Genomic DNA, 56,262 nt, shown 5'->3' on the forward strand with positions numbered 1-56,262 from the left:
GGTATCAACCGGCGGTAGCATTTCAACAATCACCAGACCGTTTTTCAGGCGATTGAGATTAATTTTATTCGATGTATTGGAAACGCATACCGGAATAATCGGCACACCAGCGGCGATTGCCGCGTGAAAAGCACCGGTTTTAAACGGCAGCAGGCCACGGCCACGGCTGCGCGTTCCTTCCGGGAACATCCAAAAAGATATTTTGCGTTTTTTAAACGTATTCACCACCTGAGCGATCGTCCCGTGCGCCTTCGCCCGGTTATTACGATCGATCAGCAGGTTCCCCGTCAGCCAGTACAGCAGGCCAAAAAACGGAACCCACATCAGGCTCTTTTTACCCACGGTGACGGTTGGCGGCTGCACGATGTTTGCTGCCGTCACCATATCATAGTTGTTCTGGTGATTAGCGATGTATATCGCGTTGCCATAGCTTTCCGCATCGGCGGGCTTGCGCGTTTCCACCTTCAGACCGAATACCGGAGAGAGCCGACCAAAAAGATGGCCAAAGGTCGCCACGTGTTTCGGGTTACGCGGGCTGAATAAGCAGTAAATACAGCCAAATATGCAGACAAAAATACAGTAAATAACAACGATAATTAGTCGAAAAATAAATAGCATAGCTACCTCTAAAACCCAAACCGCAGAGAATAATACCCGTTATACCGCAGGCTGCTCGCGCGCAGGCTGCATTGTCCGACCCTTACGGGCCGCCGCTGGTATTAATCAGGATACAGATTCGCTGTTCGCCCGTTGAAGACGCCGGGAGCGACTGACGCCCCCGGGCTATCTTGAATGATTTTGCGTCTATTGTTAATCGCAACGGCCGAATAAACAACGGTTTGGCGGCAAATGTTAACATCCTCTTCCCTGCGGAGGAGGATGCCCATATTACTCTTCGCTATCGCCCGCCGAGGCGCGATGAGGCGAATCAATGTCCACACGATCGATTTTCTGCAGTCCACGCATCAGCGAACCGCGGCGACCGCGCTCGCCGGTGACTTTTTGCAGCTCTTCCGGACGCAGCTTGATCTTCCGTTTGCCGACGTGGATCGTCAGCGTACTCTGCGGCGGCAGCACAAACAGATGCGCCAGGCCATCCTGCCCGGAAGCGGCATCCGCAGACGGAATATTGATAATTTTATTGCCTTTGCCTTTCGACAGCTGCGGCAGATCGCTGACCGGGAACATCAGCATGCGTCCGGCAGAGGTGATAGCCAGCAGCATGTCGGACTCGTCTTCAATCACCAGCGGCGGCATCACCCGTGCATTTTCCGGCAGCGAGATTAGCGCCTTACCGGCACGGTTGCGCGCGACGAGGTCGTTGAAGGTGCAGACAAAGCCGTAGCCGGCGTCGGAGGCCATCAGCAGCTTCTGGTCGTCGCCTTCCATCAGCATATGTTCGACGCTGGCGCCCGGCGGCAGCGTAAGCTTGCCGGTAATCGGCTCGCCCTGGCCGCGGGCCGACGGCAGCGTAATCGGATCGATTGCGTAGCTGCGCCCGGTGGTATCAATAAACACCACCGGCTGATTGCTCTTGCCCTTCGACGATGCTTTCCAGCTGTCGCCGGCTTTATAGCTTAGCCCCTGAGCGTCAATGTCATGACCTTTGGCGCTGCGTACCCAGCCCATTTGCGACAGCACAATCGTCACCGGTTCAGACGGCAGCATATCGTGTTCGCTCATCGCCTTCGCTTCTTCACGCTCGCGCAGCGGCGAACGGCGGTCATCGCCAAACGTGTCGGCATCGGTCTGCAGCTCTTTCTTCAGCAGGTTATTCATCTTGCGCTCGGACGCCAGAATAGCCTGCAGATGATCGCGCTCTTTTTCCAGCTCGCCCTGCTCGCCGCGGATTTTCATCTCTTCCAGCTTGGCGAGATGACGCAGCTTCAGTTCGAGGATCGCTTCCGCCTGCGTTTCGCTGATGCCAAAGCGCGACATCAGGGCCGGCTTGGGCTCATCTTCGTGGCGGATGATTTCGATCACTTCATCGATGTTCAGGAACGCAACCAGCAAACCCTCAAGGATATGCAGGCGCTTGAGCACCTTCTCCAGACGATAGTTCAGGCGGCGACGGACGGTATCGCGACGGAAGGTGAGCCACTCCGTCAGGATCTCCAGCAGGTTTTTGACCGCCGGACGATTGTCCAGGCCAATCATATTCAGGTTGATGCGGTAGCTTTTTTCAAGATCGGTGGTCGCGAACAGATGGTTCATGACCTGATCCATATCCACGCGATTGGAGCGCGGAACGATCACCAGCCGGGTCGGGTTTTCGTGATCCGACTCGTCGCGCAGATCGTCAACCATCGGCAGCTTTTTATTGCGCATCTGCGCGGCGATTTGCTCCAGCACGCGGGCGCCGGAAACCTGGTGCGGCAGCGCGCTAATCACCACCGCGCCGTCCTCTTTTTTCCACACCGCGCGCATGCGTACCGAGCCGCGGCCGTTCTGATAGATTTTGCGGATCTCAGCGCGCGGGGTAATGATTTCAGCTTCGGTGGGGTAATCCGGTCCGTGAACGATATCCAGCAGCTCGTCGAGCGAAGTCTGCGGCTTTTCAATCAGGGTGATGGCCGCTTTGGCAACTTCGCGCAGGTTGTGCGGCGGAATATCGGTTGCCATCCCCACAGCGATACCGGTGGTGCCGTTGAGCAGAATATTCGGTAAACGCGCAGGCAGCATTTTCGGCTCCTGCATCGTACCGTCAAAGTTAGGCACCCAGTCAACGGTTCCCTGGCCCAGCTCGCCCAGCAGCAGCTCCGCATACTTTGACAGGCGGGATTCGGTATAACGCATCGCGGCGAAGGATTTGGGATCGTCCGGGGCGCCCCAGTTGCCTTGACCGTCCACCAGCGGGTAGCGGTAAGAGAACGGCTGCGCCATCAGCACCATCGCCTCATAGCAGGCGCTGTCGCCGTGCGGGTGATATTTACCCAGCACGTCACCGACGGTGCGGGCGGATTTTTTGAATTTAGCGGTGGCGTTCAGACCCAGCTCGGACATCGCATAAACGATGCGCCGCTGGACCGGTTTCAGGCCATCGCCAATGAACGGCAACGCCCTGTCCATGATGACGTACATGGAATAATTCAGGTAGGCGTTTTCCGTAAATTCATGCAGCGCAAGGCGCTCTGCCATATCGCTCATTAATCGTGAATCCTCAATCTGCGTACCGACCGTTCGGACGGCAAAACTACCCGCGATAATACCCTATCTAACGCCCTGAGTCACAGGGCGTTAGACCGGTTGAGGATTCTGCAATGGAGAGCGACGGCGGCGGCCCGCTCAGAGGCTTTACGGGCCGACTTTGCTTATCTGTTTCACGTCGATTTCCACCGAGTTCCAGTCTTTATCGACCTCACCCTGAATTTCCACCGTATCCTTCGGCGTCACGGTTACGCCATTCCAGCGTTTGTGGTCAATATCGACATTCACCGTGCCGGAGGCATCCTGGAATTTATAAAGATCGTCGGAGATGCGCTCAACAATTTTACCGCGCAGGGTCACCCAGGTGTCGTCACGCAGGGATTTGGCATTCTCTACCGTCGTCACGCTGCCGTTCGGGCCCACAAAGCCGCCTTTTTGCGCGGTTGTCTGGCTGGTTTGCGCGGCGCCAGGGCCGGAAAAACCACCCTGCTCGGCGGCCAGCACCGGCATAGAAACTAAAGCAACGATTGCGGTAATTGCGGCGATTTTCTTCATGATGTGTTCTCCCTTGATGTTGATATCGCCACCATTAAAGCTGGCAAAACTTAACAACTTCTTAAGCGGGAAAAAGAAATTTTATTGCTGTACAGAGGGCGCCGCAACGCGTTTTACTGCGCGTATATCCGCGAGCCACAGGAGCAGGCCAATGCGTATTTTACTGGTGGAAGACGACAAACTCATCGGCGACGGCATCAAGGCCGGGCTGAGTAAAATGGGCTTCAGCATCGACTGGTTCACGCGCGGCGAAGAGGGAAAAGCCGCGCTCTACGCCGCTCCCTATGACGCGGTCATCCTCGATCTGACGCTGCCCGGCATCGACGGTCTCGATATCCTGCGCGAATGGCGCGATAAAGGTCACCACGAGCCGGTGCTGATCCTCACCGCGCGCGATGCGCTCAGCCAGCGGGTTGAGGGGCTTCGGCTCGGCGCCGATGACTATCTGTGTAAGCCTTTCGCGCTTATTGAGGTTGCCGCCCGCCTGGAGGCGCTGATGCGTCGCGCCCACGGCCAGAGCAGCAGCGAGCTGCGCCACGGAAACGTCACCCTCGACCCCGGCCACCTGACGGTCACTCTGGCTGGGGAGCCTCTGGCGCTGAAGCCCAAAGAGTTCGCCCTGCTCGAACTGCTGATGCGTAACGCCGGGCGCGTGCTGCCGCGCAAGCTCATTGAAGAAAAGCTCTATAGCTGGGACGGCGATGTCTCCAGCAACGCCGTGGAGGTCCACGTACACCATCTGCGCCGCAAGCTCGGCAGCGAGTTTATCCGCACCGTCCACGGCATTGGCTACACCCTGGGGGACGCATGAAGCGGCTGGGTCGGCTAAGCCTGCGCGTTCGCCTGACGCTGCTTTTTTTCCTGCTCACCAGCCTGGCCTGGGGAAGCGCCTCGTTTATTGCCTGGCAGCAGACCACCCACAAGCTGGATAAGCTGTTTGATACTCAGCAGCTGCTGTTTGCCCGCCGTCTGAGCGCGATGAATTTCGACGAGCTGCATACCTCTCCCCCGCAGGTGCGGGCGAAAAAGAAGGTCAGGCATGGCCACCTTGACGACGACGCGCTGGCATTCGCCATTTTCACCACCGACGGCAACATGGTGCTGCACGATAGCGAAAACGGGCAGGATATTCCGTGGGATAACCGACGAGAAGGCTTCAGCGACGGCTACCTGCATAACGATGATGATGAGTGGCGCTTTCTTCAGCTCACCACCGCCGACGGCCGCTACCGCATTGTCGTCGGCCAGGAGTGGGACTATCGCCGGGAGATGGCGCTGGATATCGTCACCTCGCAGCTCACCCCCTGGCTGGTTGCGCTGCCGCTGATGTTTCTGCTGCTGATTGTCCTGCTCAGCCGGGAGCTGGCGCCGCTCAAACGGCTCGCCCGCACCCTGCGCCTGCGCGCGCCGGATTCAGCGGAATCACTTAACGTCGATAGCATCCCCAGCGAAGTCCGTCCGCTGGTCGATGCGCTGAATCAGCTGTTTGCCCGTACCCACGACGCCATGATCCGCGAGCGCCGCTTTACCTCCGACGCCGCCCACGAGCTGCGTAGCCCGCTGGCGGCGCTGAAGGTGCAAACCGAGGTGGCCCAGCTGTCGATGGACGACCCGCAGGGACGTGAAAAGGCGCTGGCGCAGCTGCACGTCGGGATCGATCGCGCAACCCGGTTGGTCGATCAGCTGCTGACGCTGTCGCGCCTCGACTCCCTGGCCGCGCTCGAAGACGTGGATAGCATCGCCATCGACGAGCTGCTGCAGTCAGCGGTGATGGAGATGTACCATGCGGCGCAGCAGGCGGGCATCGAGCTCCGTCTGCATCCGCATGCCGCTAAGTTGACGCGCGTTGGTCAGCCGCTGCTGCTTGGCCTGCTGGTACGCAATCTGCTGGATAACGCCGTACGCTACAGCCCGCACGGAAGCCGGGTGGATATCATTCTCGACGCCCGCGGGTTTCGCGTTTGCGATAATGGTCCGGGTATCAGCCCCGAAGCGCTGGCGCGTATCGGCGAGCGCTTTTATCGCCCTCCCGGCCAGGATGAGCCGGGCAGCGGGCTGGGGCTGTCTATCGTCCGGCGCATTGCCGCCCTGCACGGCATGACCGTCACCTTCCGTAACGCCCCCGACGGCGGCTTTGAAGCGCGGGTCGGCTGGTAGCGGGATTATTGCGAAAAAAGCAAAAGACTTTGCACATTTTGCTCATTTTACCGCCCCGCCATGCGGGGTAAAATAGTCGACAAAATTGAAACGCCAGGGATAAAAAATGAGCAACATTCTGATTATCAACGGGGCGAAAAAATTCGCCCACTCTAACGGCCAGCTGAACGACACCCTGACCGAGGTCGCGGAAGGTTATCTGCGCGACGCCGGGCATGATGTTAAAATCGTCCGCGCCGAAAGCGAATACGACGTTAAAGCAGAAGTACAAAATTTCCTCTGGGCCGACGTTATTATCTGGCAAATGCCGGGCTGGTGGATGGGCGCGCCCTGGACCGTGAAAAAATATATCGATGATGTCTTCACCGAAGGCCACGGCTCGCTGTACGCCAGCGACGGCCGCACCCGCTCCGATGCCAGCAAAAAATATGGCTCAGGCGGTTTAATTCAGGGCAAGCGCTACATGCTCTCCCTGACCTGGAACGCCCCGATGGACGCCTTTACCGATGAGGAACAGTTCTTCCACGGCGTCGGCGTTGACGGCGTTTACCTGCCGTTCCACAAGGCCAATCAGTTCCTCGGCATGACCGCCCTGCCGACATTTATCGCTAACGACGTGATTAAAATGCCTGATGTTCCGCATTACATCGCAGAATATCGCAAGCATCTGGCGCAGATTTTTGGTTAACTAAAGGTCTACATACAGAAGGAGTTGAGTACATCATGTTGACAGTGATTGCAGAAATTCGCACCCGCCCTGGCCAGCGCCATCGCCAGGCCGTGCTCGATCAGTTCGCGAAAATTATTCCGACGGTTTTACAAGAAGAGGGCTGCCACGGCTATGCCCCGCTGGTCGACCACGCCGCTGGCGTAAGTTTTCAGACTACCTCGCCTGACTCTATCGTCATGGTTGAGCAGTGGGAAAGCGTGGCGCATCTCGAAGCGCACCTGCAAACCCCGCATATGAAAGCGTATGGCGAAGCGGTGAAGGGCGACGTGCTGGAAACCAGCATTCGCATCCTGAAGCCGGGCGTTTAAGCAAATACGTAAACGAGCGGGCCTGCGGTATCAGGCCAGCAAAAAGGGAGCCAATGGCTCCCTTTTTTGTCCCGGTCGGTCGGCTCAGGCTTCAATATCCGCCATGTCGCCTTTTTCCTGCAGCCAGTTGCGGCGATCTTCCGAGCGCTTCTTGGCTAACAGCATATCCATCATCGCGTTGGTCTGCTGCTCGTCCTCATCGCTGATAATCAGCTGAACCAGACGGCGGGTATTGGGGTCAAGCGTGGTTTCACGCAGCTGCATCGGGTTCATTTCACCCAGCCCTTTAAAGCGCTGAACGTTCGGCTTACCCTTCTTGCGCTTGAGCTGCTCAAGCACTCCGGCTTTCTCTTCTTCAGTCAGCGCGTAGTAAACCTCTTTGCCGAGGTCAATACGGTACAGAGGCGGCAACGCCACGTGGACGTGCCCATGTTTAACCAGCGCGCGGAAGTGCTTAACGAACAGCGCGCAGAGCAGCGTGGCGATGTGCAGGCCATCGGAGTCCGCATCCGCGAGGATACAGATCTTGCCATAGCGCAGCTGGCTCAAATCATCGCTATCCGGATCGATACCGATCGCCACCGAAATATCGTGCACCTCCTGCGAGGCCAGCACTTCATCCGAAGAGACCTCCCAGGTATTGAGGATCTTGCCCTTCAGCGGCATGATCGCCTGATACTCACGGTCGCGCGCCTGCTTGGCAGAACCGCCCGCCGAGTCCCCTTCCACGAGGAACAGCTCGGTACGGTTGAGGTCCTGAGCGGTACAGTCCGCCAGCTTACCCGGCAGCGCAGGGCCGCTGGTCAGCTTCTTACGCACCACCTTCTTGGCCGCGCGCATCCGGCGCTGGGCGCTGGAAATCGCCATTTCGGCCAGCAGCTCTGCGGCCTGGACGTTCTGGTTCAGCCACAGGCTGAAGGCGTCTTTTACCACGCCGGAAACGAAGGCCGCGCACTGGCGCGAGGAGAGGCGCTCTTTGGTCTGGCCGGCGAACTGCGGATCCTGCATTTTTACCGACAGCACGTAGGCGCAGCGATCCCAGATATCCTCCGCCGAGAGCTTGACGCCGCGCGGCAGAATATTGCGATATTCGCAGAACTCGCGCATGGCCTCCAGCAGACCCTGGCGCAGGCCGTTAACGTGCGTCCCGCCCTGCATGGTCGGGATCAGGTTAACGTAGCTTTCGGTTAACAGTTCGCCGCCTTCCGGCAGCCACAGCAGCGCCCAGTCGACCGCTTCGGTTTCACCGGAGAAGTTGCCGACAAACGGCTGTTCCGGCAGCAGCGGCAGGCCGTTCACCGCTTCGCGCAGATAGTCCGTCAGGCCATCTTCATAGCACCAGCGCTGCTCGCTGCTGTTCACCAGGTCACGGAAGACGATCTCCACGCCGGGGCACAGTACGGCTTTGGCTTTGAGCAAATGGGTCAGGCGCGATACGGAGAAGCGCGGGCTATCGAAGAAGCTTTCATCCGGCCAGAAGTGCACGCTGGTACCGGTGTTACGCTTACCGCAGGTGCCGGTGACGTGCAGCTCTTCAACCTTATCGCCGTTCTCAAACGCAATGCTGTAGACCTGGCCGTCGCGACGTACGTTAACCTCAACGCGCTTCGACAGGGCGTTAACCACCGAAATCCCCACCCCATGCAGGCCACCGGAGAACTGGTAGTTCTTGCCTGAAAATTTGCCGCCCGCGTGCAGCCGACACATGATCAGCTCAACCGCCGGAACCCCTTCTTCAGGATGGATATCGACCGGCATTCCTCGCCCGTCGTCGATAACTTCCAGCGATTGATCGGCATGAAGAATGACTTCCACGCGTTTAGCGTGGCCGCCCAGTGCTTCATCCACACTGTTATCAATAACTTCCTGACCAAGATGGTTAGGACGTGTCGTGTCGGTGTACATCCCCGGGCGGCGGCGAACCGGCTCTAGCCCGGTGAGTACCTCAATGGCATCAGCGTTGTATGAAGATTGCGTCATGGTGTGTATTCGTAGGTAGTCCAGGAATGCTTAGCGCAGGCCCAGAAAATCGATAATCTGAGTGAAATGATCTTCAAAGCCGACAAATGCATGATTGCCGCCCTCCTCTACCGTCTGCCGACATGAGGCGTAGTAGCCAACGGCCTGGCGATAATCCAGCACTTCATCGCCCGTTTGCTGTAACAGCCAGAGTAAATCAGGCGATTCCAGCGGGTCGATTTGCATGACTTTGAGATCGTAAATATGGCGAGACTCTAGCACATATTGCTGCCCCGTGTACGGATTCTCATTGAGGCCGAGGAAATTGTTCAGCAGCTCAAACGGGCGCACAGCCGGGTTTACAACTACCGTCGGCAGCATAAAACACTGCGAGAGCCAGGTTGCGTAGTAGCCTCCCAGCGAGGAGCCCACGACGCCCAGCGGTTCTCCGCCATGTTCGAGAACAATCGCTTCCAGCAGCTCCGCCGCTTCAGCAGGGTAAACCGGCAGCTCCGGCACCACCATGTTAATTTCAGGATAATTTTGCGCCAGCCACGCCTTCAGCGCCGTCGCTTTAGCCGATCGCGGAGAGCTGTTAAATCCGTGCAGATAGAGGAGCGTAGCCATCAGTATCCTTCAGAAGCGATATCCGGGTGAAATTTCACGCCGCTAAGGCGGCAGACCTCGGTCGTCAGGGTGCCGTCGGGATACAGATCCAGCCAGCGCCAGCCGGGAGAAACGGTATCCAGCGTAAAGTTGTCGCAGTGCGGCTTAAACTGCACGCAGGTCGATGGCGTGGCCATCATGCGTCGCCCGCTCCAGTTGAGATCCAGCTCCTGGTGAATATGACCGCACAGCAGATGCCTGACCCGAGGAAAAGCGGCTAACGCGCGATCGAGCGCCCCGGCATTGCGCAGGCTATGCTGATCCAGCCAGCTACAGCCCGAGGCGAGAGGATGATGGTGTAACAGCAGCAGCGTATAGCGTTCAGGTTCTGCCGCGAGCTTCTGCTCAAGCCACTCCAGCTGAAAATCGCTCAACTCACCGTGGGGAACGCCGAATACCTGGCTGTCCAGCAGCAGTACTTGCCAGTGGTCGCCGAGCAGAACGCGTTTAGCGGGGGAAATGCCTGATTCCTGCAGCGTGCTGTACATTGCCGGCTGAAAATCATGATTCCCCGGCAGCCAGACGCAGGGCGCAGAAAAACTCGCGATACCCTCAGCGAAGTGCTGATAGGCCGCGGCCGAGTGGTCCTGTGCCAGATCGCCTGTCGCGACAATCAGATCGCACTGGCGCTGTGAGGCGTGGATGGCATCCAGCACAGCCTGATAGCTTTCCCAGGTATTGATGCCTAACAGCGTTTCATGTTTTTCAGCAAACAGGTGAGTATCAGTAATTTGTAATATCCTGACTCTGGCCTCACCAGCCAAAGGAAGGTTTAACAGGCTTTCCAAATGGTGTCCTTAGGTTTCACGACGCTAACAAACCGGAATCGCCATCGCTCCATGTGCTAAACAGTATCTCAGCCAGTCGGCTAAGAACTGGTTAATTTGATGCTTTTCGTCGCGTTGATGCAACTTTTTATTAGGATAATCATACCGCGCTTTGAAGCGAAAAATCTGCTGACTCGAACACACTTCGGCCACCATCGCGTCATGATACAGGCGTACCGTCATGGATGGTAAACTCCAGTAGCTTACCGCCGGAGCCGTTTGCTCAATCGACACCAGTGTAGTGTAGCGGGTCGATTCAACGATAGTTAGCCGGTATTGCGCACTGCCCACCTGGTAGCCCGCCATATCGCCCACTGCATCGGTTCGAGGCAGCAGGCGGCGCAACTGGGCAAAATTGGTTTCACACAGGCGCATCATTTCCGGGAAGTCAGGTGTATAACGCTTCATTTTAGCCACTCATTACGTAAATTTTGATAGTGCAGCTGCAGCCATTGCAGCGCGATGACAGAAGCTGCGTTGTCGATCTTCCCTTCTTCTACCCACTGATAAGCCTGCTCCCTGCTTACCACATGAACCCGAATATCCTCATTTTCATCCGCCAGGCCGTGGATGCCTTTTGCCGTCGTCGCATCGACCTCCCCCACCAGAATCGACAGCCTCTCGCTGGTGCCGCCGGGGCTCGCCAGATAGCTCAGCACCGGCTTTGTTCGTCCGACTTCAAGGCCCGCCTCTTCTACCGCTTCACGCCGGGCGACGTCCTCAGGCGTTTCGCCTTCTTCAATCATGCCGGCAACCATTTCGAGCAGCCACGGGCTCTCGCTGGTATCATAGGCGGCAATGCGAATCTGCTCGATCAGCACAACTTCATCACGTATCGGGTCAAAGGGTAGCAAGACGGCGGCATGCCCGCGCTCAAAAATTTCGCGCGTCACTTCGCCGCTCATCCCGCCGTTAAACAGACGGTGGCGAAAGCGGTATAAATCCAGCGAAAAAAAACCACGATAAAGCGTTTCGCGTGCAATAATTTCTACATCGTTTTTAGCGAAGGTAATTCCCTGCTTGTTGGGCTTGCTCATTGTCGGTGTCCTGCGAATTCGAAAGTAGGGATTTATAAGCCGTTTGGCTACCGTTTTACAGTCCGTATGTTAGATTGGTGCAAATTACCGCCGGATGGCACGTAACGCCAACTTTTTACGGCGACAGACTCTATACAATCAGCAGATATATTTAGATTTTGGGCAGCGCTTTATGCTTCACAACAAGGAATGCAAATGAAGAAATTTTTCCCCATCCTTATCGGCCTGGGCCTGACTGGCTTCAGCGCCATAAGCCAGGCAGAAAACCTGATGCAGGTTTATCAGCAGGCGCGCATCAGCAACCCTGACCTGCGTAAATCAGCAGCCGATCGTGATGCTGCATTCGAAAAGATCAACGAAGCACGTAGCCCGTTACTGCCTCAGCTCGGTCTGGGTGCAGATTATACTTATACCAACGGCTATCGCGACAGCAACGGCATTAACTCTAACGTCACCAGCGGGTCGCTGCAGTTAACGCAAACGCTGTTCGATATGTCGAAATGGCGCGCCCTGACGCTGCAGGAAAAAACGGCTGGTATTCAGGACGTCACCTATCAGACTGACCAGCAGACGCTGATCCTGAACACCGCTACGGCCTACTTTAACGTGCTGAGCGCCATCGATACGCTCTCCTATACCGAAGCGCAGAAACAGGCGATCTATCGTCAGTTGGATCAGACCACTCAGCGTTTTAACGTGGGCCTGGTTGCCATTACCGACGTGCAGAACGCCCGTTCCCAGTACGACTCCGTGCTGGCGAACGAAGTCACCGCACGTAACAACCTCGATAATGCGGTTGAAGCGCTGCGTCAGGTGACCGGCAACTACTATCCGCAGCTGTCGTCGCTGAACGTTGACGGCTTCAAAACCAACAAGCCGGAAACGGTTAACGCGCTGCTGAAGGAAGCGGAAAACCGCAACCTGTCGCTGCTGCAGGCTCGTCTGAACCAGGATCTGGCGCGTGAGCAAATTCGCCAGGCGCAGGACGGCCACATGCCGACTCTGGATTTAACCGCCTCCACAGGTGTCTCCAACACCTCTTATAGCGGTTCAAAAACCCATAACAGCAACCAGTATAACGACAACGACGCGGGCCAGAACAAAATCGGCCTGAGCTTCTCGCTGCCGCTGTATCAGGGCGGGATGGTTAACTCGCAGGTGAAACAGGCGCAGTACAACTTCGTCGGCGCCAGCGAGCAGCTGGAAAGCTCGCACCGCACCGTGGTGCAGACCGTTCGTTCTTCCTTTAATAACATCAACGCCTCAATCAGCAGCATCAATGCCTACAAACAGGCCGTGGTCTCTGCCCAGAGCTCCCTTGATGCGATGGAAGCCGGCTATTCCGTTGGTACGCGTACCATCGTTGATGTGCTGGATGCGACAACTACGCTGTATAACGCCAAGCAGCAGCTCTCCAGCGCGCGTTATAACTACCTGATTAACCAGCTGAACATCAAGTCCGCGCTCGGTACCCTGAATGAGCAGGATCTGGTTGCGTTGAACAATACGCTGGGCAAACCTGTCGCGACCTCACCGGATAGCGTTGCGCCGGAAACCCCGCAGCAGGACGCCAGCGCCGACGGCTACGGCAACAGCGCAGCGCCAGCGGCTAAACCGGCGGCAGCTCACACCACGAAAACCAGCGGCGCGAATCCTTTCCGCCAATAATCTTCGTTGCGTCATAGCGCTTCGCTTAACGGATTGCGTTAAGCGGAGCGCTAAACGTAAGGCAACGTAAAGATCCCCTCCTTTCAGTCCCTATTCGCTTCATTTTCCACCACTCATCCTCTATCCTGAGCGTTAACAAACCGCCATACCACTGGGTCCAGGAAGACAAAAATGAAACGGACAAAAAATATTAATCATGCCTCGTTCCGCAAAAGCTGGAGCGCACGCCATCTGACGCCGGTCGCTCTTGCCGTGACGGCCGTCTTTATGCTCGCCGGCTGCGAAAAAACCGACGAGACGGTTTCTCTGTATCAAAATGCCGATGACTGCTCTGCAGCCAACCCTGGCAAAGGCGCAGAGTGCACAACCGCCTTTAATAACGCGACCAAAGAAGCCGAACGTACCGCGCCAAAATACGCCACGCGTGAAGATTGCGTGGCGGAGTTCGGTGAAGGCCAGTGCCAGCAAACGCCGGCTCAGGCAGGCGTAGCGCCGGAAAACCAGGCTCAGGCGCAAAGCAGCGGCAGCTTCTGGATGCCGCTGATGGCCGGCTACATGATGGGCCGCATGATGGGCGGCGGCATGGGCGCACAGCAGCCGCTGTTCAGCTCGAAAAACCCGGCCAGCCCGGCCTATGGTCAGTACACCGATGCCGGCGGCAAGAGCTACGGCGCCGCGCAGCCTGGCCGTACGATGAACGTACCGAAGACGGCCATGGCGCCAAAACCAGCGACCACCAGCACCGTGACCCGCGGCGGCTTCGGCGAGTCGGTGGCGAAACAGTCCGCCATGCAGCGTAGCGCCGCTGGTACCACCTCATCCAAACGCTCAATGGGCGGCTAACACTCATGGAAAGAATCAGCATCACGGAGCGCCCGGACTGGCGCGAAAAGGCGAATGAATATGGCTTTAGCTTTCATACCATGTACGGCGAGCCGTACTGGAGCGAAGAGGCCTATTACAAGCTGACCTTGGCGCAGGTTGAGAAGCTGGAGGACGTTACCGCCGAGCTGCATCAGATGTGCCTGCAGGCGGTAGAAACCGTGATCGGCAGCGATGAGCTGATGGCCAAATTCCGTATCCCCAAACACACCTGGGGCTTCGTGCGCCAGTCGTGGAAAACCAACCAGCCGTCGCTCTATTCGCGCCTCGACCTGGCGTGGGACGGCGTTGGGGAACCAAAGCTGCTGGAGAACAACGCCGATACGCCAACCTCGCTGTATGAGGCGGCCTTCTTTCAGTGGATTTGGCTGGAAGATCAGCTCAACGCCGGCCAGCTGCCGGCAGGCAGCGACCAGTTCAACAGCCTGCAGGAAAAGCTGATTGAGCGCTTTACCGAGCTTCGCGAACAGTTTGGCTTCCAGCTGCTGCACATGGCGTGCTGCCGCGATACCGAAGAGGATCGCGGTACCGTACAGTATCTGCAGGACTGCGCTGCCGAAGCCGGTGTCGCTACCGAATTCCTCTATATCGAAGATATCGGTCTGGGCGAAAAAGGCCAGTTTACCGATGTTCAGGATCAGGTTATCGGCAATCTGTTCAAGCTTTATCCGTGGGAGTATATGCTGCGCGAGGTGTTCTCCACCAAGCTGGAAGACGCCGGCGTACGCTGGCTTGAGCCGGCATGGAAGAGCATTATCTCCAACAAGGCGCTGCTGCCGCTGCTGTGGAAGATGTTCCCGAACCACCCTAACCTGCTGGCATCCTGGTTCAGCGAAGACGCGCATCCCGAAATGGAGAAGTACGTCATCAAGCCGATTTTCTCCCGCGAAGGCGCAAACGTGTCGATTGTTGAAAACGGCAAGGTGGTGGAAGCGGTAGAAGGCCCGTACGGCGAAGAAGGTACCATCGTGCAGGAGTTCTATCCGCTACCGAAGTTTGGCGATAGCTATACGCTGATCGGCAGCTGGCTGATCAACGATAAGCCAGCCGGGATCGGCGTTCGTGAAGATCGGGCGCTGATCACCCAGGATCTTTCACGTTTCTATCCGCACATTTTCGTCGAGTAGTATCCCGCCCCGGCAGCACTGCGCCTGCCGGGGCATCTCCATTTCCCCGCTACGCGCCGACAAGCACTGACAGCATGCTTAACGACCCCATTTCCATTCCTTCTACCGGCACGGAAATCGGCTCTTCGCCGTCCCAGGCGCCCAGCACGTACAGCAGCGGCAGGAAGTGTTCCGCCGTCGGGTTTGAGAGCGACCCGCCCTCATGCGCCAGATAGTTCACCAGCGGATGTTCCTCAGCCGGCCCTTTCCAGGTCAGATTCGTTTTCACATACTCATTAAACGACTCCGCCCAGGGATACGGCGTGCTTTCGCCATGCCAGCGCGCCGTGCGCAGGTTATGCACCACGTTACCGCTCGCTATCAGCATAATGCCTTCATCGCGAAGCGCCGCCAGCCTGCGCCCCATCTCCAGATGCCAGACCGCCGGCTTGCTGCTGTCGATGCTCAGCTGCACCATCGGAATATCGGCATCAGGGTACATTTTGATTAGCACACCCCACGAACCGTGGTCGAAGCCCCAGGCTTCTTTATCCAGCGTCACCGGTACGGGCGCCAGCAGCTCAACCAGGCGCTGCGCCAGCTCAGGGGAACCGGGGGCCGGATAGTGCGTATCGTACAGCGCCTGCGGGAAGCCGCCAAAATCGTGGATCGTTTTCGGAGCTTCCATTGCCGTGACGCCGGTACCGCGCGTAAACCAGTGTGCGGAGACCACCACAATCGCCCGCGGACGCGGCAGCGTTTCGCCCAGATGCCGCCAGGCGCGAGTATAGATGTTATCTTCCAGCACGTTCATCGGGCTGCCGTGGCCTAAAAACAACGCTGGCATTCGGGTAAGGGACATGATGATATCCTTGAGTAGAGGAGATTTGATGCCTTCACATTACGCGTTTTTGCATCAGGATAAACTCAGATAAGCGTGATGATCATCATCAGAAAATTTGAATGTAAGTCGCGGTAAAGGACTCATTTCCCTCTCGCTGCCGTCAGACAATATGGATATTATGAATGATAATCATTATCAAAGGAGCTGAGTGATGTCATCCCCCCTAATATTGACGCTGCTGGCCGGCAGCGCGACCTTTATCGGCGCGATTTTCGGCGTATTGGGCCAGAAACCTTCCAACCGCCTGCTGGGTTTTTCTCTGGGTTTCGCCGCCGGGATCATGCTGCTTATCTCGCTGATGGAGATGCTGCCCGCCGCGCTGAACGCCGAGGGAATGTCGGCGCTGCTCGGTTACGGCATGTTTGTTATCGGCCTGCTGGGCTATTTTGCGCTGGACCATATGCTGCCGCACGCCCATCCGCAGGATCTGATGTCACCCGGCGTCCCCCGCCCGCGCAATCTGCGCCGCGCCGCAATTCTGCTGACGCTCGGTATCAGCCTGCACAACTTCCCGGAAGGCATCGCCACCTTCGTGACGGCCAGCAACAACCTGGAGCTGGGCATAGGCGTCGCGCTGGCCGTCGCGCTGCATAACATTCCCGAAGGGCTGGCGGTGGCGGGCCCGGTGTATGCCGCGACGGGCTCACGCCGCAAGGCGGTATTCTGGGCCGGGCTATCCGGAATGGCCGAGATCCTCGGCGGCCTGCTGGCCTGGCTGATCCTCGGCAGTCTGGTATCGCCGGTGGTGATGGGCGCCATTATGGCGGCCGTCGCCGGGATTATGGTGGCGCTGTCGGTTGATGAGCTCATGCCGCTGGCAAAAGAGATCGATCCGCAAAGCAACCCAAGCTATGGCGTGCTGTGCGGTATGTCGGTGATGGGATTTAGCCTCGTGGCTTTGCAGGCGATGGGGATTGGCTAACGCCAAAAACAACAAAGCCCACGATTACGTGGGCTTTGGGATGCAGCGAAGCCGGATCAGCTGGCTTTACGCTCGTGCTCGCGGCGATAGGCCACCAGATCTTCAATGGTGACCACGGCCATATTGTGCTGCTGAGCAAATTCGATGCACTGCGGCGCGCGGGCCATAGAGCCATCGTCGTTAGTCAGCTCACACAGAACCCCAGCCGGCTTGAAGCCTGCGAGCGTCACCAGATCGATAGTGGCTTCGGTGTGGCCGCCGCGGGTCAACACGCCGCCCGCCTGAGCGCGCAGCGGGAATACGTGGCCAGGACGATTCAGGTCGGATGGTTTTGCGCCATCGGCAATCGCAGCACGTACGGTGGTGACGCGGTCGGCCGCAGAGACGCCCGTAGTGACGCCAGCGGCGGCTTCGATGGTCACGGTGAAGCCGGTGCCGTAGGCGCTGGTGTTATTTTCCACCATCATCGGCAGGTCAAGCTGCTTGCGGCGTTCATCGGTCAGGCACAGGCAAACAATACCGCTGCCGTGGCGAATGGTCAGCGCCATCTGCTCAACGGTCATGGTTTCGGCGGCGAAAATCATATCGCCTTCATTTTCACGGTCTTCATCATCCAGCACCATCACACCGCGGCCTTCGCGCAGTGCATTTAAAGCGTGTTCCACACGTTCAAAAGCGGTACCAAAAGAGGAAAGGAGCGTCTGATTCATGGTAAAAAAACCTCATTAAAATTATGGTTACCAGAATCAGGGCAGTCTTAGGAGTGCCGGTTAAGCGGCAAAAGTCAACGCAAGCGGATGCAATCCGACTGAGCCGTTACTCTCTCCCATCCGGACTCTAACCGTCGGCCCCGGAATTACACCGGATCTGCTGACCTTTCTGCTTTCGCAAAAAGCGCTCGCGGGCTTTCAACGCTATGGTTGATTTACCGCCGGTGGGGAATTTCGCCCCGCCCTGAGAATAAGCGAGATAACTATAACGCTATTGATTATCCTCGGCAATGCATAAGCTTCAAACATTTCTGGTTTATAGGCGGCGCCGATCGCACTACAATGGACGGTAAATCGACCAGAGCAGGAAACCACCATGATTGACCCGAAAAAAATTGAACAGATCGCCCGCCAGGTCCATGAATCGATGCCGAAAGGCCTTCGTGATCTTGGGGAAGACGTGGAGAAAAAGATCCGTCAGGTGCTCCAGTCGCAGCTGACCCGCCTGGATCTGGTAGGCCGTGAAGAGTTTGACGTGCAGACTCAGGTGCTGCTGCGCACCCGCGAAAAGCTGGCTTTACTCGAACAGCGCATTAGCGATCTGGAAAGCCGTTCGGCAACGCCGAGCGTCGAAGAGAAGCAGTAAAAAATAACGGGCCATCAGGCCCGTTGTTGTATCAGTGCTCCAGCTCTCGCGCCGGCGCCTCTGCCTGGCTGACCTGACGACAGTAGAGCTCATACCGCTGGCAAAACCATTCACGATGATCCTCATCCATATTGCCGACAATTGCCTCAAGATCAACGACGTGGCCTTGCGCGCGCATTCTGGCAAAGCTCAGTGCCAGAAAATCGAAATTATTCATTGAATACAGGTCGTTATGGTTCATCCGCATACTCCTTCAGCCGTTGGTGTTCTGATTGGTCATATGCTTTACTGACTTCAGTATTTATCCTTACGTTAACTTTTTTTGCGCGAAAAATGCGCAAAATAAGAACAATTATTGCGCTGAATCATTTCCGTCATCAATTAAATAAAAAAAGCCCGCGATCGGACGATCGCAGGCCTCTCCAGCATGACTTTCTCGCTACCTTCCCGACCGCGTCGTGCTTACCAGGACGATGATCGAGCCGCCGCTTAGCAGGAAAACATTACTTCCCGCTATCTTTCTGGATCTTTTTGATGATGTTAGTGGTCGAACAGCCATCTTCAAAATTCAGCACCAGTACCTCACCGCCGTTTGCCCAGACCTCTTCGCTTCCGGCAATCTGTTCTGGCTTATAGTCACCGCCTTTCACCAGCAGATCCGGCAGGATCCCGGCGATCAGGCGCTGCGGCGTGTCCTCTTCGAAAGAGACCACCCAGTCAACGGCCTCCAGCGCGCCCAGGACGATCATCCGCTGCTCAAGCGGGTTCACCGGACGGGACTCTCCTTTCAGACGTTTTGTCGACGCATCGCTGTTAACCGCAACAATCAGGCGATCGCCCAGCTTGCGCGCGTTTGCCAGATACGAAACGTGGCCAGCGTGCAAAATGTCAAACACGCCGTTGGTCATCACCACTTTCTCACCGCGCTTACGCGCCGCGGCAACCGCCTGCTTGAGCTCTTCTTCATTCATCACGCCAAAACCGGTCTCTGCGCGCCCGCGGACCGCGTTTTCCAGCTCGATCGGTGAAACGGTTGAGGTGCCCAGCTTGCCGACGACCACGCCGGCCGCCGCGTTGGCGAAATAGCACGCCTCTTCCAGCGTATTGCCTGAGGCAAGCGTCGCCGCCAGTACGCCAATAACCGTATCACCGGCGCCGGTGACGTCATACACTTCCTGCGCCTGGGTTGGCATATGCAGCGGCGGTCTGCCCGGCTGCAGCAGCGTCATGCCCTGCTCGGAGCGGGTCACCAGCAGCGCGGACAGTTCAAAATCAGCAATAATCTTCAGGCCGCGCTCAACGATTTCCGCTTCGTCCTTACATTTCCCCGCCACCGCTTCAAATTCAGAGAGGTTCGGGGTCAGCAGCGTGGCGCCGCGATAGCGCTCGAAATCGGTGCCTTTCGGGTCGATCAGCACCGGGACGCCCGCATCCCGCGCCAGCTTAATCATCGTCTGCACGCTGGCCAGAGCGCCTTTCGCATAGTCAGACAGGACCAGCGCCCCGATAGAACCCAGCGCCTGCTGAATACGTTCGTGCATGGGCTGCGGATCGACGCCGGAAAAGCCCTCTTCAAAATCAAGACGGATCAGCTGCTGGTTGCGTGACAGCACGCGCAGCTTGGTGATGGTCGGGTGCGTCGGCACCGAAACGAAGTCGCACTTCACGTTGACGTCGGCCAGCGCTTTACTCAGCGCGCGGGCGGCATCGTCAATCCCGGTCAGGCCAACCAGCCGCGAGGTCGCACCGAGCGACGCGATATTCATCGCAACGTTTGCCGCGCCGCCGGGACGTTCTTCGATATTTTCCACTTTCACCACCGGCACCGGGGCTTCAGGGGAAATACGGCTGGTGGGACCATACCAGTAGCGGTCCAGCATCACATCGCCAACCACCAACACTCCTGCTCGTTCAAACTCCGGCAGCGTTACTTTCATTACTCTCTCCTGCGAGATGCAAACTTTGCGCGCGATAATAGCACACCCGGTTTTTTAGTTAAGCCATCAACCACTTCTGCCAGCTGGCGCTGACCTGCTCACGTTCATGAGCAAAGGCCTCCGGCGCGACGTTTCCCGGCTGCTCCTGCAGCGCCAGATGGTGCAGCGCATCGCGCAGCGTGGTGTAAGCATGGGTCAACGCCCGAGCCTCTTCTTCATCCATAATGTCGTTCTGCGCCAGCAGCTCCAGAATGCGCACATTATCAGACCAGCGCGTCAGCTTCGGCTTGTCGTGGGCATAGCGTAAGACCAGGTACTGGGTGATAAATTCAATATCGGTGATCCCGCCGGCATCGGCTTTAATATCAAAGCGATCGCGCTGCTTATTGCCAAGATGGGCGCGCATTTTCTCACGCATTTCCCGCACCTCCGTCTGCAGCGTCGCCCCCTCGCGCTGGCGGGTGAGGATAGCGCGACGAATCTCATCAAAGCGGATCTGCAGCTCAGGATCGCCGTAGACCACGCGCGCGCGGACCAGCGCCTGATGTTCCCAGGTCCAGGCTTCATTTTGCTGATAGTCGGCGAATGAATCGGCGGTGGTGACCAGCATGCCCGCGGCGCCTGACGGACGTAAGCGCGCATCCACTTCATAGAGGATCCCGGAAGAGGTGCGGGTGCTGAAGAGATGCATAATGCGCTGCGCCAGACGCAGATAGAACTGGCGGCCGTCAATCTCGCGTTCGCCGTCGGTCATGGCCTCCTGCGGGCAATCATGGAGGAACACCAGATCCAAATCGGAGCTGTAGCCCAGCTCCCAGCCGCCCAGCTTGCCGTAGCCCACGACGGCAAAGCCGCGCCCCTGACGGTCGCGCAGATGCGTCGGCTGGCCATAGCGCGCCACCATCTGCATCCACGCCTGCTGAACTACCGCATCGATCATCGCCTCGGCCAGCCAGGTTAAGTGATCGCTCACTCTCATCACCGGCAGCGTGCCGGCGATATCCGCAGCAGCAATATGCAGCAGCTGCGCCTGCTTGAACTGACGCAGCGCCTCCAGCTGCTGCTCTTCATCCTCTTCCGGTACGCGCAGTAAATACTGGCGCAGCTCATCGCGATAGGCGTCGGTCGCCGTCGGCTGATAGAGCGTATTCGGGTCCAGCAGTTCGTCCAGCAGCAGCGGATGGCGCGCCAGCTGGCTGGCAACCATCGGCGAGGCGGCGCACAGGGAGATCAGGTGTTTCAGCGCGCCGGGGTACTCGCTGAGCAGCTCAAGATAGGTTGTTCGGGTCACGATGCCGGTCAGCAGCGGCGTAATGCGCGCCAGCGGCAGCGGCGCATCGGCACGCGAGCAGACTTCGCTGAGCAGGTGCGGCATAAGCTGATCCAGCACCTGCCGCCCGCGCGGGCCAATGGTGCGCCTGTCCAGCTCTTTACGGAAATCAGCGATCAGCGCCAGCACGCTGCGCCGATCGGCATCATCGAGATGCGTCAGCGCCGGGCTGGTATCATCCTCCTCCAGCGCGTCCTGCCACAGCTCGCGCCAGTACTCGGCGAGCTGTTCATCCGGCGACTGCGCTTCATCATCGCCAATCAGCTCGTTGAACACCCGCCGTACGCTGGCCATTTTCTCTTCCAGCTGCGCGCTCAGCGTCTCCCAGTCGGCAACCTGCATCCCCCACGCCAGGCGAGCGCGGTTGAGCTCATCCTGCGGCAGGGTTTGCGTCTGCTCATCGTTGATGCTTTGCAGCAGGTTTTCGAGGCGACGTAAAAACAGGTAGGACTCGCGCAGCCGGGAAGCATCGCCTTCCGGCAGCAGATGCAGTTCGTCGATAGCCGCCAGGGTTGGGAGTAGCGCCCGCAGCTGCAGCGCGGGCTCGCGGCCGCCGCGGATCAGCTGAAAGACCTGAACGATAAATTCAATTTCGCGGATCCCGCCGGCGCCGAGCTTGATGTTGTCCTTCAGCCCGCGGCGGCGAACCTCGCGGGCAATCATCCCTTTCATATTACGCAGCGACTGGATCACGCTGAAGTCAATGTAGCGACGGAAGACGAACGGCCGCAGCATGGCGCGCAGCTCGCTGGCATAGATGCCTTCGTTATCGCCCATGATCCGCGCCTTAACCATCGCATAGCGCTCCCAGTCTCGCCCCTGCTCCTGGTAGTAATCCTCCAGCGCGGCGAAGCTCAGCACCAGCGGGCCGCTGTCGCCAAACGGGCGCAGGCGCATATCCACGCGGTAGACAAAACCGTCCTGGGTGGCCTGATCGAGGGCCTTAATTAAACGCTGGCCGAGGCGGGTAAAGAACTGGGCGTTATCCAGCTCGCGGCGCCCGCCGCGGGTTGCGCCGTGCTCCGGCCAGGCAAAAATCAGGTCGATATCGGAGGAGAAGTTAAGCTCTCCTCCGCCAAGTTTACCCATCCCGAGGATCAGCAGCGGCTGCGGCTTGCCTTCGGCGCTGCAGGGCGTGCCCCACTCCTGGCAGCAGGCGGCATATAGCCAGTCCCGGGCGGCGACAATCAGCGTCTCCGCCAGCACGCTGAGCTGCTGCAAACTACTCTCTTCGCTGACCAGCGACAGCGCCTGGGCCCAGGCGATGCGCACCATAATCCGGCGGCGAAAGAGGCGCAGCTCGCGCATCAGCGCCGCTTCGTCATTGACCTCCGCCAGCGCCGTCCGTAGCCAGTCGGCATAGTGGCGCCACTCATCCGCTTCCGGCGCCGAGCTCTCCAGCTCTACCAGCCACTGCGGCTGGGCAACCAGGCTCTGCTCGACAAAATCGCTGAACGCCATAACCGACTGCGCCTGCGGACTTAACGTTTGTAATGGAAAATCCGCTGGTAGCCGGTCTACAACCGTCTGCCAGTGCTGCTGTAACTGCGAAGAAAGCGGCATTATAGGGGTCTCCCTGGCCTGAAATTATCGTTTTCCACTATGCAGCCAGAACGGTTCCGCGGCCAGCGCCTGACGACGGAAATATTCAATGACGCTGCTGTCCCGGTGCTCAACGGCCCGACGAAGCTCTTTCCAGTTTTCCAGCCATGACGATGCGGCGTAGGCGTAAGCGCCGGCTAACAGCTGAATAGTGTCGATTTCGCGCGCCAGGCGCGGCAGCTGGCCCTCATACTCATCGCCCAGCGACTGCAGGAACGCGTTTTTCAATTCAGCCGCCGCCCGCGAAAGCTGAATATCGGCAAAGCGTTTAAAAGACCCGGCAATTTTCTTCTGCGCGTTCTCGTTGAGAAACTCGCGCCAGCCGCGGCTTACCAGCCATTCCGTCAGCATCAGCTTCGCGCTGACGGTGGCGATGCTGAACAGCGCCGCCTGCGCATTTTCAGCCGCTGACAGCGCCGCCTCCGCTTCGCTTAGCTGCTCGCGCAGCGCCGCGGTGGCTTTACGCGGCACGATGCCGCCGAACAGCGCCAGCGTATGACGCAGGCGGGCAATCGCCCGCAGAATTTCGCCTTTTGCCGCCGGGTTGCCGCGGCTCCAGACTTCATCATGATAAAGCCAGTGGGCCAGGGCGCTCTCCAGCGCCGCCTCCATTCCCTGCTCAACGCTGGCCTTCGCTATAGCCGGCAGAATATCCAGCGCGGTCAGCGGACGTTCGCCGTCGCCCTGAGCCAGATGGTAGCCTCGCGCCGCCTTGCTCAGACTACCCTGACGCAGCGCGCCGGTATCCAGCAGACGACGGGCGAGGATCAGGACATCTGCGGTATTGCCGGATAAAAGCTCCAGCTCCAGTTCACAAATGGCTTCCTGATGCTCACCGGCCTTAACCTCACCGCGATCGAGGGCGATTTCAATCTGGCTATCTCCTTCGCTCACCACCCATTTTTCACGTTCAAAATCAGTGCTGAAGAGCGGCTGTACGCTTTGCGCCAGCTCGGCCGGCAGTTCACCCTGCGGCCACACTTCCGCCGGCAGCAGGCCCAGCGTCAGCTCCGGTTTTTCCAGCGGGATGTTGTATTCCGGGCGCTGATGCAGCCCGCCCACCACCCGGCCGGCAATTTTCAGGGTCATTTCGTAACGACCGCGATCGCCGCGAATACGCAGCCCCATATCATGACGGCGCAGCCAGTTATCCGCCGTTTCATAGTAAATATTGAGCAGCTGTCCTGCGGGCGTGTGCTGCGCATTGAGCGTATTAAGGTGCTGACGCAGTGTTTCCACACCGCTATCGGAGACGATAAATTTTAATTCGATTTCTTGCGCCATGACTGAATTTTTCCGCTTCTGTGCTCTGCAGGGAAAATACGGCGAACTAACGCCGATATTTCTTGTCAGTAGATAATATTTTGCGGCGAATCGCCATGCAATGCGCATTTTGCCGGGCCACCTCCTGGATGTTTCCGATTGTGGCGGAAAACTTTGCGTCGCTATGGTGATGCCACTACTATCGTTCAACTTTTTATGACCAAACGATGACCTGATGCCAAAATTACGCCTGATTACGATAACTTTGCTGGCGCTTAGCGCCGCTACGGCGGTTCATGCAGAAGAAAAACGCTATGTTTCTGATGAGCTGAACACCTGGGTTCGCACCGGTCCTGGCGATAATTATCGTCTCCAGGGAACCATTAATGCCGGGGAGCAGGTCTCTCTGCTGCAGACCAACGACAGCACGAATTACGCCCAGATCCGCGACGGCAACGGCCGCACCGCCTGGATCCCGCTGAAAGAGCTGAGCAATGAGCCCAGCCTGCGCACCCGCGTACCGGATCTCGAGAATCAGGTTAAGACCCTGACCGACAAGCTTAACAACATCGACACCACCTGGAACCAGCGCACGGCGGACATGCAGAAGAAGGTCGCCGGGAGCGATAACGCTATTAACGCCCTGAAAGATGAGAACCAGAAGCTGAAAAATGAGCTGGTTGTCGCGCAGAAAAAGGTCAATGCCGCGAATCTGCAGCTTGATGATAAGCAGCGCACCATCATTATGCAGTGGTTTATGTACGGCGGCGGCGTGCTGGGCGTTGGCCTGCTGCTTGGGCTGGTGCTGCCGCATCTGATCCCGAGCCGCAAGCGTAAAGACCGGTGGATGAACTAATTCGTCTTCTCTGCCAGACTTACGTATCATCCAGCGCAAAGTAGATACGGGAGAATCAGGCGTGAAGATTTATTTGGTCGGCGGTGCCGTCCGGGATGCATTACTCGGACTACCGGTCAAAGACAGAGACTGGGTGGTGGTGGGCGCCGCGCCCTCAGAGCTGCTTGACGCGGGCTACCAGCAGGTAGGCCGCGATTTTCCCGTGTTCCTGCACCCGCAAAGCCGGGAGGAGTACGCCCTGGCGCGAACCGAGCGTAAATCCGGTGCCGGCTATACCGGCTTCACCTGCTACGCCGCGCCCGACGTCACCCTCGAACAGGATTTACTCCGCCGCGACCTGACGGTTAACGCCCTCGCCCAGGATTCAGACGGCCAGATTATCGACCCCTACGGCGGCCAGTCCGATCTGCGCCAGCGCCTGCTGCGCCACGTTTCACCAGCTTTTAGCGAAGATCCGCTGCGCGTTCTGCGCGTAGCGCGCTTTGCCGCCCGCTACGCCCATCTCGGGTTCCGCATTGCGGATGACACCATGACGCTGATGCGCGCGATGGCCGATGCCGGCGAGCTGGCACATCTGACGCCGGAGCGGGTGTGGAAAGAGACCGAGAGCGCGCTGGGCACCCGCAACCCGCAGGTCTTTTTCCAGACACTGCGCGACTGCCGCGCGCTCGGCGTGCTGTTCCCGGAAATCGAGGCGCTATACGGCGTACCCGCACCGGCCAAATGGCATCCGGAAATCGACACCGGCCTGCATACCCTGATGACCCTGACCATGGCGGCAATGCTGTCGCCGGAAATCGACGTGCGTTTCGCAACCCTGTGCCACGATTTGGGCAAAGGGCTGACGCCGAAAGCGCTCTGGCCTCGTCATCACGGCCACGGGCCGGCCGGCGTCAAGCTGGTCGAGCAGCTTTGCGCTCGCCTGCGCGTCCCGAATGAGATCCGCGACCTGGCGAAGCTGGTCGCCGAATTCCACGATCTGATTCATACCCTGCCGATACTGCAGCCCAAAACCCTGGTCAAGCTGTTCGACAGCATCGACGCCTGGCGCAAGCCGCAGCGGGTGGAAAAAATTGCCCTCACCAGCGAGGCCGACGTTCGCGGCCGCACCGGCTTCGAAGCCTGCGACTATCCGCAGGGGCGCCTGCTGCTGGAAGCGTGGCATATCGCCCGGTCGGTCTCGACGAAAGAGGTGGTGGCGGAAGGTTTTAAAGGACCGGAGATTCGCGAGGAGTTAACGCGGCGGCGTATTCTGGCGCTCGCGCAGTGGAAGGAAGAACGCTGCCCTCAGCCGCAAGACTGAGGGCCAGGGTCTTAGAAGAAGACTACGTAAACGACCGCCGCCACGATAAAGCGGTAGATAGCGAACGGAATAAACGAAATACGTTTAATCAGCTGCAGGAAGGTCTTAATCGCAATCAGCGCCACGATAAACGCCATAATAAAGCCGACGGCAAACATCGGAATATCGCTGGCATTCAGGAAGCCGATGCTTTTATAAACGTCCAGCACGGTGGCGCCCATCATCATCGGTACTGCCAGCAGGAACGAGAACTCCGAGGCCGCATAGCGGCTGACGCCCATGAGCATGCCGCCGGAAATCGTCGCGCCGGAGCGAGAAAAGCCCGGCCACAGCGCCAGGCACTGGAAGCAGCCAATCACGAACGCCTGACGATAGGTCATATCGTCAACGCCTACCGCGCGCGGCTCCTTCGGCTTCAGCACCTCAGCGGCAATCAGCAGCACGCCGCCGACCACCAGCGCATACATCACGTTGACCGGGTTAAATAGCGACTTAATGGTGTCGTGGAATATCAGGCCCAGCACCACCGCCGGAATCATCCCTAACAGAATATGGATAAGCGATAAGCGACCGCTGCCCTGCCCTTCATGCGCAGGTGGTTTACCGAAATGGATACCGATCAGGCCAAACAAACGACGCCAGAACATAACGACAACGGCAAGAATAGAACCTAACTGAATGACCACCTCAAATGTATTTGCAGTATCACCTTCAAATCCCAGCAGATGACCAACAATAATCATATGACCAGTACTGGAAACAGGTAAAAACTCTGTCAAACCCTCAACCACACCCAATATTGCCGCCACCAGCAGCGAGTGTATATCGCTCATCCAATAAACCCTTTAAAAGTAAAATGAAAAAACCAGGCACTACGAGCCATGCCATCAGGCGTCATTGGTGCAGCCAGTTTGGCCTCGGACGGCGCGTCAATTCCGGAGCGTACACGGAGTACGTGAGGATTTCGAGCCCCGTTCGAGGAGAATATGGCAAATAAAATAACCTGACGGCCGGCACTAAGACCTGTATAAGCCCAAATTGTTTAATCAATATGACCTTAAAAGTTTTGTTTCAGATTAAGGCCACGCTCAATGATGACGCCGACGTTGGCCGCGCGGGCAACCGCGCCCGGTTTACTGACTTTAATTCGCACCCACGGTGAGGAGAATTTTGCCAGCAGCAGATCGGCAATTTCTTCGGCCACGCGTTCGACCAGCGCAAAACGCCCCCCTTCAACGTGGTTGATAACCAGCTCGCTAATATCGGCATAGCTAAGGCAATCGCTCACATCATCGCTGGACGCCGCTTTACGGTTATCCCACGCCATTTCGATATCGAACACCAGCTTCTGCTCAATGGTTTGTTCCCAGTCATAAACACCAATAGTGGTGATTACCGAAAGTTGCTCTATAAATACAATATCCATCACGACCTGCCTGCTTTTTGGCTAAACCGGATACCACTTCCGGCGAATTATGCGTATTATCCACAGATGCAAAGACATCCCCTAAATAATTTGCGTTGCAGGAAGGCGGCGGCGCAGCGAGCTTCCGGGAGCATAGCGTCACTATGTATCCGGGCGCGCGAGGAGAGCCCACGCACCGGCTGCGCCAAGGATGACGGGGATAAAACGACACTTTCAAAATGGAACAGCTGATGAGTGCAATCGCGCCTGGACTCGTTATCCTTGCCTACCTCTGCGGCTCAATTTCCAGCGCCATTCTGGTTTGCCGCCTCGCTGGCCTGCCCGACCCTCGCGATAGCGGCTCAGGCAACCCTGGGGCGACCAACGTCCTACGAATTGGCGGCAAGGGAGCGGCCGTAACGGTGCTTATTTTCGATGTGCTCAAAGGCATGCTGCCGGTCTGGGGCGCATGGGCACTCGGTCTGACCCCTTTCTGGCTGGGCCTGGTGGCGATTGCCGCCTGCATTGGTCATATCTGGCCGGTGTTCTTCAATTTTCGCGGCGGCAAGGGCGTTGCGACCGCTTTCGGCGCCATCGCGCCTATCGGCTGGGATCTCACCGGCGTCATGGCCGGGACCTGGCTACTGACCATCCTGCTCAGCGGCTACTCTTCGCTCGGCGCCATCGTCAGCGCGCTTATTGCGCCGTTCTACGTCTGGTGGTTCAAACCGCAGTACACCTTTCCGGTATCGATGCTCTCCTGCCTGATCCTCCTGCGCCATCATGACAATATCCAGCGCCTGTGGCGTCGTCAGGAAACCAAAATCTGGGCCCGGCTGAAGAAGAACAAGAAAAAGCCGGAACAGAAATAATCTCCGCGCCCGGCGCTGCCGGGCACGATTTTCCCCGACAATATCTTTTGATCCCCCGGCCTTACAGCCAATCATTCCACCGCGCCGCCGTTTAAAAGATAATCCTTTCGCTACAATCACTTAGTTATGTCTTATAACCAAAAATGATTTATTCGCCCGCCCCGCGATGTTTACTCTGAATCTCCTGATAAGACACAACAGAACAATAATATGACAGACGTAATCAATGCGGCGCCGATTGCAGCGGCAGGGTCGCCTGACGGGGAAGTTCGATGGATACGCGGCGCGGCGGACGTTTCGCGCCTGATTAACGAGGGCAGCAGCGGGCGCAGCAACGCGCGCATCGTCATGGGCATCGCGCTAGGCGGGATTTTTCTCGATGCCTACGATCTTGGCTCCCTGGCCTTTGGCCTGAAAGACATTACCCGTGAATTCAACCTGACGCCCGCCGGCACCGGCATGGTGGCCTCAGCCATCACCTTCGGCGCCATCGTCGGCGCGCTGCTGGGCGGCTATCTGACGGATAAAATCGGCCGCTACCGCGTCTTTATGGCGGATATGCTGTTCTTCGTGGTTGCAGCTATCGCCTGCGCGCTGGCTCCCAACGAATACGTCCTCACCGGCGCCCGGTTCGTCATGGGGCTCGGCGTGGGTATCGACCTGCCGGTGGCGATGGCCTTCCTGAGCGAATTTTCTAAACTCAAAGGGCCGGGCAACAAAGCCGCCAGCGTCGCCATGTGGTGCCCGACCTGGTACGCCGCCATCAGCGTCTCATATCTGCTGGTGCTATTTTTCTACGCCGCGCTGCCGGAAAGCCACAGCGACTGGCTGTGGCGGCTGATTCTCGGCTTCGGCGCGATCCCCGCGCTGGTGATTATCGCCATTCGCAGCCGCTATATGAGCGAGTCGCCGGTTTGGGCCGCCAATCAGGGCAACCTGCGTGAAGCGGCCTCCATTCTGCGCCAGGCCTACAACATCAACGCCCACGTGGCGCAGGATGCGCTGGATAAACCGGCGCCGGTGGTGAAAAAAGCGCAATGGAGCAACTACTTACGCCTGTTTCAGGGGGTTTACCTGCGGCGGACGACCCTGGCAACGCTGCTCTCCGTAGTCTCATCATTTGCCTATAACGCCGTTGCCTTCGGCCTGCCGGTGATTATCTCCAGCTTCTTCGTCCAGTCGATGCTGACCACGATTCTGATCTCGCTGGCGCTGAACCTGCTCTTCGCCTTCGTCGGCGGGCTGCTGGCCGTACGGCTGGTGCCGCGCCTTGGGGCATGGAAAATGTCGCTGGCGGGATACGCCTGCCAGCTGGCGGCGCTGCTGGGGCTGGCGCTGATTGGCCGCCCGGAAGGCGCCGCCGAAGGGATCGCCGCGGTTGCCATGCTGGCGCTGTTCCTCTTCGGCCAGGGCTTTGGCCCCGGCGCGCACACCATGACCTTTGCCTCGCTGAGCTACCCGACTTCACTGCGCGGCGTCGGCGTCGGCCTGAACCAAACCCTGATGCGCAGCAGCTCAACGCTATCGCTGTTCCTCTTCCCGCTGCTGGTCGCGGCGCTGGATACGCGCGTCTTTTGGGTTATCGCCGCGGCGCCGCTTATCGGCCTGCTGTCGCTGCTTGCCATCCGCTGGGAACCTTCGGGCTACGACATCGACGCCGAGGATTATCAGGATAAATAGCGTTACCACCGGGCGCTCGCGCTGAACGCCCTTTACCGCCCCTTCACCTTTCAACATGTAGCTATCCCGCCTGCGGGGGAAGGTCCAGGGACGGACTCTATCCGCAGCCGCCGGGCGGTTTACGGGGCAACAACCATAAGCTTTTCATATGATCGGGATGCTTTGCGGCCGATCAATACTCATCGCTGCTGTTTTATCTTGAGTTTGCAGGGGCGCAACATTGCACAGCACCGTGTTACCACAGACAAAAAAAGGCTGGCAGGCTACGCTGGATCTCCGCTTTCAATCTACCGGCGATAAAACGGTCCTGACCTCTTCCCGTCACGTTGGCCCATTAACCGTCCAGCGCCCTTTTTATCCCGAAGAAGAAACCTGCCACCTCTATTTATTACATCCGCCGGGCGGCATCGTTGGCGGCGATGAGCTGACGATTACGGCCGCCCTCGACGGCGGCAGCCACGCGCTGATGACCATGCCCGGCGCCAGCAAGTTTTACCGCAGCAGCGGCGCGCAGGCGCATCTGCACCAGCGCTTCACCGTCGCGGCGCACGCTATTCTTGAATGGCTGCCGCAGGACGCCATTTTTTTCCCCGGCGCGCGGGCTAATCTGCATACCACCTTCCATCTTTGCGCCACCAGCACCCTTTTAGCCTGGGATCTGCTGTGCCTCGGCCGCCCGGTGATTGGCGAAACGTTTAGCCACGGCACTCTCGCGAACCGCCTGGAAGTGTGGGTTGATGAGACGCCGCTGCTGGTGGAACGGCTGTGCCTCGCCGATGGCCAGCTGGCCTGCATCGCGCAGCGGCCGTGGGTGGGGACGCTGCTGTTCTATCCGGCTAATGAGACCCTGCTCGACGGCGTGCGCGAACGGCTCGCCGGGCTCGCCAGCTACGCCGGCGCCAGCCTGACCGACGGCCTGCTGACGGTCCGATTTTTAAGTGATGATAATTTGCTGTGCCAGCGGGCGATGCGCGATATATGGCAGTTTATGCGCCCGCATCTGACCGGGAAACCCCCGGTTCCTCCCCGAATCTGGCTGACCTGAGAGAGCGCTATGGAACTGACACCCAGAGAGAAAGATAAGCTGCTGCTGTTTACCGCCGCGCTGGTGGCTGAGCGCCGCCTGGCCCGTGGGCTGAAGCTGAACTACCCGGAAGCGGTGGCGTTAATTAGCGCCTTTATTATGGAGGGCGCCCGCGACGGCAATAGCGTGGCGGCGCTGATGGAAGAGGGCCGCCACGTCCTGACCCGCAGTCAGGTCATGGAGGGCGTGCCCGAAATGATCCCCGACATCCAGATCGAAGCCACCTTTCCGGACGGCTCGAAGCTGGTCACCGTCCACAATCCGATAATCTGAGGTTCCGCGATGATCCCAGGTGAGTACCAAGTGAAACCCGGCCAGATAGCCCTTAATGTTGGCCGCATGACCCGCAGCATAATCGTTGAAAATCACGGTGACCGGCCGATCCAGGTGGGATCGCACTATCACTTCGCCGAAGTGAATCCGGCGCTGAAGTTCGACCGCGAGCAGGCGACGGGCTATCGCCTGAATATCGCCGCCGGTACCGCGGTCCGTTTTGAACCCGGGCAAAAGCGAGAAGTGGAGCTGGTTGCTCTTGCCGGCTCCCGCGCGGTGTACGGCTTTCGCGGCGCGGTGATGGGAAAACTGGAGGAAAACGATGAGTGAAATTTCACGCCAGGCCTATGCCGATATGTTTGGCCCCACCACCGGCGATAAGGTCCGCCTTGCGGACACCGAGCTGTGGATAGAGGTCGAAGACGATCTCACCACCTACGGCGAAGAGGTGAAGTTCGGCGGCGGAAAGGTGATTCGCGACGGCATGGGCCAGGGCCAAATGCTCTCAGCGGAGTGCGTCGATCTGGTGCTGACCAATGCGCTGATCGTCGATCACTGGGGGATCGTGAAGGCGGATATCGGCGTCAAAGAGGGGCGCATCTTCGCCATCGGCAAAGCGGGCAACCCGGATATCCAGCCTGACGTCACCATCCCTATCGGCGCGGCGACGGAAATCATTGCCGCCGAAGGTAAGATAGTCACCGCCGGCGGCGTCGATACGCACATCCACTGGATCTGCCCGCAGCAGGCGGAAGAAGCGCTGGTCTCCGGCGTCACCACGATGGTCGGCGGCGGCACCGGACCGGCGGCGGGCACCCACGCCACCACCTGCACCCCCGGTCCGTGGTATATATCGCGGATGCTGCAGGCGGCGGATAGCCTGCCGGTCAACATCGGCCTGCTGGGTAAAGGCAACGGCTCCAATCCGGACGCGCTGCGCGAGCAGGTGGCGGCTGGCGTGATTGGCCTGAAAATCCACGAAGACTGGGGCGCGACGCCCGCGGCCATCAACTGCGCGCTGACCGTCGCCGATGAGATGGACGTTCAGGTGGCGCTGCATAGCGATACCCTCAACGAGTCCGGGTTTGTCGAAGATACCCTGGCGGCGATTGGCGGGCGTACCATCCACACCTTCCATACCGAAGGCGCCGGCGGCGGCCACGCGCCGGATATTATTACCGCCTGCGCGCACCCCAACATTCTGCCCTCCTCCACCAACCCGACGCTGCCCTACACCGTCAATACCATCGATGAACACCTCGATATGCTGATGGTTTGCCATCACCTCGACCCGGACATCGCGGAGGACGTGGCGTTCGCCGAATCGCGCATTCGGCGGGAAACCATCGCCGCGGAGGACGTCCTGCACGATATCGGCGCTTTCTCGCTGACCTCTTCCGATTCGCAGGCCATGGGCCGCGTCGGCGAGGTGGTGCTGCGCACCTGGCAGGTCGCCCACCGCATGAAGGTCCAGCGCGGCCCGCTGGCGGAAGAGCGCGGCGACAACGACAATTTTCGCGTTAAGCGCTATATCGCTAAATACACCATTAACCCGGCGCTGACCCACGGTATCGCCCATGAGGTCGGCTCGATTGAGGCCGGCAAGCTGGCCGATCTGGTGCTGTGGTCCCCGGCGTTCTTCGGCGTGAAGCCGGCGTGCGTGGTGAAGGGCGGGATGATTGCCATCGCGCCGATGGGCGATATTAACGCCTCTATTCCTACCCCGCAGCCGGTGCACTATCGGCCGATGTTCGGGGCGCTGGGCAGCGCCCGCCATCGCTGTCGGCTGACCTTCCTGCCGCAGGCGGCGATAGCCAGCGGCGTGGCGCAGCGCCTCAATCTGCACAGCGCCACGGCCACGGCGAAGGGCTGCCGAACGCTGCAGAAGGCCGACATGATCCATAACGGCCTGCAGCCCAATATTACCGTTGATGCGCAAACCTACGAGGTGCGCATTGACGGGGAGCTAATAACCAGCGAACCGGCAGAAGTGCTGCCGATGGCGCAACGTTACTTTCTGTTTTAAGGAGTCCGGATGCTGTATCTGACCCAACGCGTGGAGACGCCGGCGCAGGCAACGGCCAGCGTCACGCTGCCGATTGATGTGCGGGTAAAAAGCCGAATCAAAGTCACCCTTAACGATGGGCGCGAAGCGGGCCTGCTGCTGCCGCGCGGCCTGCTGCTGCGGGGCGGTGACGTTCTGAGTAATGAAGAGGGCAGCGAGTTTGTCGCAGTCATTGCCGCCGATGAGGGCGTCTCCGTCGTGCGCTGCGAGGACCCGTTTACGCTGGCGAAAGCCTGCTATCACCTCGGCAACCGCCACGTTCCGCTGCAGATTATGCCCGGCGAGCTGCGCTACCACCACGACCACGTGCTGGACGATATGCTGCGCCAGTTCGGCCTGCAGGTGAGCTTCGCCCGGCTGCCGTTCGAACCGGAAGCCGGCGCCTACGCCAGCGAGAGCCACGGGCATGGACACGGGCATCATCATGGCCATAGCCACGATGACCACCATGAGCACAGCCACTGAATGTCGTCGCTGGAAAAACGCCTGCGGCTGATGCAGCTGGCCAGCAGCAACCTGCCGGTCGGCGGCTATAGCTGGTCGCAGGGGCTGGAGTGGGCGGTGGAAGCGGGCTGGGTGGCCGATACTCAGGCCTTCGAACGCTGGCAGCTGCAGCAGATGGAGCAGAGCTTTTTTACCGTCGATCTGCCGCTGTTCGCCCGCCTCTATCGCGCCTGCGAAGATAACAACCTGCCCGAGGCGCAGCGCTGGGCGGCGTATCTGCTCGCCTGCAGAGAAACCCGCGAGCTGCGCGAAGAGGAGCGTAATCGCGGGGCGGCATTCACCCGACTGCTTGCCGACTGGCAGCCGGAGTGCCCCAAAGAGTGGCGGACGCTGTGCCAGCAAAGCCAGCTTGCCGGGATGGCCTGGCTTGGCGTGCGCTGGCAAATCCCCCTTGCCGATCTGGCGCTGAGCCTCGGCTACAGCTGGATTGAGGGCGCGGTGATGGCCGGCGTTAAGCTGGTGCCTTTTGGGCAACAGGCCGCGCAGCAGCTGATCATCCGCCTGTGCGATCGCTATGCGGCGGATATGGCCAGCGCGCTTGCCGCCCCGGACGGCGCGATCGGCTCCTCCACGCCGCTGGCCGCCATCGCCTCCGCCCGGCATGAAACGCAGTATTCCCGATTATTCCGTTCTTAGGAGAAAGCATGAACAACTACAAACATCCGCTGCGCGTGGGCGTCGGCGGCCCGGTCGGTTCCGGGAAAACCGCGCTGCTGGAAGCGCTGTGTAAAGCCATGCGCAACACGTATCAGCTGGCCGTCGTCACCAACGATATCTACACCAAAGAAGATCAGCGCATTCTCACCGAAGCTGGCGCGCTTGAGCCGGAACGTATCGTCGGCGTCGAAACCGGCGGCTGCCCGCATACCGCCATCCGCGAAGACGCGTCGATGAACCTGGCGGCGGTGGAAGCGCTGAGCGAAAAATTCGGTAACCTCGAACTTATCTTCGTCGAAAGCGGCGGCGATAACCTCAGCGCGACCTTTAGCCCAGAGCTGGCCGATCTGACCATCTACGTTATCGACGTGGCGGAAGGGGAGAAAATCCCGCGCAAAGGCGGCCCGGGGATCACCAAATCGGACTTCCTGGTGATCAACAAAACCGACCTTGCACCGTATGTGGGCGCCTCGCTGGAAGTGATGGAGCGCGACACCATGCGGATGCGCGGCGAGCGTCCGTGGGCCTTTACTAACCTCAAGAGCGGCGACGGCCTGCAGAGCATCATTGCCTTCCTCGAAGACAAAGGCATGCTGCGCCGCTAGGCCCGTGCACCATCCGGACGCGCCCGCGCCCGGATGGTGCATTCGACGCCCTCTTTTTATCCTCCCCTCCCCCACAGCCCCCTGCGGCGCCTGCTCTACGAAGTGGCATAAGGTTTGCTAATTACAGTCATACCTGACCATTAAGGAATGACTATGTCATCACTGGATATTAAAACTGAGCTACCTGCACAAACCGGCACATCCGGCTCCCGTGAAACATTGGAAGATTACACCCTGCGCTACGCTCCGCTGAGCTTTCGCCGCTGGGGGCCAGGCGTCGTCGCCGTCACCGCGCTGGGCGGCATTGCCTATCTGGCCGACTTTTCTATCGGCGCCAGCATTGGCATGGCGTGGGGCACCACCAACGCCATCTACTCGATCCTGCTGGCCGCGCTGGTGATTTTCCTGACCGGCATTCCGCTGGCGATCACCGCTGCCCGCTACAACATCGACCTCGATTTAATCACCCGCAGCGCCGGATTCGGCTATTTTGGCTCGGTCATTACCAGCATCATTTTTGCCGGATTTACCTTTATCTTCTTCGCTCTTGAAGGCTCGATTATGGCGCAGGGGCTGCTGGTCGGCCTCGGGATCCCGCTGTGGATGGGCTACCTCATCGCAACCCTGATGGTACTGCCGCTGGTCGTTTACGGCATGAAGGCCCTGACCCGTCTGCAGGTCTGGACCACGCCGCTGTGGCTGGTGCTGATGGTTGTGCCGGTGGCCTGGCTTATCGCTAAAGATCCTCAGCTGGTGGATGGCTTTATGAACTTCGCCGGTAAGAACGACGCCTCGCGCGTGGATTTAACCGCCATTATGCTGGGCGCCGGGGTATGCCTGTCGCTGATCATGCAGATCGGCGAGCAGATTGACTATCTGCGCTTTATGCCGCCGAAAACGGCGGAGAACAGCAAAAGCTGGTGGCTGGCGGTCTTTTCTGCCGGCCCGGGTTGGGTGGTGCTGGGCGCGATTAAACAGATTATTGGCGCCTTCCTCGGCTTCTACCTGCTGACCCGCTTCCCGGCTGTACATAACACCGAGCCGGTTCAGCAGTTCGTCAGCGTCTTTGACAATCTGGTGCCCGGCTGGCTGGCGCTGACCCTGGCCGTAGTGCTGGTGGTTATCTCGCAGATTAAAATTAACGTCACCAACGCCTACTCCGGCTCGCTGGCCTGGACCAGCGCCTGGACGCGCACCACCCGCAGCTATCCGGGGCGGATCGTCTTTGTTGTCGTCAACCTCGCCATTGCGCTGGCGCTGATGGAAGGCGATATGTTCAGCGCCCTGTCGTGGATCCTCGGCTTTTACTCCAACTTCGCCATTGCCTGGGTTGTGGTGGTCGCCACCGATATTACCGTCAATAAAGGCCTGCTGAAGCTGGCGCCGGCCCAGCCGGAATATCGCCGGGGGATGATCCATAACGTTAACCCGGTGGGCGTGGTTTCCTTTGCTCTCGCCGCCGGGCTCTCTATCTGCGCATTCTTCGGCCTGCTCGGCACCACCCTGGCCCCGTTCTCACCGCTGATTGCGCTGGCTGTCGCCCTGGTGATGACGCCGCTGATGGGCATTCTGACCCGCGGCCGCTACTACATCAAACAGCACGATGACGGCATTGCCGAACCGCGCTACGACGCTCAGGGGAACGCCTCCACCACCGTGTATCGCTGCATTACCTGCCGGGAAGAGTACGAACGTCCGGACGTGATGCACTCGGCAAAACATCAGGGGGCGATTTGCTCGCTGTGTAAGAGTATGGAATAGCTCAGAAAGACAGGCCGACGCGAGGTCGGCCTGTTAGCAGGATCAGGCCGCCGGCAGCTCGGCGAGCGGCCAGCGCGGGCGCACGGTGACGCCGAGGTCGGGCTTCGCTCCGCTCCGCAGGCGCACCATTCCGGCATAGGCGATCATCGCGCCGTTATCGGTACAGAACTCGGGGCGAGCGTAGAACACTTCGCCGCCGCGCTTTTTCATCATCTCGGCCAGCTTCGCGCGCAGCGTGCGGTTGGCGCTCACGCCGCCCGCCATCACCAGGCGCTTAAAGCCGGTCTGCTCCAGCGCCCGACGGCACTTAATCATCAGCGTATCCACCACCGCATCTTCAAACGCCCGCGCAATATCCGCCCGGGTCTGCTCGTCATTTTCATTATTGCGGATGGTGTTGGCGGCAAACGTCTTCAGGCCAGAGAAGCTAAAATCCAGCCCCGGACGATCGGTCATCGGGCGCGGGAAGACGAAACGGCCTTCGCTCCCCTGGGAGGCCATTTTAGAGAGCATCGGGCCGCCGGGATAATCGAGGCCCAGCAGCTTCGCGGTTTTATCGAACGCTTCCCCTGCCGCATCATCTATCGATTCACCCAGCAGTTCATACTGACCAATACCGGTCACGCTAATCAGCTGGGTATGGCCGCCGGAAACCAGCAGCGCCACAAAGGGATAGTCCGGCGGATTATCTTCCAGCATCGGCGCCAGCAGATGCCCTTCCATATGGTGTACCGGGATCGCCGGTACGTTCCAGGCGAACGCCAGCGAACGGCCTACCGTTGCGCCAACCAGCAGCGCGCCGACCAGCCCCGGCCCGGCGGTGTAGGCAACCGCATCAATATCTTTTGCCGTCAGCCCGGCCTCTTTCAGCGCCGCCTGGATCAGCGGCACCGTTTTACGCACGTGATCGCGCGAAGCCAGCTCAGGAACCACGCCGCCGTAGTCAGCGTGTAGTTTCACCTGACTATACAATTGGTTGGCCAGCAGGCCTTGCTTATCGTCGTAAATGGCGATGCCGGTTTCATCGCAGGATGTTTCAATACCCAGTACACGCATGTCTTGTTTTACCTCGCTCTAATACCGCGCAGTTTAGGACCAATGCGGGTTGATGTATACCCTAAGAATTCCAGGCAGCAGCGCGACACGGCCCGGAGCCCACAAGGGGTACGCGGGCGGGGCGGGCGAGAAAAGCTGGCCCCGGGACGGACTCCGGGGCAGCGGACATAAAACTTTGTTCGCCCCAGGAAGAACCCTCGTGTATACTCCTCACCCTTATAAAAGTCCTTTCAAAAAGGGCGCAGGTGCTTTACAAAGCAGCAGTAGTTGCAGTAAAATTCCGCACCATTTTGAAATAAGCTGGCGCTGATGCCAGCAGCAAACCGAATTAATCAAAGGTGAGAGGCACATGCCGGTAATTAAAGTACGTGAAAACGAGCCGTTCGACGTAGCTCTGCGTCGCTTCAAGCGTTCCTGTGAAAAAGCAGGTGTTCTGGCGGAAGTTCGTCGTCGTGAGTTCTATGAAAAACCGACTACCGAACGTAAGCGCGCTAAAGCTTCTGCAGTGAAACGTCACGCGAAGAAACTGGCTCGCGAAAACGCACGCCGCACTCGTCTGTACTAATCTGTTGAGGGCTAAAGCCCTCAATTCAGGCTGAGTTGTAAGTTGTAAGGCCGTGCTTCCGGAAGGAATGCGCGGCTTATTTTCGTTTATGCATTAGCATATACGCCCCACCCTTCAGGATGCACCAAAGCAGCAAAAGAGCGAATCCCAGGAGCTGGCTGACGTCAGTGGCAGGGGGCGCATCGGCGCTGAAGCAGCTTGATGGATAAGGTGTATAATTTACGGGGCCTATGGCTGGACGAATCCCACGCGTATTTATCAATGACCTGCTGGCGCGAACCGACATCGTCGATCTTATCGACGCGCGGGTAAAGCTCAAAAAGCAGGGCAAGAACTACCACGCGTGCTGTCCATTTCATAACGAAAAAACCCCCTCTTTTACCGTCAACGGTGAAAAACAGTTTTACCACTGCTTTGGCTGCGGTGCGCACGGCAACGCCGTCGACTTCCTGATGAACTACGACAAGCTCGAGTTCGTGGAGACGGTCGAAGAGCTGGCCGCCATGCACAACCTTGAAGTGCCGTACGAAGCGGGCAACGGACCCAGTCAGATAGAACGCCATCAACGGCAAAGTCTCTATCAGCTGATGGATGGTCTGAATGCGTTTTATCAGCAGTCTTTGAAGCAGCCCGCCGCCGACCCCGCGCGCCAGTATCTGGAGAAGCGTGGTTTAAGCAGCGAGGTCATTGCGCGCTTTGCGATTGGCTACGCGCCCCCCGGTTGGGACAACGTTTTAAAACGTTTTGGCGGCAATCAGGAAAACCGCCAGTCGCTTATCGATGCCGGCATGCTGGTGACTAACGATAAGGGACGCAGTTACGACCGCTTCCGCGAACGGGTGATGTTCCCGATCCGCGATAAGCGAGGCCGGGTAATTGGTTTTGGTGGTCGCGTGCTGGGTGATGCCCTGCCGAAGTACCTTAACTCCCCGGAAACCGATATTTTCCATAAAGGTCGTCAGCTGTACGGCCTGTATGAAGCGCAGCAGAACAACGCCGAACCGCCGCGTTTGTTAGTTGTCGAAGGCTATATGGACGTCGTCGCACTGGCGCAGTACGACATTAACTATGCCGTCGCGTCGCTTGGCACGTCGACCACCGCCGACCATATTCAGCTGCTGTTCCGGGCGACCAATCAGGTCATCTGCTGTTACGACGGCGACCGGGCGGGCCGCGAGGCCGCATGGCGAGCGCTGGAGACGGCGCTACCGTATATGTCCGACGGCCGTCAGCTACGCTTTATGTTTCTGCCCGACGGCGAAGACCCGGATACGCTGGTGCGTAAAGAGGGTAAGGCCGCGTTTGAAGCGCGGATGGAGCAGGCTCAGCCGCTCTCCACGTTTTTGTTTAACAGCCTGCTGCCGCAGGTTGATTTGAGCACCCCGGACGGGCGCGCGCAGCTAAGCACGCTGGCGCTGCCGCTGATCACTCAGGTTCCGGGCGAGACGCTGCGCATTTATTTGCGCCAGGAGCTGGGCAATAAGCTGGGGATTTTAGATGACGCCCAGCTTGAACGTTTAATGCCGAAACTGACAGAAAGTGGCGCACCGCGCCCTGCGCCGCAGCTAAAACGCACGACCATGCGTATACTGATAGGACTGCTGGTGCAAAATCCGGATCTGGCGCCGCTGGTACCGCCTCTGGCAGGCCTGGATCAGCGCAAAATGCCGGGACTGGGCTTGTTCAGCGAACTGGTTAACACCTGTCTGTCTCAGCCGGGTCTGACCACCGGGCAACTTTTAGAGCAGTATCGCGGCACAAATGAGGCCACGACCCTTGAAAAACTGTCGATGTGGGACGATATAGCAGATAAAGATATCGCAGAAAAAACCTTCACCGACTCGCTCAACCATATGTTTGATTCACTGCTTGAACTGCGACAGGAAGAGTTGATAGCTCGCGATCGCACGCACGGCTTAAGCAGTGAGGAACGCCGGGAACTCTGGACTATCAGCCAGGAGCTGGCAAAAAAATGAATTGCACGGCTTAAGTGCCGAATATCGTTCGGGAAGCCCCCGACAGCCGCGCTGAGGCGCAGCGGCAATAATATAAGTACGCCCTCGCTTTAAATGCTGGCAGTTTGTCTGTCAACACCAATCAAACGAATTAAGTGTGGATACCGTCTTATGGAGCAAAACCCGCAGTCACAGCTTAAGCTTCTTGTCCAACGAGGTAAAGAGCAAGGCTATCTGACCTATGCCGAGGTCAATGACCATCTGCCGGAAGATATCGTCGACTCCGATCAGATCGAAGACATCATCCAAATGATCAATGATATGGGCATTCAGGTGATGGAAGAAGCACCGGATGCCGACGATCTGCTGCTGGCTGAAAACAGCAACAACACCGACGAAGATGCAGAAGAAGCAGCTGCACAGGTTCTGTCCAGTGTTGAATCAGAAATCGGACGCACGACCGACCCGGTGCGCATGTATATGCGCGAAATGGGTACCGTGGAACTGCTGACCCGCGAAGGCGAAATTGACATCGCTAAGCGCATCGAGGACGGGATCAATCAGGTCCAGTGCTCCGTTGCCGAATATCCGGAAGCCATTACCTACCTGCTGGAACAGTACGATCGCGTTGAAGCTGAAGAAGCGCGTCTGTCAGACCTGATCACCGGATTCGTCGATCCGAACGCCGAAGAAGACATGGCGCCAACCGCCACGCACGTCGGCTCCGAACTGTCTCAGGAAGAGATGGATGACGACGAAGAAGATGAAGAAGAAGAAGACGACGACAGCAGCGATGACGACAACAGCATCGACCCTGAGCTGGCGCGCGAGAAATTCGGTGAGCTGCGTACGCAATACGAACTGACCCGCGATACCATCAAAGCAAAAGGCCGTAGCCACGCCGCAGCACAGGAAGAAATTCTCAAGCTGTCTGAAGTCTTTAAACAGTTCCGCCTGGTACCGAAACAGTTCGATTACCTGGTCGGCAGCATGCGTAGCATGATGGACAGAGTGCGTACTCAGGAACGCATCATCATGAAGCTGTGCGTCGAACAGTGCAAAATGCCGAAGAAAAACTTCATTACGCTGTTCACCGGCAATGAAACCAGCGAAACCTGGTTCAACGCGGCTGTCGCCATGAACAAACCGTGGTCTGAAAAGCTGCACGACGTCAAAGAAGACGTTCAGCGCGGCCTGATGAAGCTGCAGCAGATTGAAGAAGAAACCGGCCTGACCATCGAGCAGGTTAAGGATATCAACCGTCGTATGTCCATCGGTGAAGCGAAAGCCCGCCGTGCGAAGAAAGAGATGGTTGAAGCAAACTTGCGTCTGGTTATTTCTATCGCCAAGAAATACACCAACCGCGGCCTGCAGTTCCTCGATCTGATTCAGGAAGGTAACATCGGTCTGATGAAGGCGGTAGATAAGTTCGAATACCGTCGCGGCTACAAGTTCTCCACCTACGCAACCTGGTGGATCCGTCAGGCGATCACCCGCTCCATCGCGGATCAGGCGCGCACCATCCGTATTCCGGTGCATATGATTGAGACCATCAACAAGCTCAACCGTATCTCCCGCCAGATGCTGCAGGAAATGGGCCGCGAGCCGACGCCGGAAGAGCTGGCCGAGCGCATGCTGATGCCGGAAGATAAAATTCGTAAGGTGCTGAAAATCGCCAAAGAGCCTATCTCCATGGAAACGCCGATCGGCGACGATGAAGATTCGCATCTGGGTGATTTCATCGAGGATACCACCCTCGAGCTGCCGCTGGACTCCGCTACCACGGAAAGCCTGCGCGCTGCCACCCACGACGTTCTGGCTGGCCTGACCGCTCGTGAAGCGAAGGTCCTGCGTATGCGTTTCGGTATCGACATGAATACCGACCACACGCTGGAAGAAGTGGGTAAACAGTTCGACGTTACCCGCGAACGTATTCGTCAGATCGAAGCGAAAGCGCTGCGCAAGCTGCGCCATCCGAGCCGCTCTGAAGTCCTGCGTAGCTTCCTGGACGATTAATCGTCAGGCAGTAAATGCAAAAAGCTCCCTACGGGGAGCTTTTTTTTGCCCGGCGTTTGCCTCCGGGACGGAAGCTATAGACCGCGCGACGCCAGCGCGTCGTCAAGCTCGCGATAGGCTTCCACCAGCTTATCCAGCGTCGCCCGGTTCAGTCCGCTGGGATTCGGCAGCACCCATAGCTCGGTCGCCCCGATAGTCTCCTGCTGCCTGCCCCACTGCACGCTGCGGGCCTGAAACGCCTTCTCAAAGGCCTGCTTGCCAAGAACCGCCAGCGCCCGCGGCTGATACTGCTCTATTTTCTGCACCAGCTCTCGCCCCCCGTTACGCAGCTCCTGCAGCGCCACTTCGCTGGCCTGCACCGTCGGACGCTCCACCAGCATGGTGATCCCGCAGCGGGTGTCGAGCAGCTGCAGCTCCTCTTCCGGCTTCAGCTGCCGGTCGGTGAAGCCCGCCTGATGAATCACCTTCCAGAAGCGATTCCCCGCATGCGCGAAATGAAAGCCGGTATGGGCGGAGGATTTTCCCGGATTGATCCCGCAGAAGACCACCCGCAGGTTCGGTGCCAGAATATCGTTAATCATCGTGCCCCCTGCTCAATAGCTAAAAGCTGATTATAAAGGATTGAAAATGCGTTGTTTATAAAAACAGCAGCCGCGCGTTTTAGGCTGGATTGCGTCTGCCAGTTACTTTATAATCCCTCGCCACGGCCCCTTAGCTCAGTGGTTAGAGCAGGCGACTCATAATCGCTTGGTCGCTGGTTCAAGTCCAGCAGGGGCCACCAAATTTTAGATTTAAAATCATATAATTAAGCCACTCGAAAGAGTGGCTTTTTTGTTACGCGATGTTATTACTGGCGTAAAAAAGACCATATCTGGTGGGCGTTTATCATAGGGACAGCGGGCCGCTTACCGAGGGCGACTATCGTCCCTGGTGTGGCAATCAAGAAAGTTGCAGGGCCAGCGCCCGGTACGAAATCGCGCTGATGCATCAATGTGAAACAAGCTCTCCGACGAAGAACCGCATCAACGGGGAGGAGATCAGCAATCCCGGTGATCGGCTTCCCCCAGCTTCCAGTAGGCGGTGATATCCGCGTTTTTCCGGCTACGTCCTGATTTGAATAGCGCCTGACGAATTTGAATGACATCGCCATGCTCTCCGGCCCCCCATACCTTTTCAGGGGCAAGGCGCTGGATTGTATTAATCACGTGCGTGCAAAAATCATCAGACCGGGGGGACAATCGGGTTACGCTAAGCGTGCAGCAGACCGGCGGCGGCGGATAATCTTGTTTGTCATCAAGAGCCAAAATAACGTGCGCGGTGACATGCGCTGCCAGCGTCGGAATAATAGCAAATATGGCAGGAATAGCCGTTTCGTCGCCGAACAGCAGCAGGGAGCCGACCCCCTCGACGGCCAGCCCTTCTCTGGGGCCGGCAAGGCGAACAATCTCTCCGGGGCGTGCGCTTTTTATCCAGCTCATGGCGGGGCCGCTGCCATGCCGAACAATATCAAGGCTAAGCGTCTGCGCCTCCTGATTCAGGCTGCTGATCGTGTAGGCCCGGCCTGGGCCCTCAGCCTCGCCGGGCGGGGTAAAAAATAGCTTCACCCAGGCGCCGGGCAGAGCATCAGCAAAATGGGCCACCGCCTCACCAGACAGCACCACACGCGTCATTCGTGGGTTGATGTCGGCGATCTGGCGAATGCAGGCCGGGCGTAACAGGCGACTTTCATGCTTATCCACACGTACCGCTCCTCTGACTCAAGGGATAAAAGATGCCTTCTTCCCGGGAGAAACCGCATTGAGCGCATTCAGCATGACGTCCCGGGTTTGATTAAGATGTTCCGTCAGTATGGCAGTCGCCCGATCGGCATCATTGGCAAGGATCGCCTCCAAAAGCTCATTGTGGTCGGCGTTGCGCTCCCCTTCTTCGGCTGTGACGGGTAATAAAACGCGCTGATAGATAGAAAAAGCCTCAGCCAGCTGTTTTATCATCAGAAACAGCCAGTCACTCCCACAATTTTCCATCATGATAAAGTTGAAATCCTCATGGCGAGAGTGCCATCCTGGATTGAGCTTTCCTGGCTCTTCTGCCAGCGTTTGTGGCGTATGCACCAGCCGATGGTTCGCTGCCACCAGCCGTGCCTGCCACTCCACATCTCGCGTTGCAATTGATTTACGCAGGGCGATACTTTCAAAAAGAATTCGCTGCTCGGTGAGATCCCGAAGGTCATCAGCATCCAGCCCACGAACGCTAAAACCCTGCTGAGGGGCCACTTCTACAAGCAATTCACCCGCCAGACGATTCAGTGCTTCCCTGATAACGTTGAGGCTGACATCAAAGCGATGGGCCAGCTCAGAAATCTTCAGCTTGTTCCCCGGTATCAGTTGTCCGGTCAGAATCAGTTCCCTGATACGAGCATAGATCGTCTGATTCAGCGACCTTCCTTCCTTGAGCGTTTTCATTGCAACCTCTGTTTAATTTTCAATAAGTTAATTTTAAAAGTCCATCATTGTGTTAATAGTAGCACAAAAGATGTTAAGAAGATATTAATACCAAAAACTTATAATTAACAAAAAAATCCATTTTTTACTTTAAAAAAGTTTTTCGCCGGGTATTATCAGCCTTACACCCCATCCGACGCAGGAGTTGATATGTCTCATACACTGAAGAGGTCATTTTTTGAGTTTGAAGGTATGGAGGTAGGTTATTACAGCGGCGGAGAGGGAGAACCGCTCATGATGATTCACGGCTCCGGCCCGGGCGCATCCAGTCTGGGAAACTGGAGCCGGGTACTGGATGACCTGAGCCAGCGTTACCGCATCTATGCGATGGATCTGATTGGCTTTGGCGTCAGCAGCCGCAAAACTGCGCCGCCCTATTTCGATTTCGGAATGTGGGTTCGCCAGGCTAAAGCGATGCTCGATTTGATCGACGCACCGCAAATCGGCGTTATTGGTCATTCTCTGTCGGCGGCAATCGCCCTGCAGCTGGCATCAGCCGATCGGCGAATTTCCGCAGTGTTAACCACCGGCGCCATTGGTGCCCCTTTTTCCGTATCCGACGCAACCAGACGTATATGGCGCTGCCCGGAAAATCGAGTCGAATTAGTGGCGGCACTTAGCACATTAATTCATGATACATCCATTATTGACGATGACTATATTGCTGCACGTGAGCCGGTTGTTTTTGCCCAAGGCTATGCCGATTACTTTAACAGCATGTTTTCCGGCGACCCACGGCAATATGTAGAACAAACGACGCTGAGTGAACAAACATTGTCGGCAATTAATTGTCCGGTAATCATGCTGCATGGCCGCGAAGATGTTCCATTCCCGCCGGAAACTTCTGAAGTGCTGGCAAAAAAGATAAAACAGGCCGATCTTTATATTCTTCATGGATGCTCGCATTCGGTAGCGTTTGAACGAAGCCGCTCCTTTTTGTCAGCGGTAAATCAGCTTTTTAGTTAATCCTTTTTCTTTTACCCGAGGTCGCTATCACGGATTATATTATTACGGGTTAATACTACATCTGGAAACATGCCGCCTTTTATTTCGAAAACGCCATTAAATCTGGGGGGATACATCTGTCCCTGTGTTTTGTGAAACGAGGAAACAATAATGAACTGGCTGTCTCAATATAAAAATACACCTGCATCTTTACGTTTAACCTGTTTTATTACATCGATAATATTTTCAGTATTAATGACCTCGCCAGCCAGAGCGGAAGAGGATCGCCTGGTGGGGCTTATCCCCGCAATAACAGCAGCAAAGCCATTTAAACTGGCGGTGACGGTAGTACACCTTAATGATGACTTTTATAAAGGTATCATTTACGGCATTACCGATGAAGCCAAACGGACTGGGGTGAATGTCGTGCAGGTTTCCGTAGCCGGTGCTTACGGCAACGTCCGTGAACAGTTTGCTCAGCTTGAAGCCTTTAAAAGCATTGGCGCCGACGTCGCCGTATTGGCCCCAGCCGCCTATAACGGTTTCGATCCCATAATCAAATCCCTTAAAGACGCGGGCATTAAGGTCGCTTCGGTCGGTATCCCGGTTGACAGCAAGAACATCGATTTTGGTGTGCTTCAGGATGACACCTATATTGGAAAGCTGATGGCCGATGCGGTGTGTAAAGCCGCTGCAAAACCGAAAAAAGTGGCGATGATCCCGGGCCCGGCCGGTGCCGAGTGGGTGCGTCTACGCTACGAGGGCTTTAAAGCTGAAGCGCAGAAATGCACCAGCCCGGTTTCAGTGATTGATTCGGCATTCGGCGGCGGCATTGATTTGCAGGAAGGGCTGGCCAAAGCGTCCGACCTGATGCTGCGTAACCCGGATATTAACTTCATTTATACCCCGCAGATTACCCTTGGCATGGGGGCCGTTCAGGCGATACGCCAGCAGCATCGCGATGCTGCCGTGGTCAGCTCCGCAATGGTGAAACGGGCGGTGCCAATGATTGAGGATGGCAAAATGCTGGCGGTGGTTTCCGAACCGGGAATCATCATGGGTCGCCTGATCGTGCAGTACGCCATTCGCGAAATGGAAAATAAACCCCTGCCCAATCTGGCCCCTGCTGGCGCCGACGGTCTGAGCTACGCCCACTATAACGTGCCGAATAAAGTGTTGGACAAGAGCAACGTAGCGACACATCCCTTTGAAACCTATGAAATTGCACCGGCGGACTGGAAAGTCCCGGCGATGCAGTAACGCGACCAGAGGGAAGTACGGATGCACAATGTAGAGACCACCACGAGTCCGAATTATCCCCTGTTGCGTATCAGCGGATTGTCCAGGCGATTTGGCGCAACCCAGGCGCTGAACAATGTCTCGGTTCAGTTTGCCGCCGGAGAAATCCACTGCTTATTGGGTGAAAACGGCGCCGGAAAATCAACCATCGGAAAAATCATCAGCGGGCTCTATCCCGCTGATGAGGGAAGTATCTGGTATGACGAACAGCGGGTAGCCTTCAACAGCTCCCGGGAAGCACGGCACGCAGGTATCGTCATGGTTTATCAGGAGCTGTCTCTGGCACCGAGTCTATCCGTACGCGCCAACCTGTGGCTGGGAGCGGAGCAAGGAAAAACGCTCCTCTCGCTCACTCGTCGCGCTCAGGAGAAGACCAGGGTAATGGAAGTCCTGACCCAGCTTGGTCTGGACGACATCGATATGGAAAGCGCGGTTGGCCATTTTCCGGTCGCGATTCAGCAACTGATTGAAATCGGCAAATCGCTGATGTCGCAACCTCGGGTCATTATTTTTGATGAGCCGACCGCCATGCTCGGCGCCGTTGAAAAAGAGATGTTCTTCAGCGTCCTGCGACGACTGCGTGAAACCGGCATCGCGTCGATACTGGTCACGCATCATATCGATGATGTACTCGCCGTCAGCGACCGCGTCACCATTATGCGCAACGGCCAGGTGGTGGATGCCTTTCAGGTAAGCCCGGAGGTAACGGCAGATTTCATCGTCTCGCGGCTGACGGGTAAAGCGCCGGGTAGCCACCGCGTGGAGAACAAGAGGGAGCAGAATTTCCCTCCCCTGCTCGACTTTGAAAATCTGCCGGTCAGCGGCGGCGGTAACAGGGTCTTCAGCTTAGGGAAAGGCGAAATACTGGGGATCTACGGCGTCGTCGGTTGCGGTGGCGACGTGCTGGTGCAAAACCTGGTGGGCTTTATCCCCACACCGTATGACGCCTCGTCTCGTTTCCGGCTGGATGGCTATGAATGGCGTCCCAAAAACGTGGTGGATGCGCTGAAAAACGGCGTGGCGTGGCTACCTGCGGGTCGGGCCAGTAATGGCGTTTATCCCACGCTGTCGATTGCTGAAAATCTGATGATGACGCAGTTGAAGGCCTTCAGCATAGCGGGATTCATCCGCTCCCGTCAGGCTGATGCCAGCGCCGATAAGATTCTCAAAGCCTGCGGGGTTAAGTTCGCCGACAAGCACGATTTACTGACCAGCCTGAGCGGCGGCAATCAGCAGAAGGTATTGCTGGCGAGGGCGATGGCAAGCGCAAAGAAAGTGCTGGTGCTGGAGGAACCCACTGCTGGGGTGGATATCGATGCCAAATACGAAATCCATCAACGCATTCGGGCGCTGGCGAACAGCGGTGTCTCGGTGATCCTGCTTTCCAGTGATTTAGCCGAAACAATGTCCCTGTGCGATACGGTCTGGACTCTGTTTCACGGCTGCGTGGTGAACACTTATCGCACGCCGGATGAGCACGACAAGGCATCAATTATTGCCGATGTGGTGGGGCAAGAAGCATCCGATGATGGCCCCAATGAATCAAGCGTTAGCCTGAAGCAGGAGTGGCCGGGGTCATGGTGATGAATCACGCCGGCATTCCCGCCGGGCTGCTGGTGATGGTGCTGGTGGGTTCCCTAACCGGCGCGGCGTCAGGCGTGCTGATCTCCTTTTTTAATACTTCGCCTCTGGTGATCACGCTGGGTATGCTCTCAGTCGCTCAGGCGTTTGCGCTGATCCTTTCCGGCGGGGTGCCAATATATGACGTTCCCGCCGCTTATATTGACGCGGTAGGTTACGGCACGCTGCTGGGGATACCGGTGATGGTATGGATTGCCGTTGCGCTGACAGCAGCTATTGGCGTACTCCTGAAATACACCCTGTTTGGCCGCTACGTTTACGCCATGGGTTCTAACGTCTCCGCCGCGTCCAAATCCGGCATTAATGTCCGCCTTAATACGGTGCTGGTTTATATGGTCAGCGGCTTCTGCGCGGGTATCGGCGCCATTATTCTCACCGCCTGGACCAGTTCCGCCCAGCCGATTGCGGCAGCGAATCTGACGCTGCAATCGCTGGCAGCCGTAGTACTTGGCGGCGTAGCGCTCACCGGCGGAGCCGGAAATTTGCGCCAGGTGATTACCGGCGTGGTGGTCCTGACGCTGCTTTCCAACGTCATGAACATGGTCGGCGTATCGGCATATTACCAGACGCTTGCTGTCGGCGTGGTCATTATTCTGGCGGTAGTCCTTGACCGATTTCGCCGTCGCGAATCGTACTGATATTCATCGCCAGTATTTATTAGAAATAGGTTGAGCATTCTTACCGTTATTTATCCTGCTATAAGGAGTGTTGCTATGTCTAAAAACGTTATATATATCAATCCTGAAAATGCCAGCCCGGCGCAGGGGCTCTACTCTAACCTGACCAAAGTCCGCGCAGGCGATCTCTATTATATCTCAGGACAGCTTGCGGTCGGTTATGACGGCAACGTGGTCGGGAAAGGCGATTTCGATGCGCAGTTTTCACAGGTATTTAAAAATCTCGGAGATGTGCTCAGCGCCGTCAATTGCGATTTTAATGATGTGGTAAAGTTCAATACCTATCTGGTGGCGTCGCAGCACATCGAAAACTTCATGAAAAATCGTGAAGCGCTTTTTCCCAGCCTGTTCGCAACCTCCGACTATGCGCCCAATACCCTGCTGGTGGTCGACCGTCTGGTGAAAGAAGAGTTTCTGATTGAAGTGGAAGCCGTCGCCCGCGCACGCGATTAATTACAGGACTGCAGGAAAGGTTAATTATGAAGCTAGTAACTTATGTCTATTCAGACAGTAAGAGAATTGGCGTTATTAATCACGCTGGAAATATTATCGACGTCAGCGACATTGTAAACTCCAATGATATGAATGTGCTTATCGAGCATTTTTCGGAAATAGAGAACAGCTTAAAATTATGCTGTGAAGGTGCAGGCAAAAACGCGGTGCCCATTGACGCCGTGCGTCTGCTGGCGCCAATCCCGGCCACGCGGCGAAATATTTTCTGTGTGGGCAAAAACTACTATGCGCACGCTGAGGAGTTCGGTAACAGCGGCTATGACTCCAGCGCGGCGGCGGGCAACGTACCGGCGAATCCTATCATCTTCAGCAAACCTACCACTTCCATCTGTGGCCCTGATGACGCCATCGACAGCACGCTGGATCCGTACAACACCATCGATTATGAAGCAGAGCTGGCGGTGGTGCTGGGTAAAAAGGGACGGATTGCACAGGACGAGGACCCCATGTCCTTCGTCTTCGGCTATACCTTGGTGAATGACGTCACTTCTCGCCACTTGCAGAAACTGCACAGCCAGTGGCTGCTGGGAAAAGGAATTGATGGGTTTTGCCCGATGGGGCCGGTTCTGGTCACCGCCGATGAGTTTGGCCTCCCCGGTAGCCAGACGGTCTCCTGCCATGTGAATGGTGAGCTGCGCCAGCAAGCGTCCGTTTCCGATCTGATTTTTGATATCCCGCGATTAATTAAAACCATCGGTCAGAATATTACCCTGCTGCCCGGGGACGTCATCGCCACCGGGACTCCCGCAGGTGTGGGTCTAGGATTTACGCCGCCCCGTTATCTTGTCCGCGGCGATAGCGTGACGGTTTCCATGAATGAAATTGGGCAGTTAACCAATACCATTATCTGATAAAAAGAAGGAAGTCCTTATGGCTAAGATTGTCAGTGCAATCAGCATGTCCCACGTTCCCGGTGCATTAGGCTGGGCCGATGCGCCTTCCCCTGAACAACGCCAGCGGCTGGCGGAAATTCATGCCAGATTAAAACAGTGTATCGATGAAACTAAGCCCAATCTGATCATTGCCTTTTTAGACGATCACTTTGAGAACAATTTTCGTAATTTAATGCCGACATTAGGCGTACCCGTCAGTGATGCGAATATCGGCCCAGCCGAATATATGATGGAAGCGCTGAAATTTGATAAACAGCACAGTATTGCCAGCAACGCTGAAATTGCACAACTGCTCCTGGAAAAGTTGATCCACGGCGGATTTGAAGCCACCCGGATGGGGCCGATTGAATACGGTAATAACCTGATGATGCCGCTGGTATTTATTAATCCGGAATTCAATATCCCGGTCGTTCCGGTATATATCAACGTCTTCTCTCCGCCGCTAATGCCCTATTCACGCGCCTACGATCTCGGTCTGAAAGTGCGTGAAATCATCGACGCTCTGCCGGATGAGTTCCGCGTGCACTTTCTCGCCACCGGGGGACTGTCGCACTGGCCTCCGGTCTGGACGGAAGGCGCGCCGGAAGGCGATGAGCTGCTGCAGCGTATGAAGGTCTACCAGACCATCGGCAAAGAGGCTCTGATAAACGACCCGACGCTCTATACCGATTTCGCTCAGTATGAAATTGAAATGATGAGCAAAATGGAGTGGCCGCTGGGTAACAGCCACCCGTTGGTCAACGAAGAGTGGGACCGCGAAATGCTGGAACATTTCGAAGCCGGTGACGTCAACTACATGCGCGCGCTGACCTACGACGAAGTGGAAGATCGCGGCGGCCACGGTGGCCATGAGGCCCTGAACTGGGTGGCGCTAATGGGAGCAATGAAAGGGGCCCGTCCGGACTATGTTGCCTATGAATCGGTACCGGAGTGGATCACCGGCATGAGCTATCTGACCTATCCAGGCCAGAAATAAGAGGAAGCGTGATGGCAAGAATCGCAATAGTAGGCGCCGGCATGGGTGGTCTGGCCTTTGCTTCGGTCATGAGAAACGGTCAGCACCAGGTGACTATATATGAACAGGCCAGTGAACTGGCCGAGCTGGGTGCGGGTATCTCCTTATGGGCTAACGGCACGCGCTTGTTTGAAGAGATGGGCATCGCCGCGCAGATGGCGGCACGATCCTGTGAAACGGAGATGGCGTTCTTCAGAAATGAGGACGGCAGCGTGGCCGGATCTCAACCGTTGGCGCGGGAGAACTGGTATCGGAATGAGTATGGCTATCCCTATTACGGGGCATTCCGCCCCCATCTTCAGTCGGCGTTGCTCGATGTGATTGGCAAACAGACCATTCGGCTGAACAAACAGCTGGTACGGCTGGAAGAGGCAGACGATGAAATCATATTACATTGGGCGGATGGCTCAAGGGACAGCGCCGATTTAGTGGTGGGCGCAGACGGCATTAAGTCGGTCGTACGGCAGTATGTCAGCCCCGACGCGTCACCGGTGTTTACCGGCAACAGCGCGTTTCGCGGGCTGGCGAAAACAGCCGATCTCGATCTGCTGCCGGAGCCGCGCTCCTTTACCGACTGGATGGGTAACGGCATGCACGTACTGAATTTTCCTGTTGGCAAAAATTTCGAATACCAGACCATTGTGGTGTTTATGGATGGGCCGGAAAAATGGCAGGACGAATCGTGGCGTGTCCCGGCAGATGCGAAGAGTGTTCGCAGCCATTTTACCGGCTGGCACCCTGCCGTCGGCCAGCTGCTGGAACACGTTAATCTGGCAGAGCGCTGGGGCATGTTTCAGGTTAGCCAGATGTTCTCCTGGTATCGCGGGCGGGCAGTGCTGATTGGCGATGCGGCTCACGGAATGATGCCGCACCACGGACAGGGCGCGATCTCCTCTTTTGAGGATGCGGTAGCCCTGGCGCATATCCTCAATGATAGCGCCACGACATCGATTGCTGGCGGGCTTGAACGCTATGAGCAAGAGCGCAAAGGGCGTGGCGAGAAAATTCAGCAATCCTCCAGGCGGCTTAATGATTGCCTTCACCTTCCGGCCGGACAGGATCGCACCAGGCGTAATGCGGTACTCAATAGCCTGCAACAGCATTTCTCCTGGCTGCACAGCTATAAAATTGGCGTTTAACCGCTGAGCTGGGCAGGCATCGGCCTGCTCAGAATCGCCTTTTTTGGCACGATGGCGGTGCGAAGCGACGCCATTCCCGAGCGTCCTGGCAGGCTGACTTTAAAATAATCCATTGCATATCATTATCTTGACGGAAGCTTATTCGCAAGAGGCACGGTTATTGCCTGATTAAGCCATGGGCCAATAAACATCGCATTCTTTTACAGGTATCAGCATGCTCAACACATCGGTAGTACTGTCGGTAGGAATCGAAGACAAGGTGTCGCCCACCCGCACGTTGATGTTTGCTCTACAGCACCTGCTGGCGTTGACCGGGATATGGGTCTTCCCGGTCATCATTGGCGCCTCGCTGAATCTCAGCAACCAGCAGACCGGCACCATCGTACAGGCCTGCTTTTTTACGACCGGTATCGTCACCATTTTGCAATCGGGCCGTTTTCTGCGCCTTCCGGTCGTGCAGGGCCCGACGGCCGCCTTTATGATCGCCGTGTTGGGATCGGCGCATAGCGTTGGGCTGGGCACCGCTTTTGGATCGATGTTTGTGGCGGCTTTAATCTTCGCAGTACTCTCCATGCCGCTGAAGCGGCTAGGGATCACCGGCCTGCTGATTCGCTATATATCTCCTCCTATCGTTTTTGGCTCCCTTCTGGTGATTATTGGCGCGCAGCTCGCCAGCATCGGTCCTGCTGGCTGGTTCAGCACCGCCAGCGGCGGAACTCTGGGCACCAGCGTTATCGCCGCTCTGGCGACGGTTCTCGCGATTATTGGCTGCATGGTGTTTGGCCGCCATGATCTGATAAAACGCGGTGCGCTGCTGTGGGGGATCGTCGTTGGCGTGGTGGTGTTTAAGCTGCTGACGACGTGGCATCTACCCGATCTCGCCAACGCGCCGCTTGTCGCGTTACCGCACTTCTTCGCTTTCGGATTCGGCGTATCGCTGCCGGTGGTTTTGCTAATGATGCTGGCTTTTCTGCAGGCCTCAGCGGAAGCGATGGGCATGTATTCACTGCTGGCCGACTGGGGCGGTCAAACGCTGACGACCCAGCGAATTAATCGCGGGCTGTTTACCGAGTTTATCGGCTGCGCCATTGGCGCGGCGGCAGGCGGTTTGGGCACGACGTCGTACCCGGAAAATGTTGGCATTATCCGCGTCTCGGGCGTTGCCAGCCGTTTTGTCACATTGGCTGCCGGGGTTCTCTCGCTGCTTATCGGGTTACTGCCGCCGGTTGGCTTATTGCTGGCGTCGCTTCCTCAACCCGTACTTTCTGCCGCCTCCTCCATTCTGTTTGGCATCATAACCCTGAGCGGGATCCAGATAATGGCGCGAATTCACTGGGATGAACTGAACCTCGCAGTGGCAGCACCAGCCTTCATTCTCTCCATGGGGAGTATGTATCTACCGCCAGAGGTGCTGAATCTGCTTCCCGACGCCCTAAAGGGCATTGTGGCGCAGCCGATGATTGTTGGCATCATCCTGCTGATTTTCCTCAACCTCATTATCAATGTATTTGTGCGCGGCTTACGCAAGCCCGCGCTTGAAGAGGAGACGCTTTAATGATGGGAAAAGTGACGTGGGCTATTGATCCTGCTCGTACCGCGCTGATTGTGGTGGATATGCAAAAGGTGTTTTGCGTCGAAGGCGAAGGGCTATATGTTCCTGAGACCGCGAATATTATCGAAAACATTCAGGCCCTCAGCAGCCTGATGCGGCAGCGCAAAATGCCGGTGATCTATCTGCGCCATGTGGTACGGGGAGACGGCGAAGACACCGGGCGGATGCTTGATTTCTACCCTAACGTTAATGAACTATTGGGACGCGGTAATCCGGCGGTTGAAATCATTGATGCGCTCGCCCCCAGGCCAGGCGACATTGTGGTTGATAAGCTTTTTTACAGCGGTTTTCACAACACTGACCTGGATGCGATTTTACGAATGAAGGATATCGACACCCTGATTGTCTGCGGCACGGTGACCAACGTCTGCTGTGAAACCACCATTCGCGATGGCGTGCATCGGGAATACAAAATGATAGCCCTGAGCGATGCAAATGCTGCAATGCCCTATCCTGATATGGGGTTTGGTGAAGTGAGCGCAGCAGAGGTTCAGCGTATCTCCCTGAGCGCTATGGCCTATGAATTTGCCGAGGTTACCGACACTCCCGATATCATGGCGCGTATTCAACTAGTTGGCTAAGCCCTTTCGCCTGTAGCCCCCTGCCGGGCAGGGGGATGCGTAAAGCTTCAGCTAGAGCCGACGATGCAGTCCACTTGTGCATCGCAAGTCCCCTCTTCCGCTTTCCCAACGTCGGGCCGTTTACGCCGACGGGCGCCCGTCAGGATTCGGTCAGCGCCAGATGCAGGCGGTCGGTCAGCGGCTTCAGCAGATAGTTCATCAGCGAACGCTCGCCGGTGCGGATAAACCCTTCAACCGGCATGCCGGGTCGAATCGTTAATCCCTGCAGCTTGTCCATCCCCTCCTGCGTGACCTTAACACGGAGCGCGTAATAGGGCTTCCCGGTTTGTTCATCGACCAGGCGGTCCGCGCCGACCATCGTGACCTCCCCCGCCACGCGCGGCGTGGTGCTTTGATCGAAGGCTGAAAATAGCAGCTCCACCGGCAGGGCCTG

The 56,262-nt window shown here is 57.4% G+C and carries 55 protein-coding genes, 1 tRNA gene, 1 pseudogene and 1 riboswitch (2 of these 58 running past the window's edge); of the genes and pseudogenes, 35 read left to right on the plus strand and 22 right to left on the minus strand.

The window, feature by feature from the left end; genetic code table 11:
- From plsC to GO007_RS10825, 3 genes are all read right to left on the minus strand, one after another.
- On the minus strand, positions 1-618 hold the 5' portion of the coding sequence (plsC, locus tag GO007_RS10815; protein ID WP_095099532.1) for a 1-acylglycerol-3-phosphate O-acyltransferase. Its footprint begins 120 nt before the window's first position; the window shows 618 of its 738 coding nt (coding positions 1-618); the start codon lies at positions 616-618; its stop codon lies beyond the left edge, outside the window.
- Positions 619-888: 270 nt separating this feature from the next.
- Entirely contained in the window at positions 889-3,147 is a 2,259-nt protein-coding gene (gene parC, locus GO007_RS10820; RefSeq protein WP_095099535.1) for a DNA topoisomerase IV subunit A, read from the minus strand.
- A gap of 147 nt (positions 3,148-3,294) precedes the next feature.
- Positions 3,295-3,702 (minus strand): YgiW/YdeI family stress tolerance OB fold protein, encoded by a 408-nt coding sequence (locus GO007_RS10825; protein WP_095099537.1) that lies wholly within the window; start codon positions 3,700-3,702, stop codon positions 3,295-3,297.
- Positions 3,703-3,853: 151 nt separating this feature from the next.
- On the opposite strand from GO007_RS10825, the gene qseB reads away from it, so the two are divergent.
- The 4 genes from qseB (at position 3,854) to GO007_RS10845 (ending at position 6,897) form a co-directional block, all read left to right on the plus strand.
- Complete coding sequence (qseB, locus tag GO007_RS10830) at positions 3,854-4,513, plus strand: quorum sensing response regulator transcription factor QseB (RefSeq protein ID WP_095099540.1); 660 nt, start codon at positions 3,854-3,856, stop codon at positions 4,511-4,513.
- Positions 4,510-5,859, plus strand: coding sequence for a quorum sensing histidine kinase QseC (gene qseC / locus GO007_RS10835; RefSeq protein WP_095099542.1), 1,350 nt, complete (start codon positions 4,510-4,512; stop codon positions 5,857-5,859). The genes qseB and qseC overlap by 4 nt, the downstream gene beginning before the upstream one ends.
- 106 nt (positions 5,860-5,965) lie before the next feature.
- Positions 5,966-6,547 carry an NAD(P)H-dependent oxidoreductase gene (locus GO007_RS10840; protein ID WP_095099545.1) on the plus strand — a complete coding sequence of 194 codons (582 nt, stop codon included), beginning with the start codon at positions 5,966-5,968 and terminating at the stop codon, positions 6,545-6,547.
- A gap of 35 nt (positions 6,548-6,582) precedes the next feature.
- The gene (locus tag GO007_RS10845; protein ID WP_095099547.1) at positions 6,583-6,897 is read left to right on the plus strand and encodes a putative quinol monooxygenase; all 315 of its coding nucleotides are present in this window, start codon (positions 6,583-6,585) and stop codon (positions 6,895-6,897) included.
- A gap of 84 nt (positions 6,898-6,981) precedes the next feature.
- Here GO007_RS10845 and parE read toward each other — a convergent pair whose 3' ends face one another.
- Genes parE through nudF form a run of 5 tightly spaced genes read right to left on the minus strand, consistent with a single transcriptional unit; the run spans position 6,982 to position 11,386 of the window.
- Entirely contained in the window at positions 6,982-8,877 is a 1,896-nt protein-coding gene (parE, locus tag GO007_RS10850) for a DNA topoisomerase IV subunit B (RefSeq protein ID WP_095099550.1), read from the minus strand.
- Positions 8,878-8,907: 30 nt separating this feature from the next.
- Positions 8,908-9,483, minus strand: a complete 576-nt coding sequence (gene yqiA / locus GO007_RS10855; protein WP_045856855.1) for an esterase YqiA — start codon at positions 9,481-9,483, stop codon at positions 8,908-8,910.
- Entirely contained in the window at positions 9,483-10,310 is an 828-nt protein-coding gene (gene cpdA, locus GO007_RS10860) for a 3',5'-cyclic-AMP phosphodiesterase (protein WP_095099552.1), read from the minus strand. Before cpdA ends, yqiA begins: the two co-directional genes overlap by 1 nt.
- Positions 10,311-10,334: 24 nt before the next feature.
- Entirely contained in the window at positions 10,335-10,757 is a 423-nt protein-coding gene (locus tag GO007_RS10865) for a DUF1249 family protein (protein ID WP_041147275.1), read from the minus strand.
- Positions 10,754-11,386, minus strand: coding sequence for an ADP-ribose diphosphatase (nudF, locus tag GO007_RS10870; RefSeq protein ID WP_095099554.1), 633 nt, complete (start codon positions 11,384-11,386; stop codon positions 10,754-10,756). The genes GO007_RS10865 and nudF overlap by 4 nt, the downstream gene beginning before the upstream one ends.
- Before the next feature lie 195 nt (positions 11,387-11,581).
- Between nudF and tolC the strand changes: the two genes are divergently transcribed.
- From tolC to GO007_RS10885, 3 genes are all read left to right on the plus strand, one after another.
- Entirely contained in the window at positions 11,582-13,054 is a 1,473-nt protein-coding gene (gene tolC, locus GO007_RS10875) for an outer membrane channel protein TolC (RefSeq protein WP_095099557.1), read from the plus strand.
- 171 nt (positions 13,055-13,225) lie between these two features.
- Positions 13,226-13,897: a DUF1190 family protein gene (locus GO007_RS10880; protein ID WP_095099559.1), complete on the plus strand. Its 672-nt coding sequence runs from the start codon at positions 13,226-13,228 to the stop codon at positions 13,895-13,897.
- A 5-nt stretch (positions 13,898-13,902) separates the two neighbouring features.
- Complete coding sequence (locus tag GO007_RS10885; protein ID WP_095099561.1) at positions 13,903-15,063, plus strand: glutathionylspermidine synthase family protein; 1,161 nt, start codon at positions 13,903-13,905, stop codon at positions 15,061-15,063.
- 49 nt (positions 15,064-15,112) lie between these two features.
- Here GO007_RS10885 and ygiD read toward each other — a convergent pair whose 3' ends face one another.
- Positions 15,113-15,904 carry a 4,5-DOPA-extradiol-dioxygenase gene (gene ygiD / locus GO007_RS10890; RefSeq protein WP_095099564.1) on the minus strand — a complete coding sequence of 264 codons (792 nt, stop codon included), beginning with the start codon at positions 15,902-15,904 and terminating at the stop codon, positions 15,113-15,115.
- A gap of 193 nt (positions 15,905-16,097) precedes the next feature.
- On the opposite strand from ygiD, the gene zupT reads away from it, so the two are divergent.
- Positions 16,098-16,868, plus strand: coding sequence for a zinc transporter ZupT (zupT, locus tag GO007_RS10895; protein WP_095099566.1), 771 nt, complete (start codon positions 16,098-16,100; stop codon positions 16,866-16,868).
- A 56-nt stretch (positions 16,869-16,924) separates the two neighbouring features.
- Here the strand turns inward: zupT and ribB are convergent, their stop codons facing one another.
- Positions 16,925-17,578: a 3,4-dihydroxy-2-butanone-4-phosphate synthase gene (gene ribB, locus GO007_RS10900; RefSeq protein WP_095099568.1), complete on the minus strand. Its 654-nt coding sequence runs from the start codon at positions 17,576-17,578 to the stop codon at positions 16,925-16,927.
- A gap of 104 nt (positions 17,579-17,682) precedes the next feature.
- Positions 17,683-17,834, minus strand: a riboswitch (FMN riboswitch).
- A gap of 120 nt (positions 17,835-17,954) precedes the next feature.
- Here ribB and ubiK point away from each other — a divergent pair.
- Complete coding sequence (gene ubiK, locus GO007_RS10905) at positions 17,955-18,224, plus strand: ubiquinone biosynthesis accessory factor UbiK (RefSeq protein ID WP_095099571.1); 270 nt, start codon at positions 17,955-17,957, stop codon at positions 18,222-18,224.
- A 31-nt stretch (positions 18,225-18,255) separates the two neighbouring features.
- Here the strand turns inward: ubiK and glgS are convergent, their stop codons facing one another.
- The 4 genes from glgS to GO007_RS10925 form a co-directional block, all read right to left on the minus strand.
- Positions 18,256-18,465 (minus strand): cell surface composition regulator GlgS, encoded by a 210-nt coding sequence (gene glgS, locus GO007_RS10910; RefSeq protein ID WP_095099573.1) that lies wholly within the window; start codon positions 18,463-18,465, stop codon positions 18,256-18,258.
- Positions 18,466-18,727: 262 nt separating this feature from the next.
- A complete protein-coding gene (hldE, locus tag GO007_RS10915) occupies positions 18,728-20,161 on the minus strand; it encodes a bifunctional D-glycero-beta-D-manno-heptose-7-phosphate kinase/D-glycero-beta-D-manno-heptose 1-phosphate adenylyltransferase HldE (protein WP_095099576.1) in 1,434 nt (477 codons plus the stop codon).
- 58 nt (positions 20,162-20,219) lie between these two features.
- Positions 20,220-23,057 (minus strand): bifunctional [glutamate--ammonia ligase]-adenylyl-L-tyrosine phosphorylase/[glutamate--ammonia-ligase] adenylyltransferase, encoded by a 2,838-nt coding sequence (gene glnE / locus GO007_RS10920; protein ID WP_189339859.1) that lies wholly within the window; start codon positions 23,055-23,057, stop codon positions 20,220-20,222.
- 21 nt (positions 23,058-23,078) lie between these two features.
- Positions 23,079-24,377, minus strand: coding sequence for a CYTH domain-containing protein (locus GO007_RS10925; RefSeq protein WP_095099580.1), 1,299 nt, complete (start codon positions 24,375-24,377; stop codon positions 23,079-23,081).
- Positions 24,378-24,591: 214 nt separating this feature from the next.
- On the opposite strand from GO007_RS10925, the gene GO007_RS10930 reads away from it, so the two are divergent.
- Both GO007_RS10930 and GO007_RS10935 read left to right on the plus strand, forming a co-directional pair.
- Positions 24,592-25,212 carry a TIGR04211 family SH3 domain-containing protein gene (locus tag GO007_RS10930; RefSeq protein WP_041147288.1) on the plus strand — a complete coding sequence of 207 codons (621 nt, stop codon included), beginning with the start codon at positions 24,592-24,594 and terminating at the stop codon, positions 25,210-25,212.
- Positions 25,213-25,273: 61 nt separating this feature from the next.
- Positions 25,274-26,515, plus strand: coding sequence for a multifunctional CCA addition/repair protein (locus GO007_RS10935; protein ID WP_095099583.1), 1,242 nt, complete (start codon positions 25,274-25,276; stop codon positions 26,513-26,515).
- An 11-nt stretch (positions 26,516-26,526) separates the two neighbouring features.
- On the opposite strand, the gene bacA is transcribed toward GO007_RS10935, so the two are convergent.
- Together bacA and folB are read right to left on the minus strand one after the other, a co-directional pair.
- Positions 26,527-27,348 (minus strand): undecaprenyl-diphosphate phosphatase, encoded by an 822-nt coding sequence (bacA, locus tag GO007_RS10940; protein ID WP_095099585.1) that lies wholly within the window; start codon positions 27,346-27,348, stop codon positions 26,527-26,529.
- Between the two features lie 224 nt (positions 27,349-27,572).
- Positions 27,573-27,941, minus strand: coding sequence for a bifunctional dihydroneopterin aldolase/7,8-dihydroneopterin epimerase (gene folB / locus GO007_RS10945; protein ID WP_095099587.1), 369 nt, complete (start codon positions 27,939-27,941; stop codon positions 27,573-27,575).
- A 230-nt stretch (positions 27,942-28,171) separates the two neighbouring features.
- Here folB and plsY point away from each other — a divergent pair, with 230 nt between their 5' ends.
- Both plsY and GO007_RS10955 read left to right on the plus strand, forming a co-directional pair.
- Positions 28,172-28,792 (plus strand): glycerol-3-phosphate 1-O-acyltransferase PlsY, encoded by a 621-nt coding sequence (gene plsY, locus GO007_RS10950; protein ID WP_095100107.1) that lies wholly within the window; start codon positions 28,172-28,174, stop codon positions 28,790-28,792.
- Positions 28,793-29,002: 210 nt separating this feature from the next.
- Positions 29,003-30,472 (plus strand): MFS transporter, encoded by a 1,470-nt coding sequence (locus tag GO007_RS10955; protein ID WP_095099588.1) that lies wholly within the window; start codon positions 29,003-29,005, stop codon positions 30,470-30,472.
- A gap of 147 nt (positions 30,473-30,619) precedes the next feature.
- Here the strand turns inward: GO007_RS10955 and GO007_RS29105 are convergent.
- Positions 30,620-30,703: pseudogene (locus tag GO007_RS29105) on the minus strand (short-chain dehydrogenase); the annotation flags it as partial.
- Between GO007_RS29105 and GO007_RS10960 the strand changes: the two are divergent.
- The 8 genes from GO007_RS10960 to GO007_RS10995 all read left to right on the plus strand — a co-directional run bounded on the left by GO007_RS10960 (position 30,693) and on the right by GO007_RS10995 (position 37,421).
- Positions 30,693-31,517, plus strand: a complete 825-nt coding sequence (locus GO007_RS10960; RefSeq protein WP_095099590.1) for an urease accessory protein UreD — start codon at positions 30,693-30,695, stop codon at positions 31,515-31,517. The pseudogene GO007_RS29105 and the gene GO007_RS10960 sit on opposite strands and share 11 nt — an antisense overlap.
- 9 nt (positions 31,518-31,526) lie before the next feature.
- Complete coding sequence (locus tag GO007_RS10965; RefSeq protein WP_095099592.1) at positions 31,527-31,829, plus strand: urease subunit gamma; 303 nt, start codon at positions 31,527-31,529, stop codon at positions 31,827-31,829.
- A 9-nt stretch (positions 31,830-31,838) separates the two neighbouring features.
- Positions 31,839-32,159: an urease subunit beta gene (locus GO007_RS10970; RefSeq protein WP_095099595.1), complete on the plus strand. Its 321-nt coding sequence runs from the start codon at positions 31,839-31,841 to the stop codon at positions 32,157-32,159.
- Positions 32,152-33,855 carry an urease subunit alpha gene (gene ureC / locus GO007_RS10975; RefSeq protein ID WP_095099598.1) on the plus strand — a complete coding sequence of 568 codons (1,704 nt, stop codon included), beginning with the start codon at positions 32,152-32,154 and terminating at the stop codon, positions 33,853-33,855. The genes GO007_RS10970 and ureC overlap by 8 nt, the downstream gene beginning before the upstream one ends.
- A 9-nt stretch (positions 33,856-33,864) precedes the next feature.
- A complete protein-coding gene (ureE, locus tag GO007_RS10980) occupies positions 33,865-34,359 on the plus strand; it encodes an urease accessory protein UreE (RefSeq protein ID WP_095099600.1) in 495 nt (164 codons plus the stop codon).
- Entirely contained in the window at positions 34,360-35,034 is a 675-nt protein-coding gene (locus GO007_RS10985) for an urease accessory protein UreF (protein WP_095099603.1), read from the plus strand.
- An 8-nt stretch (positions 35,035-35,042) separates the two neighbouring features.
- Positions 35,043-35,660, plus strand: a complete 618-nt coding sequence (ureG, locus tag GO007_RS10990) for an urease accessory protein UreG (RefSeq protein WP_095099606.1) — start codon at positions 35,043-35,045, stop codon at positions 35,658-35,660.
- Positions 35,661-35,813: 153 nt separating this feature from the next.
- Positions 35,814-37,421, plus strand: coding sequence for a purine-cytosine permease family protein (locus GO007_RS10995; protein WP_095099609.1), 1,608 nt, complete (start codon positions 35,814-35,816; stop codon positions 37,419-37,421).
- 42 nt (positions 37,422-37,463) lie between these two features.
- On the opposite strand, the gene tsaD is transcribed toward GO007_RS10995, so the two are convergent.
- Positions 37,464-38,477: a tRNA (adenosine(37)-N6)-threonylcarbamoyltransferase complex transferase subunit TsaD gene (tsaD, locus tag GO007_RS11000; protein WP_095099614.1), complete on the minus strand. Its 1,014-nt coding sequence runs from the start codon at positions 38,475-38,477 to the stop codon at positions 37,464-37,466.
- Between the two features lie 349 nt (positions 38,478-38,826).
- Here tsaD and rpsU point away from each other — a divergent pair, with 349 nt between their 5' ends.
- The 3 genes from rpsU to rpoD all read left to right on the plus strand — a co-directional run bounded on the left by rpsU (position 38,827) and on the right by rpoD (position 43,013).
- Positions 38,827-39,042: a 30S ribosomal protein S21 gene (rpsU, locus tag GO007_RS11005; RefSeq protein WP_001144069.1), complete on the plus strand. Its 216-nt coding sequence runs from the start codon at positions 38,827-38,829 to the stop codon at positions 39,040-39,042.
- 230 nt (positions 39,043-39,272) lie between these two features.
- Complete coding sequence (dnaG, locus tag GO007_RS11010) at positions 39,273-41,018, plus strand: DNA primase (protein ID WP_095099616.1); 1,746 nt, start codon at positions 39,273-39,275, stop codon at positions 41,016-41,018.
- A 150-nt stretch (positions 41,019-41,168) separates the two neighbouring features.
- A complete protein-coding gene (rpoD, locus tag GO007_RS11015; RefSeq protein WP_041147303.1) occupies positions 41,169-43,013 on the plus strand; it encodes an RNA polymerase sigma factor RpoD in 1,845 nt (614 codons plus the stop codon).
- 74 nt (positions 43,014-43,087) lie between these two features.
- Here rpoD and mug read toward each other — a convergent pair whose 3' ends face one another.
- The gene (gene mug / locus GO007_RS11020) at positions 43,088-43,594 is read right to left on the minus strand and encodes a G/U mismatch-specific DNA glycosylase (protein ID WP_095099618.1); all 507 of its coding nucleotides are present in this window, start codon (positions 43,592-43,594) and stop codon (positions 43,088-43,090) included.
- 124 nt (positions 43,595-43,718) lie between these two features.
- On the opposite strand from mug, the gene GO007_RS11025 reads away from it, so the two are divergent.
- Positions 43,719-43,794 (plus strand) — tRNA-Ile (locus tag GO007_RS11025).
- 256 nt (positions 43,795-44,050) lie between these two features.
- Here GO007_RS11025 and GO007_RS11030 read toward each other — a convergent pair.
- Together GO007_RS11030 and GO007_RS11035 are read right to left on the minus strand one after the other, a co-directional pair.
- A complete protein-coding gene (locus GO007_RS11030; RefSeq protein ID WP_095099620.1) occupies positions 44,051-44,752 on the minus strand; it encodes a siderophore-interacting protein in 702 nt (233 codons plus the stop codon).
- A gap of 18 nt (positions 44,753-44,770) precedes the next feature.
- Positions 44,771-45,475 (minus strand): GntR family transcriptional regulator, encoded by a 705-nt coding sequence (locus tag GO007_RS11035; protein ID WP_095099622.1) that lies wholly within the window; start codon positions 45,473-45,475, stop codon positions 44,771-44,773.
- 189 nt (positions 45,476-45,664) lie between these two features.
- Here GO007_RS11035 and GO007_RS11040 point away from each other — a divergent pair, with 189 nt between their 5' ends.
- The 10 genes from GO007_RS11040 to GO007_RS11085 all read left to right on the plus strand — a co-directional run bounded on the left by GO007_RS11040 (position 45,665) and on the right by GO007_RS11085 (position 55,829).
- Positions 45,665-46,480: an alpha/beta fold hydrolase gene (locus GO007_RS11040; RefSeq protein WP_095099625.1), complete on the plus strand. Its 816-nt coding sequence runs from the start codon at positions 45,665-45,667 to the stop codon at positions 46,478-46,480.
- A gap of 234 nt (positions 46,481-46,714) precedes the next feature.
- The gene (locus GO007_RS11045; RefSeq protein WP_223261776.1) at positions 46,715-47,719 is read left to right on the plus strand and encodes a substrate-binding domain-containing protein; all 1,005 of its coding nucleotides are present in this window, start codon (positions 46,715-46,717) and stop codon (positions 47,717-47,719) included.
- A gap of 21 nt (positions 47,720-47,740) precedes the next feature.
- Positions 47,741-49,342, plus strand: coding sequence for a sugar ABC transporter ATP-binding protein (locus GO007_RS11050; RefSeq protein ID WP_095099629.1), 1,602 nt, complete (start codon positions 47,741-47,743; stop codon positions 49,340-49,342).
- Positions 49,336-50,037, plus strand: a complete 702-nt coding sequence (locus GO007_RS11055; RefSeq protein ID WP_223261777.1) for an ABC transporter permease — start codon at positions 49,336-49,338, stop codon at positions 50,035-50,037. The genes GO007_RS11050 and GO007_RS11055 overlap by 7 nt, the downstream gene beginning before the upstream one ends.
- Before the next feature lie 75 nt (positions 50,038-50,112).
- The gene (locus tag GO007_RS11060; RefSeq protein WP_095099631.1) at positions 50,113-50,529 is read left to right on the plus strand and encodes a RidA family protein; all 417 of its coding nucleotides are present in this window, start codon (positions 50,113-50,115) and stop codon (positions 50,527-50,529) included.
- A 26-nt stretch (positions 50,530-50,555) separates the two neighbouring features.
- Positions 50,556-51,440 (plus strand): fumarylacetoacetate hydrolase family protein, encoded by an 885-nt coding sequence (locus GO007_RS11065; RefSeq protein ID WP_095099634.1) that lies wholly within the window; start codon positions 50,556-50,558, stop codon positions 51,438-51,440.
- 19 nt (positions 51,441-51,459) lie between these two features.
- Positions 51,460-52,458, plus strand: a complete 999-nt coding sequence (locus GO007_RS11070; RefSeq protein WP_095099636.1) for a DODA-type extradiol aromatic ring-opening family dioxygenase — start codon at positions 51,460-51,462, stop codon at positions 52,456-52,458.
- A gap of 11 nt (positions 52,459-52,469) precedes the next feature.
- Positions 52,470-53,636: an FAD-dependent oxidoreductase gene (locus GO007_RS11075; protein WP_095099639.1), complete on the plus strand. Its 1,167-nt coding sequence runs from the start codon at positions 52,470-52,472 to the stop codon at positions 53,634-53,636.
- Between the two features lie 214 nt (positions 53,637-53,850).
- The gene (locus tag GO007_RS11080; protein ID WP_157349166.1) at positions 53,851-55,191 is read left to right on the plus strand and encodes a uracil-xanthine permease family protein; all 1,341 of its coding nucleotides are present in this window, start codon (positions 53,851-53,853) and stop codon (positions 55,189-55,191) included.
- The gene (locus GO007_RS11085) at positions 55,191-55,829 is read left to right on the plus strand and encodes a cysteine hydrolase family protein (protein ID WP_198389043.1); all 639 of its coding nucleotides are present in this window, start codon (positions 55,191-55,193) and stop codon (positions 55,827-55,829) included. The genes GO007_RS11080 and GO007_RS11085 overlap by 1 nt, the downstream gene beginning before the upstream one ends.
- A 139-nt stretch (positions 55,830-55,968) precedes the next feature.
- Here the strand turns inward: GO007_RS11085 and GO007_RS11090 are convergent, their stop codons facing one another.
- On the minus strand, positions 55,969-56,262 hold the 3' portion of the coding sequence (locus GO007_RS11090; protein ID WP_095099645.1) for an HlyD family type I secretion periplasmic adaptor subunit. It continues 1,035 nt past the right edge of the window; 294 of the gene's 1,329 nt are visible here — the last part of the coding sequence; its start codon lies off the right edge, out of view — the gene reads right to left on this strand; it ends in the stop codon at positions 55,969-55,971.

This window comes from Klebsiella sp. 10-1 (assembly GCF_009758445.1).
GTDB lineage: Bacteria > Pseudomonadota > Gammaproteobacteria > Enterobacterales > Enterobacteriaceae > Klebsiella > Klebsiella scottii.

What these genes read in the sequence shown, in the direction of transcription:
- parC (WP_095099535.1), bottom strand. Translation starts at nt 3,147, where the DNA reads ATGAGCGATATGGCAGAGCGCCTTGCGCTGCATGAATTTACGGAAAAC.
- GO007_RS10825 (WP_095099537.1), bottom strand. Translation starts at nt 3,702, where the DNA reads ATGAAGAAAATCGCCGCAATTACCGCAATCGTTGCTTTAGTTTCTATG.
- qseB (WP_095099540.1), top strand. Translation starts at nt 3,854, where the DNA reads ATGCGTATTTTACTGGTGGAAGACGACAAACTCATCGGCGACGGCATC.
- qseC (WP_095099542.1), top strand. Translation starts at nt 4,510, where the DNA reads ATGAAGCGGCTGGGTCGGCTAAGCCTGCGCGTTCGCCTGACGCTGCTT.
- GO007_RS10840 (WP_095099545.1), top strand. Translation starts at nt 5,966, where the DNA reads ATGAGCAACATTCTGATTATCAACGGGGCGAAAAAATTCGCCCACTCT.
- GO007_RS10845 (WP_095099547.1), top strand. Translation starts at nt 6,583, where the DNA reads ATGTTGACAGTGATTGCAGAAATTCGCACCCGCCCTGGCCAGCGCCAT.
- parE (WP_095099550.1), bottom strand. Translation starts at nt 8,877, where the DNA reads ATGACGCAATCTTCATACAACGCTGATGCCATTGAGGTACTCACCGGG.
- yqiA (WP_045856855.1), bottom strand. Translation starts at nt 9,483, where the DNA reads ATGGCTACGCTCCTCTATCTGCACGGATTTAACAGCTCTCCGCGATCG.
- GO007_RS10865 (WP_041147275.1), bottom strand. Translation starts at nt 10,757, where the DNA reads ATGAAGCGTTATACACCTGACTTCCCGGAAATGATGCGCCTGTGTGAA.
- nudF (WP_095099554.1), bottom strand. Translation starts at nt 11,386, where the DNA reads ATGAGCAAGCCCAACAAGCAGGGAATTACCTTCGCTAAAAACGATGTA.
- tolC (WP_095099557.1), top strand. Translation starts at nt 11,582, where the DNA reads ATGAAGAAATTTTTCCCCATCCTTATCGGCCTGGGCCTGACTGGCTTC.
- GO007_RS10880 (WP_095099559.1), top strand. Translation starts at nt 13,226, where the DNA reads ATGAAACGGACAAAAAATATTAATCATGCCTCGTTCCGCAAAAGCTGG.
- GO007_RS10885 (WP_095099561.1), top strand. Translation starts at nt 13,903, where the DNA reads ATGGAAAGAATCAGCATCACGGAGCGCCCGGACTGGCGCGAAAAGGCG.
- ygiD (WP_095099564.1), bottom strand. Translation starts at nt 15,904, where the DNA reads ATGTCCCTTACCCGAATGCCAGCGTTGTTTTTAGGCCACGGCAGCCCG.
- zupT (WP_095099566.1), top strand. Translation starts at nt 16,098, where the DNA reads ATGTCATCCCCCCTAATATTGACGCTGCTGGCCGGCAGCGCGACCTTT.
- ribB (WP_095099568.1), bottom strand. Translation starts at nt 17,578, where the DNA reads ATGAATCAGACGCTCCTTTCCTCTTTTGGTACCGCTTTTGAACGTGTG.
- ubiK (WP_095099571.1), top strand. Translation starts at nt 17,955, where the DNA reads ATGATTGACCCGAAAAAAATTGAACAGATCGCCCGCCAGGTCCATGAA.
- glgS (WP_095099573.1), bottom strand. Translation starts at nt 18,465, where the DNA reads ATGAACCATAACGACCTGTATTCAATGAATAATTTCGATTTTCTGGCA.
- hldE (WP_095099576.1), bottom strand. Translation starts at nt 20,161, where the DNA reads ATGAAAGTAACGCTGCCGGAGTTTGAACGAGCAGGAGTGTTGGTGGTT.
- GO007_RS10925 (WP_095099580.1), bottom strand. Translation starts at nt 24,377, where the DNA reads ATGGCGCAAGAAATCGAATTAAAATTTATCGTCTCCGATAGCGGTGTG.
- GO007_RS10930 (WP_041147288.1), top strand. Translation starts at nt 24,592, where the DNA reads ATGCCAAAATTACGCCTGATTACGATAACTTTGCTGGCGCTTAGCGCC.
- bacA (WP_095099585.1), bottom strand. Translation starts at nt 27,348, where the DNA reads ATGAGCGATATACACTCGCTGCTGGTGGCGGCAATATTGGGTGTGGTT.
- folB (WP_095099587.1), bottom strand. Translation starts at nt 27,941, where the DNA reads ATGGATATTGTATTTATAGAGCAACTTTCGGTAATCACCACTATTGGT.
- plsY (WP_095100107.1), top strand. Translation starts at nt 28,172, where the DNA reads ATGAGTGCAATCGCGCCTGGACTCGTTATCCTTGCCTACCTCTGCGGC.
- GO007_RS10955 (WP_095099588.1), top strand. Translation starts at nt 29,003, where the DNA reads ATGACAGACGTAATCAATGCGGCGCCGATTGCAGCGGCAGGGTCGCCT.
- GO007_RS10965 (WP_095099592.1), top strand. Translation starts at nt 31,527, where the DNA reads ATGGAACTGACACCCAGAGAGAAAGATAAGCTGCTGCTGTTTACCGCC.
- GO007_RS10970 (WP_095099595.1), top strand. Translation starts at nt 31,839, where the DNA reads ATGATCCCAGGTGAGTACCAAGTGAAACCCGGCCAGATAGCCCTTAAT.
- ureC (WP_095099598.1), top strand. Translation starts at nt 32,152, where the DNA reads ATGAGTGAAATTTCACGCCAGGCCTATGCCGATATGTTTGGCCCCACC.
- ureE (WP_095099600.1), top strand. Translation starts at nt 33,865, where the DNA reads ATGCTGTATCTGACCCAACGCGTGGAGACGCCGGCGCAGGCAACGGCC.
- GO007_RS10985 (WP_095099603.1), top strand. Translation starts at nt 34,360, where the DNA reads ATGTCGTCGCTGGAAAAACGCCTGCGGCTGATGCAGCTGGCCAGCAGC.
- ureG (WP_095099606.1), top strand. Translation starts at nt 35,043, where the DNA reads ATGAACAACTACAAACATCCGCTGCGCGTGGGCGTCGGCGGCCCGGTC.
- GO007_RS10995 (WP_095099609.1), top strand. Translation starts at nt 35,814, where the DNA reads ATGTCATCACTGGATATTAAAACTGAGCTACCTGCACAAACCGGCACA.
- tsaD (WP_095099614.1), bottom strand. Translation starts at nt 38,477, where the DNA reads ATGCGTGTACTGGGTATTGAAACATCCTGCGATGAAACCGGCATCGCC.
- rpsU (WP_001144069.1), top strand. Translation starts at nt 38,827, where the DNA reads ATGCCGGTAATTAAAGTACGTGAAAACGAGCCGTTCGACGTAGCTCTG.
- dnaG (WP_095099616.1), top strand. Translation starts at nt 39,273, where the DNA reads ATGGCTGGACGAATCCCACGCGTATTTATCAATGACCTGCTGGCGCGA.
- rpoD (WP_041147303.1), top strand. Translation starts at nt 41,169, where the DNA reads ATGGAGCAAAACCCGCAGTCACAGCTTAAGCTTCTTGTCCAACGAGGT.
- mug (WP_095099618.1), bottom strand. Translation starts at nt 43,594, where the DNA reads ATGATTAACGATATTCTGGCACCGAACCTGCGGGTGGTCTTCTGCGGG.
- GO007_RS11035 (WP_095099622.1), bottom strand. Translation starts at nt 45,475, where the DNA reads ATGAAAACGCTCAAGGAAGGAAGGTCGCTGAATCAGACGATCTATGCT.
- GO007_RS11040 (WP_095099625.1), top strand. Translation starts at nt 45,665, where the DNA reads ATGTCTCATACACTGAAGAGGTCATTTTTTGAGTTTGAAGGTATGGAG.
- GO007_RS11045 (WP_223261776.1), top strand. Translation starts at nt 46,715, where the DNA reads ATGACCTCGCCAGCCAGAGCGGAAGAGGATCGCCTGGTGGGGCTTATC.
- GO007_RS11050 (WP_095099629.1), top strand. Translation starts at nt 47,741, where the DNA reads ATGCACAATGTAGAGACCACCACGAGTCCGAATTATCCCCTGTTGCGT.
- GO007_RS11055 (WP_223261777.1), top strand. Translation starts at nt 49,336, where the DNA reads ATGGTGATGAATCACGCCGGCATTCCCGCCGGGCTGCTGGTGATGGTG.
- GO007_RS11060 (WP_095099631.1), top strand. Translation starts at nt 50,113, where the DNA reads ATGTCTAAAAACGTTATATATATCAATCCTGAAAATGCCAGCCCGGCG.
- GO007_RS11065 (WP_095099634.1), top strand. Translation starts at nt 50,556, where the DNA reads ATGAAGCTAGTAACTTATGTCTATTCAGACAGTAAGAGAATTGGCGTT.
- GO007_RS11070 (WP_095099636.1), top strand. Translation starts at nt 51,460, where the DNA reads ATGGCTAAGATTGTCAGTGCAATCAGCATGTCCCACGTTCCCGGTGCA.
- GO007_RS11075 (WP_095099639.1), top strand. Translation starts at nt 52,470, where the DNA reads ATGGCAAGAATCGCAATAGTAGGCGCCGGCATGGGTGGTCTGGCCTTT.
- GO007_RS11080 (WP_157349166.1), top strand. Translation starts at nt 53,851, where the DNA reads ATGCTCAACACATCGGTAGTACTGTCGGTAGGAATCGAAGACAAGGTG.
- GO007_RS11085 (WP_198389043.1), top strand. Translation starts at nt 55,191, where the DNA reads ATGATGGGAAAAGTGACGTGGGCTATTGATCCTGCTCGTACCGCGCTG.